Raw genomic sequence first — 54,159 nt, 5'->3', positions numbered from 1 at the left:
GCTCTGATCGGGAGGCTCGCGCGGTCGGTGCGGATCGGTGCGTTTGGTGCCTTTGCGTGACGTGAGGGTGGGTACCCGGCGAATCCCAGCGAGGGTGTCCGATCCGACGACGCGAGGACGGTGTCCGTATGCACGCATCCCAGGCCGCGCCGGCCGGCCTCCGCGGCCTCGAGTCCGCGTTGCGCGAGACGGTCGCGGGTGAGGTCCGTTTCGACGCGGGCAGCCGGGGCGCGTACTCCACGGACGGCTCGAACTACCGCCAGGTGCCGATCGGGGTCGTCGTGCCGCGTTCCGTGGAGGACGGGGCGCGGGCGGTCGGGGTGTGCGCGCGGTTCGGGGCTCCCGTGCTCTCGCGCGGCGGCGGCACCAGCCTGGCCGGGCAGGCGACGAACGCCGCGGTGGTCCTCGACTGGACCAAGTACTGCGACGCGCTGGTCTCGGTCGATCCGCGGGCCCGTACGTGTGTGGTGGAGCCCGGGATCGCCCTGGACGCGCTCAACGGGCGGCTCGCGGAGCACGGACTGCGGTTCGGCCCCGAGCCCGCCACGCACAGTCACTGCACGCTCGGCGGGATGATCGGGAACAACTCGTGCGGCGCGTCGGCGCAGACCTACGGCAAGACCGCGGACAACGTGCGCCGGCTGGAGGTCCTGACGGCGGACGGCACCCGCATGTGGGTGGGTCCGGCCGGCCGGGCCGAGCGCGCCCGGATCGCCGCCGGGGGCGGGCGCCGGGCGGAGATCCACGCGGGTCTCGAACGGCTCCGGGACACGTATCTGGCGGACATCCGCCGCTCCTTCCCCGACATCCCGCGCCGGGTGTCGGGCTACAACCTCGACGCGCTGCTGCCCGAGAACGGCTTCGACGTGGCGAAGGCCCTGGTCGGCAGCGAGGGCACGCTCGTGACGGTGCTGCGCGCCGAGCTGGACCTGGTCCCCGTGCCGCCCTGCCAGTCCCTGCTCGTCCTCGGCTACGAGGACATCTGCCGGGCCGCCGACGAGGTGCCCGAGCTGCTGCGGCACTGCTCCCCCGCCCAACTGGAGGCGCTCGACGGCCGCATGGCCGAGCTGATGCGCGAGGAGGGCGCCCACCTCGACGCGCTCGACGCCCTCCCGGCGGGCGACAGCTGGCTGATGCTGCAGTTCGCCGGTGACACCCGTGCGGAGGTCGACGAGCAGGCCTACGCGCTGCTGCGGGATCTGGGCCGCGGCGAGGACGACGACACCGTCGCGTTCTCGGACGAGCCGGAGCGCGAGCACCGCATGCTGAAGGCGCGGGAGGCGGGGCTCGGGGTGACGGCCCGCCCGCCCGACGACCGGGAGACGTGGGAGGGCTGGGAGGACTCGGCGGTGCCGCCCGACCGGCTCGGCGCCTATCTCCGCGACCTGAAGGGCCTGTTCGCCGAGTTCGGCTACGACCACCCGTCGCTGTACGGGCACTTCGGACACGGCTGTGTGCACACGCGGATCCCGTTCGACCTGCGCGGCGCGAACGGGATCGCGGACTTCCGCCGGTTCCTGGAGCGCGCCGCCGATCTCGTCGTGTCGTACGGAGGTTCGCTGTCCGGGGAGCACGGGGACGGGCAGGCGCGGGGCGAGCTGCTGACGCGGATGTTCGGGGAGCGGATCGTCGCCGCGTTCGGCGAGCTCAAGGCGCTGTTCGATCCGGACGGGCTGATGAACCCGGGCAAGGTCGTCGACCCGCGGCCGGTCGACGGTCAGCTCCGCCTGGGTTCCGCGTGGCGCCCCGCGGACCCGGAGACCCGCTTCGCGTACCCCGACGACGCGCACTCCTTCGGGCGGGCCGTCCTGCGCTGTGTCGGCATCGGCAACTGCCGCAGCGCGCACGGCGGCGTCATGTGTCCCTCGTACCGTGCGACGAAGGAGGAGGAGCACTCCACGCGCGGCCGGGCCCGGCTCCTGTTCGAGATGCTGGACGGGCACGCGGACTCGGCGATCACGGACGGCTGGCGGTCGACGGAGGTCCGTGACGCGCTGGATCTGTGCCTGTCCTGCAAGGGTTGCCGCTCGGACTGCCCGACCGGCGTCGACATGGCCACGTACAAGGCCGAGTTCCTCTCGCACCACTACGCGGGACGGCTGCGTCCGATGGCGCACTACTCCCTGGGCTGGCTCCCGGTGTGGGCGCGTCTGGCCCGGCTGTCGCCGCCGCTGGTCAACGCGGCGCTGCACGCCCCCGGTCTCGCCCGGGCCGGCAAGCGCCTCGCCGGTGTCGACACCGCCCGGCCCGCGCCGGTCTTCGCGCGGCGCACGTTCACGCAGGCGTGGCGGGAGCGGGGCGGCCCGGCGCCGGACCCGGCCGATCCGCGCACGGTGGTGCTGTGGCCCGACACGTTCACCGACTCCTTCCATCCGGCGATCGCGCACGCGGCCGTCCGGGTCCTGGCGGACGCGGGCTTCCGGGTCGCGGTGCCCGAGCGGCCGGTGTGCTGCGGGCTGACCTGGATCTCCACCGGCCAACTGGGCGTGGCGCAACGGGTGTTGCGACATACGCTCGACGTCCTGCGCCCCTACGTCGAGGCGGGCACCCCGGTCGTCGGCCTGGAGCCGTCCTGCGCGGCCGTCTTCCGGTCCGACGCCCCCGAGCTGCTGCCCGGTGACGAGGACGTGCGGCGCCTGGCCGGTCGGTTCCGGACGTTCGCCGAGCAGATGGTGGACCACGCCCCGGGCTGGCGGCCTCCGGCCCTGAACCGGCGGGCCACCGTACAGACGCACTGCCACCAGCACGCGGTTCTGGGCGACGACGCCGACCGCGAACTGATGCGCCGCGCCCATCTCCTGGCCGACGTCCTCGACGAGGGCTGCTGCGGGCTCGCCGGGAACTTCGGCTTCGAGCGCGGCCATCACGAGGTGTCCGCGGCGGTCGCGGAGCAGGGCGTGCTGCCCGCCGTGCGCGCGGCCTCCCCCGGCAGCGTGCTGCTCGCCGACGGGTTCAGCTGCCGTACGCAGATCGAGCAGGGCGGCACCGGGCGGCGGGCGCTGCACCTGGCCGAGGTCCTGGCGCTGGGCCTGGACGGGAACCTGCCGAGCGAGCGCCCCGAGCGGCTCGCCGACCGGCCGGCCGGCCCCTCCCCGGCGGCCCGCCGGACCCCGGCCGTCGCGGCGGGCGCGCTCGCCGCGGGGGCGGGTCTCGCGGGGGCCCGGATGCTGCGCCGCCGCCCCTGATCCGGCCCGCCGCACCTCGGCGTCCGGGCCCGACCGCACCTGACCTCGCCAGACCTCACCGGACCTCATCGGAAAGGACAGTTCTCATGGCCATGAAGGTCTCCGACCACATCCTCGAACGTCTGCGGGACTGGGGGGTCGAGCACGTCTTCGCGTATCCCGGCGACGGCATCAACGGTCTGCTCGCCGCCTGGGGCCGCGCCGGCAACAAGCCCGAGTTCGTGCAGTCCCGGCACGAGGAGATGTCCGCGTTCGAGGCGGTCGGCTACGCGAAGTTCTCCGGCCGTGTCGGCGTGTGCGCCGCGACCTCCGGGCCCGGCGCGATCCACCTCCTCAACGGCCTGTACGACGCCAAGCTGGACCACGTGCCCGTCGTCGCGATCGTCGGGCAGACGAACCAGAGCGCCATGGGGGGTTCCTACCAACAGGAGGTCGACCTCCTGAGCCTCTACAAGGACGTCGCCTCCGACTTCTGCGCCATGGTCACGGTCCCCGAGCAACTGCCCAACGTCCTCGACCGGGCCATGCGCACGGCGATGGCCCGGCGCACGGTGACGGCCGTCATCGTCCCCGCCGACGTGCAGGAGCTCGACTACTCGGCGCCCGAGCACGCCTTCAAGATGGTGCCGTCCAGCCTGGGCCTGTCCGCGTACGCGCCGCTCCCGGCCCCCGACGAGGTGGAGCGCGCGGCGGCGCTGCTCAACGAGGGCGAGAAGGTGGCCGTGCTCGTCGGGCAGGGGGCCAGGGGCGCCCGCAGGGAGGTCATGGAGGTCGCCGACCGGCTCGGCGCCGGGGTCGCCAAGGCGCTGCTCGGCAAGGACGCGCTGGACGACGACCTGGCGTACGTCACGGGCTCGATCGGGCTGCTGGGCACGCGCCCCTCGTACGAGCTGATGCGGGACTGCGACACCCTGCTCGTCGTCGGGTCGAGCTTCCCGTACACGCAGTTCCTGCCGGAGTTCGGCCAGGCCCGCGCCGTGCAGATCGACATCGATCCGCACATGGTGGGGATGCGCTACCCGTTCGAGATCAATCTCGTCGGCGACGCCCGCAGGACGCTGCGGGCGCTGCTGCCGCACCTGGAGCGGAACAAGCACACCGACTGGCGCAAGAAAATCGAGAAGGACACCGCGCGCTGGTGGGAGGTCATGGAGCGGCGCGCGGCCGTGGACGCCGATCCGATCAACCCGGAGTACGTCGCCCATGTCCTGAACGACTCGCTGCCCGACGACGTGATCCTGGCCGCCGACTCCGGCTCCGCCGCGAACTGGTACGCGCGGCACCTGCGGCTGCGCGACGGCATGCGGGGTTCCCTGTCCGGGACGCTGGCGACGATGGGGCCGGGCGTGCCGTACGTGATCGGGGCGAAGTTCGCCCACGGCGGCCGGCCCGCGGTGGCGCTCGTCGGCGACGGCGCGATGCAGATGAACGGCATGGCGGAGCTGATCACGGTCGCCAAGTACTGGGAGCAGTGGGCCGATCCCCGGCTCGTCGTCGCGGTCTTCAACAACCAGGACCTGAACCAGGTGACGTGGGAGATGCGGGCCATGTCCGGGGCGCCGCAGTTCCTGCCCTCGCAGTCGATCCCGGACGTCGGGTACGCGGACTTCGCGCGTTCCCTGGGGCTCGGCGGGCTGCGGGTGGAGAAGCCGGAGCACGTGCGGGGCGCGTGGGAGGCGGCGCTGTCCGCGAGCCGCCCGTTCGTCCTCGACTTCCGGACGGATCCGGCCGTGCCGCCGATCCCGCCGCACGCGACGCTCGACCAGATCGAGGCGGCGGCCGCCGCGGTCCTCAAGGGCGACAGCGACCGCGCGGCGATGGTGCGGCAGGGCTTCAAGGCGAAGGTGCAGGAGATGCTGCCGGGCCGTCACCACCGGGGCGACGACGGGGACAAGCGGTGACGGACGTGCCGACGGTGGACTCGGTGCGCACGTCCGTGTACCGGGTGCCCACCGACCACCCGGAGGCGGACGGCACCCGCTGCGGCGGCATCGCGGTGTGGCCGCGCGACCAGAAGCGGTTCCACGACGTGGCGTGAAAGGAGGCCCGCACCCATGAACACGACGTCGTCCTCCGGGGGCAACGGCTCTCCGGCGGTCTTCCCGCCGCACGCCCTGCACGACTACGCGTTCCTCGGCGACGGCGAGCGCGGGGCGCTGGTCGGGCCGGACGGGGCCGTCGGCTGGCTGTGCGCCCCGTCCTGGCACGACGACGCGGTCTTCGCGTCGCTGATCGGCGGGCGCGGCGTGTACGCCGTCACCCCGCGCGGCCCGTACGTGAGCGGCGGCTACTACGAGGACGGCAGCCTGGTCTGGCGCAGCCGCTGGGTCGGCACCGACGGCATCGCCGAGTGCCGCGAGGCGCTCGCCTTCCCCGGCGAGCCGACCCGCGCCGTACTGCTGCGGCAGGTGCGCGCCATCGACGGGCCCGCGCGGCTGCGGGTGGTGCTCGCCCCGCACGCGGACTACGGCCGCGCGCCGCTGCGGGACGTGCGGCGGCTCGACGACGGGGTGTGGGAACTGCGCAGCGGCGACCGGCGGTTGCGCTGGCAGGGCGGCGCGGACGCGGTGGCCGGCGAGCAGGGACTGACGATGGACCTCGACCTCGCGCAGGGGGCCCGGCACGACTTCGTCCTGGAGTGCTCCGGCGGGCCGCTCCCTCGCGGACTGCCGCGCCCGGGCCCGGCCTGGGCGGCCACCGAGAGCGCCTGGCGCCGGGCCGTCCCGTCGCTCACCGGCACGGCGACGCCCGAGGACGCGCGGCGCAGCTGCGCCGTGCTGCGGGGGCTGACCTCGCGGGGCGGCGGCATGGTGGCGGCGGCGACGACCAGCCTGCCCGAGCGGGCCGAGGAGGGCCGCAACTACGACTACCGCTACGTGTGGCTGCGCGACCAGAGCATGGCGGGACAGGCTGCCGCCGCGGCCGGTGCCCACGACCTGCTCGACGACGCGGTGCGGTTCACCACGGAGCGGCTGCACGCGGACGGGCCCCGGCTGGCGCCCGCCTACACCGTCCACGGCGAGCGCGTCCCCGACCAGGAGGCGCTGGACCTGCCCGGCTACCCGGGCGGCTTCGACCGGGTGGGCAACCGGGTGCACGGGCAGTTCCAGCTCGACGTGCTCGGCGAGTGCCTGCTGCTGTTCGCTGCGGCGGCGCGTGCGGGGCGCCTGGACGACGCGGGGTGGGAGGCGGTCGGGGTCGCGGTGCGGGCCGTCTCGGCGCTCCGGCGGCGGCGGGACGCGGGGATCTGGGAGCTGGAGAACCGGAGGTGGACGCACAGCCGGCTGATCTGTGTCGCCGGTCTGCGGGCCGTCGCCCGGGCGGCGCCCCGGCATCCGCTGACGGTGGAGTGCGCGCGGCTGGCCGACGCGCTGCTCGCGGCGACGTCCCGCGACTGCGTGCATCCGGACGGGTACTGGCAGCGGGCGCCGGAACTTCCGCAGGTGGACGCCGCGTTGCTGCTGCCGGCGGTGCGCGGCGCGCTGCCCGCGGACGATCCCCGTACCCGGGCCACGCTCGCGGCCTGCCGCCGCGATCTCGCGCACGATCACTTCCTGTACCGGTTCCGGCACGACGAGCGGCCGCTGGAGGACGCCGAGGGCGCGTTCCTGCTGTGCGGGTTCGTCATGGCGCTGGCCGAGCACCAGCAGGGCGACCTGGTGGCCGCGTTCCGCTGGTTCGAGCGGAACCGGGGAGCGTGCGGCGCCTCGGGGCTGTTCGCGGAGGAGTTCGACATCGCCCAGCGGCAGTTGCGCGGGAATCTGCCGCAGGCGTTCGTCCACGCGCTGCTGCTGGAGTCCTCGGCGCGCCTGGCCGAACCGCCTCGTCCTGCGAAGGGAGCCGACCATGGAACCGACCCGGTCTGAGATTGTCGTCATCACCGGAGCGAGCGCGGGGGTCGGGCGGGCCACGGCCCGGCTGTACGCCCGGCGGGGCGCCTGGATCGTCCTCGTCGCCCGGGGCCGGGACGGTCTGCGGGCCGCGGCCGAGGAGGTGGAGGCGCTGGGCGGGCGCGCCCTGGTCCAGCCGGCGGACGTGTCCGACGCGCGGCAGGTGGAGGACGTGGCGGAGGCGGCCGAGGAGGCCTTCGGGCCGATCGACGTCTGGGTCAACTGCGCGTTCGCGACGGTGTTCGCGCCGTTCGCGGAGATCACCGCGGAGGAGTACGCGCGCGTCACCGACGTCGCCTATCACGGCTTCGTCAACGGTACGCGGGCCGCGCTCGCCCGCATGCTGCCCCGCGACCGGGGCACCGTCGTGCAGGTCGGTTCGGCGCTCGGCGAGCGGGCGATCCCGCTCCAGTCCGCGTACTGCGGCGCCAAGCACGCCGTCAACGGCTTCACGTCCGCCGTCCGCACCGAACTTCTCCACCGTCACAGCCGGGTGCGCGTCACGGTCGTCCAGCTGCCGGCGGTGAACACGCCGCAGTTCTCCTGGGTACGGTCCCGGCTGCGCGGCCACCCGAGCCCGGTCCCGCCGATCTACCAGCCGGAGGTGGCCGCCCGCGCGATCGTGCACGCCGCCGGCCACCCCGGCCGCAAGCAGTACCTCGTGGGCGCCGCCACGTGGGCCACGATCTGGGCGAACCGCCTGGCCCCGGCCGCCCTGGACCGCTACCTGGCCCGCACGGCCTTCGACACCCAGCAGACGGACGCCCGCCCGGAGTCACCCCCCGGCGGCAACCTCTTCACCCCCTCCGACGACCTGCCCGGCACGGACGCGGGCGCCCACGGCGTCTTCGACACGTGCTCCCACCCCCACTCCTGGCACGCGGCGCTGAGCCGGCACCGCGGGACGGTGACGGCGGCGGCGACGGCAGCAGCGGGGGCGGCGGTCCTGGCGGTCCGATCCCTCAGACGCTGAGCGGCACCGGGTGGATCTCGTCGGCCTTGTGCCCGGCGCGTTCGTGGATGCGCTGGACGGCCTCGGCCGACGGGGCCTCGGAGAGGCAGTACACCGTGCCGGACTTCGGGTCCGCCCACGCCCTCTCGAAGTGAACGCCTTCCTCCTTCTCGATGGCGAGGTCGGCCTTGTGCGCCTGCATCAACTGGTCGGCAGTGATGTCCTTCATCCCGTGGTGGACGTCCATGAACTGGGACATGGCGTCGCACCTCCTTCCGCCGTACGGGGTCGGACGTTCGGAGCCGCCGAAGTGCAGCGCGGCTCCGATTCCGCTAACTCAATCCTGCGCCCATCGGCCCACGCGGTCGACCGGACGGGGCGGGCCCGTGTCAGACCAGCGCGTTCTTGTAGAAGATGCTGGAGCGCCGGTCGCCCTCGTAGCCCGTCGCGAAGCCGATGAACAGGCGGGCCTCGCCGGCGTCGGTGCGGTAGACCGCGAGGCCCTCGGGCTCGCGGAAGTGCAGCGTGGAGCCGGCCTTGGTGAGGACCGGTCCCTGCGTGACGGTGCCGGTGTTGATGTCGATGCTGGTGACGTACGTGTTGCCGTCCCCGGTGGGGGTGCCGTCGCCCGGGTACGCGTCACCGGTCAGGAAGTACATGTACGAGCCGTAGAGGGCGTAGCCCTGTGCGGTGCCGGCGATCGCCGGCTGCTTGAAGTCGACGAGCGGCGTGCCGAAGGTCCGGTTCTGGAACGCGGAGAGCGGGTAGACGGCGATCCGCTTGCCCGCGCTGGTGTGGTAGCGGACGATCATGCGCTGGTAGACCGGGTCGACGGAGCAGGTGTACTCGCTCGCCCCGGAGATCGGCTGGAACGCGGCCGAGGCGGCGGGCGAGCCCAGCGTGGTGTTCGGGGTGTAGCGGATGGGCGCGAGCGCGGTGCCGTACCCGTTGGTGTTCGTGGCGCACTCGATCCACAGCTCCGTGCCGGAGCCGTCGGGCAGCGCGGCGAAGGCGACGCCGTGGCCGAACCCGTCGAGGTGCATGTACGACAGGTAGTTCCCGTCGAAGTCCATCTTGTTGATGCACAGGTCACCGGCGGACTCGGAGCTGCCGTCCCGCTTGGTCGCCACGTACAGGAACTTGTTCACCCAGTCGAAGGCGAAGCTCTGCTGGACGCGCGGACCGTGCGTGTCCTTGTCCCGGAACAGGTCGTACGAGGGCTGAGTGAGGTCGAACCGCTTCGTGGCGGAGACGGCGGCGGAGGCGCTGGGCGCCCCCAGCCCGAGCCCGAGGGCGGCGAGCGAGGCTCCGGCACCGGTGCGTATGAGACCGCGGCGGGAGAGGGGGAGGCCGGCGGTGCGGTTCATGAGCGACTCCATGGACGCGTGTGGAGGGAAGGGGCACGTGATGTTATCCGTGCGCGCGGAGGGTGCGGACGGCCCCATCCCCTCGTAGTCGACGGGCAGTTGGCAGGCGCGCAGGGCCGCACCCACCCCGACCCGCAACCCACGGGTTGCACCACCCGCCTTCTTGTGCAACCTTGGAGTTGCAGGTTGAACTCGTTCGCGACACCGCCACGGAGGACACCATGAGCGACACCACGTACACCGCAGCCGAGCTGGACGCCCTGGACAGGATCGCCCGGCAGATCGACATCGACGCCCCGGCCGACCGCGTCTGGGACCTGGTCGCACGGCCCGGCTGGTACATCAACGACGGCGACGTCGAGGCCGAGCCCGACCTCACCCACGAGGCCGACGGCGTCGCGGTGGTCCGCCACCCGAAGCTCGGCGAGTTCCGCTTCCGCACCGTCGCGCTCGACAAGCCCCGTTACGCGGCGTTCCGCTGGATCGGCACCCCGTACCGCGACGAGTCGAGGCCGTTCACGCTGGTCGAGTTCTGGATCGACGAACGCGACGGTGGCGGTGTGACCCTGCGGGTCGTCGAGAGCGGGTTCAGCGGCCTGTCCGAGGACCCGGCGGCCTGGCTCGAGGAACGCGAGGGAAACGACAAGGGCTGGCACGTGGAGCTGGAGGCCGCGAAGGCCTTCGTCGAGGCCCCCGAGGCGGCCCGGCCGTGACCGCTCCCCCGCCCACCACGCTCCCCGGACTGTGCGCGGCCCTCGGCGACCCGATGCGCTGGGAGATCCTCACCCGGCTCGGGGAGGGTCCGATGTCGGCGTCCGCGCTGGCCAGGGAGCTGCCGGTGAGCCGACAGGCGATCGGCAAACACCTGGAGGTGCTGCGCGAGGTCGGTCTCGTCGAGTCGGAGCAGCGCGGCCGCGAGGTCCTCCACCTCGCGGTCGGCGCCCGCCTCGGCGCCCTGGCCCGCGAGCTGGACCGCATCGGCCGCTCCTGGGAGACCCGCCTGCTCCGCATCAAGGACCTGGCGGAACGCCCCGCCCAGGCCCCGGACGCGTAGCCCCTCCGGTCTGACACCCCGTCAAGATACGTGCGGGATACCCGTCATCCCCGCCCGCGCCTGCCTACACTCGGCTCATGGTCAGGACCGATCGTGTCAGCCGGATCATCGCGGCGCCGCAGGCGGCCGTCTACGACGCTCTCCTGCGGCGCGAGGCGCTGGAGGCATGGCTGCCGCCGGACGGCATGCGGGGGCGCGTCGAGCGGTGGGACCCGCGGCCCGGCGGCGGGTTCCGGATGGTGCTCACGTACCTCGATCCCACCGGAGGCCCGGGGAAGTCCTCGGCCGGCGAGGACGTCGTCGACGTGGGCTTCGGCGAGCTGGTGCGACCCCGGCGGGTCACCCAGCAGGCGGTGTTCGACTCCGACGACCCCGCCTACGCGGGCACGATGACGATGACCTGGGACCTGGTCCCCGTCCGCACGGGAACCGAGGTGACGGTGACCGCCACGGACGTGCCCCCAGGCATCGACCAGGCGGTCCACGAGGCGGGCATCGCCTCGTCGCTGGCCAACCTGGCGTCCTACGTCGAGGACCAGCCCTGAGCGCAGGACCGGGCGGTCACGTGCGCGGGGTTCCGCCGACGGCCCGCAGGACGAAGGGCAGGAAGCGGTCGGCCTCGGCGCGCGCCGCGTCGGCCGGCACCCGCTCCGGCGGATCCGGGGTCAGCAGGAACCTGCTCATCACCGGTCCGACCACGATCTCGCCGAGCAGGTCCGGGTTCTCGACCGGGGGGATCTCGCCGCGCTCCACGGCGCACCGCACGACCTCGGCCACCCGCCGGTACACGGGCTCCAGGAAGGCGACGGTGAGCGCCCCGGCCAGCACGGGGTTGCAGGCCGCCTCCCCCACGAGCGCGCGCATCAGCCGGCCGCTCTCGCCGGTCATGACGGCGGCCTTGTCCCGCAGCACCACCCGCAGGTCGCCTTCGAGGCTGCCGGTGCCCGGCGGATCGCAGGGGCCTTCGGTGACCGTGGCGGCCGCGGCGACGACGAGGTCCTCCTTCGAGGACCAGCGCCGGTAGAGAGTCGCGGTCGAGACACCCGCGCGGGCGGCCACGGCGGCCGTGGTCAGCCCTCGGTACCCGCTCTCGGCGAGCACGGCCAGCGTGGCCTCCAGGAGCGCCCGGTCCCGGGCGGCGTCGCGGGGCCGCCCCCGGCGCGGCGCGGACGACACCTCGGCGGATGCGGTACCGGCGCCGGGGCCTGTGGTGCGGGTCATGCCCGAACCGTAACAGGAAAACGAAACGAAACGCTTTCGTTTTGTTTATGCTCGAGCGCATGACCGCTTCCACGATCCGGACCACACCCGCCCCGGCGGACGACGACGCGGCAGCGACCGTCGCCCGTCTGCACGCGGCCTTCGCCGACGGCCGCACCAAGCCCCTGGAGTGGCGCAAGGAGCAACTGCGCGCGCTGCGCCGCCTGCTGGTCGAGCAGGAGGACGCCTTCGTCGCCGCGCTCCGCGCCGATCTCGGCAAGAGCGCCACGGAGGCCTACACGACCGAGATCGGGTTCACGCTCAACGAGATCGACCACACCCTGCGCCATCTCGACCGCTGGCTGCGCCCCCGCCGCGTCTCCGTGCCGCTCGCGCTGCGCCCGGCCCAGGCCCGTACGGTGCGCGAGCCGCTCGGCACGGTGCTGGTCATCGCCCCGTGGAACTATCCGCTGCAGCTCGCCCTCGCCCCGATGGTCGGCGCGATCGCCGCGGGCAACAGTGTGGTGGTCAAGCCGAGCGAGCTCGCCCCGGCGACCTCCGCGGCGCTCGCCCACTGGCTTCCCCGTGCGCTCGACCCGCAGGCGGTGGCCGTCGTCGAGGGCGGCGTCCCGGAGACCACGGCGCTGCTCGAGCAGCGGTTCGACCACATCTTCTACACGGGCAACGGCACGGTCGGCCGTGTCGTCATGGCCGCCGCGGCCCGCCATCTCACCCCGGTCACCCTGGAGTTGGGCGGCAAGAGCCCGGCGATCGTCGAGCCGGGCACGGATCTGGCCACGGCCGCCCGCCGCATCGCCTGGGGCAAGTTCATGAACGCGGGGCAGACCTGCGTCGCCCCCGACTACCTCCTCGCGATCGGCGAGGCCGCCACGGAGATCGAGCCGCATCTGACGGCCGCGATCCGCGAGATGTACGGGGCCGACCCCGTGCGGAGCGCCGACTACGGCCGCGTCGTGAACGAGCGCCACTTCGACCGTCTGACCGCGCTCCTCGACAGCGGCCGGATCGTCACCGGCGGCGCCCACGACCGGGCGGACCGCTACCTGGCCCCGACCGTCCTCGCGGACGTGGACCCGGACGCGCCGGTGATGCGCGAGGAGATCTTCGGCCCGGTGCTGCCGATCCTGCGCGTCCCGGACCTGGACGCCGCGATCGCCTTCGTCAACGCGCACGACAAGCCGCTGGCCCTGTACGCCTTCACGGACTCCGCCGTCACCAAGCGCCGCCTGACGACGGAGACCTCATCGGGCGCCCTGTCCTTCGGCGCCCCGAACGCCCATCTCGCCGTCCCCGGCCTGCCCTTCGGCGGTGTCGGCGAGAGCGGAATCGGCGGCTACCACGGCGAGCACAGCATCGACACGTTCAGCCACACCAAGCCGATCCTCGACAAGCCCCTGATCGGCGACCCGCTCCGCGTGGCCTACCCGCCGTTCAACCGCGTCAAGTCCGGCCTCCTGCGCCGCTTCCTCTGACCGCGCCCGGGCGGGGAGCGACCGCCGTCAGCCGGCCTGCGGCCAGGGCCAGCCCAGCTGGAGGAACAGGCCGAGCCGGTCGCTCACCGCCCGGATCTCCGTGATCCTCCCCGCGGTCACGGTGAAGATCCAGATCGCCTCGTTCTCGAAGGCTCGGCCGGTCGGCTCCGGCATCCGCGCGTGCACACCGCCGTGGACGCCCCGCTGGGTGACCCGGGCGACCACCCGGTCGCCCTCGCCGATCAGTTCGTCCACCTGGACGGCGAGCGGGTCGAACGCGGCCAGTTGCTGACGCAGGCCCTCGAAGGCCGCCCCCGGCTCGTCGGCCTCCCCGTGAATGATCTTGTTGTGGTCCACGACGCCGTCCGCCAGGAACCGCGGCAGGTCCTCCGGCCGGCGCGCGCTGACGGCCTCGAAGAAGCCCGCGACCACCTTCTTGTTGTCCTCCACCACGTCAACTCCCCCAGTTCGGTCGTGATTCGGCGCGAGCCTACTCAGGGGCCGTCGTGCGGAGTCCCAGTTTTCGATCAAGCAGTCGTCAGCATCCGGTCAAGCCGGACACGGTCTCGGGTCGCGGGGCCCGGTCAGGGGTGCACGAGGATCTTCACGTGGGCGTCACGGCCCGCGCCGAGCAGGCTCTCGTAGCCGTCCTCGACCACCCGTTCCAGCGGGATGCGGGAGGTGATGAAGGGGGCCGCGTCGATCGTGCCGCGGGCCAGCGCGGCGATGACGGACGGGAAGTCCGTGCCCGCGTAGCCGATGCTCGACGTGTACGAGGTCTCGCTCATCATGAACTGTCCCGGCGTGATCGCCGCCGGCTGCTCCCACATGGCCAGGTTGACCAGGGTGCCGCGCTTGCGGAGGGAGCCGAGCGCGGTGTCGAGGGTGACCTGGAGGCCGGACGCGTCGAAGGCGGCGTCCACGCCGAGCCCGTCCGTCAGCTCCCGCACGCGGGCGAGGACGTCGTCCCGCGTGGGGTCGAGCACGGCCCCGGCGCCCAGGCGCTCCGCCAACTCCTTGCGCGCCGCGCTGAGTTCGCTGACCGCGACGAGACGGGCGCCGGTCGCGTTCAGCGCGGACAGCAGGCCCAGACCGATGGGTCCCGCGCCCACGACCAGCGCGGCGGCGCCGGGCGGGAGGGCGGCCCGGCGGACGGCGTGCCAGGCGACGGCGAGGGGTTCGACGAGGGCGCCGACGTCGGTGCCGACGCCGTCGGGCAGCCGGTGCACCATGCGGGGCGGCAGCACGACGTACTCGGACAGGCCGCCGCCCCAGCCGTTGATGCCGACGAATCCGCACTGCTGACAGAGGTTGTAGTCGCCGTGCCGGCAGTACGCGCAGGTGTCGTCGTAGATCTCCGGCTCGACGCACACGGCGTCGCCGACGGCGAGTCCGGTGACCCCCTCGCCGATCTCGGTGACGTGGCCGGCGAACTCGTGCCCCATGACGGCGGGGGCCTGTTCGCCGGTCAGCGGGTGCGGGTGGTCGAGGCCGAACGCGGCCGGTCCCGCCTGGTAGAGGTGCAGGTCGGAGCCGCAGATCCCGCACCAGTCGACTTTGATCTTGACGGTGCCGGGCCGCAGTTCGGGCTCGGGGATGTCCTCCAGGCGGAGGTCCTTCGGTCCGTGCAGGCGCAGTGCGCGCATGGTCGCCGGGTCCTTTCCGGTCAGGGAACGGTGATCTCGCGGACGGGGTCGCTGCCGTCCCAGCCGGCCGCGGCCGCCCGGATCGCGTCGAAGAAGCCACCCCACTGGGCGGTCTCGATGACCTCGACGACGGTGCCGCCGTGCTCCTCGGTGGGCAGATAGGCGAAGCGGCTGCCGGGGCCCGAGTCTCCGTGGTGGTAGGGCTCGACGTCGGCCTCGGCGAAGCGGGCGAGGAACGCGTCGTAGGTGTCGTCGCCCTCGCCCGTGACGAAGTGCCCGACGTGGTGCAGGCCTTCGCCGCGCTCCTCGAGGAAGTCGCGGTAGGCGCTGGGGGCCTGCGGGTTGAGCTGCTGGATGAGCTCGATCTGCACGTCGCCCGCCTGGGCGATGCCGACGGCGATGCGGGCGTCGGTGGGCTCGCCCAGGTAGAAGGTCCGGCCGACGGCGGCCTGCGGGAAGTAGAAGAAGGGGCCGACGCCGAGGTTCGTCGTCCAGTGCCGCATGGCGGCCTCGACGTCCTTCACGACGTAGCCGAGCTGGTCTATCGATCCGATCGAGGGGGGCACCTGTCCTCCTGAGCGAGGGTGCGGAGACGGAGGGGAGGGCACCGGACCGGGTGCGCTCCGATGACGGGGCCGCTGCCGGTGGTTCACGGACCGGCAGCCCAGTAGGTTGCCTATATATATGGAAGATATATCGGGGAGGCAAGACCTTGGCGAGGACCGAACTGACGGCGACGGCCTGGACCGCCCTCGGCTTCATCGCCGTGCGCCCGCGTTCCGGCTACGAGATCAAGCGGGCCTGCGCGGAGACGGTGGACGCCTTCTGGGGGGTGAGCTACGCCCAGCTGTATCCGCAGCTCAAGCGCCTCCAGGAGGAAGGGCTCATCACGGGTCAGGAATCCTCGGGCGGCCGTCGGCAGGTGATCTGGCAGGCCACCGAGCAGGGCCGGCGGGCCCTGGACGAGTGGCTGGTGCAGCCGCCCGCGGCGCCGCAACTGCGTGACGAGGCGCTGCTGAAGCTGCTCTTCGTGCAGTCGCTCAGTCCGGCGCACGCCCTGCCGCTGATCCGCGCCAAGCGCCGCGAGTTCGAGGCCTGGCTCGCCCGGTTCACCTCCGAGGAGACGGAGGGCTCGCCGGGTCCGCCCGATCTGCTCCACTCGTACGCGCTGACCATGGCCCGGGCGGGCCTGACCTGGTGCGACACGGCCGAGCAGGCACTGACCGAGGTGCCCGGGAACCCGTAGCGCGCCGCCGGATCTCCCCCGATCTCCCTCGGTCTCCCACTGAGCGGGAAGACGGGCTTGTTGCTCCCCGGCCCTCGGATGGAACGTTCAGGGACTCCCGCAGGGCCAGGGAGACAGGGCGCGTCACCGGCATCGCCGGCACGGATCGGACCGGGTCCACGCCCCGCCGCCCGAGCGCACGCCTGAAGACCCCCTCTTGCGGCGCGTGCCTCGGCCACAGCTCGGTTTCAGTGAAGGGAACAGTCACAGTGGACTGGGATCACGAGTACGACGTAGTGGTGGTCGGTTCCGGTGGAGGCGGCCTGACCGCCGCGATCACCGCGCAGCTGCACGGCATGTCCGCCCTGGTGGTGGAGAAGACCGACCGGTACGGCGGCTCGACCGCACTGTCCGGCGGCGGTCTGTGGATACCCGACAACCTGTATCTCCAGCAGGCGGGTGAGGTCGACACGTTCGACAACGCCATGGACTACCTGGACGCCACCGTGGGCGACCAGGTCAGCCGGGAACGCAAGGCGGCCTATCTGACGCGCGGCCCGCAGATGCTGCGCTTCCTGCACGAGCGCACGGACTGGGTGCGGTTCAAGTACGTGCCCGGGTACGCGGACTACTATCCCGAGCGCAAGGGCGGCAGGCCGCGCGGCCGGACCATCGAGCCGGAGACGCTGGACCTGCGCAAGCTCGGCCCGGAGCGGGAGAAGCTGCGCACCAACGAGCTGCCCACGTACGGCCTGACCATCACGCAGTACGACTTCCGGTTCCTGAACATGGCGGCCCGCACGTGGAAGGGCCGCAGGACGGCGGTGAAGATGGCGGCGGCCGCCGCCAAGAACCTCCTCGCCGGCAAGAAGATGGCGGCGCTCGGCACCGCGCTCGTCGGCCGGCTGCGGCTCGCGCTCGCCGCGTCCGGCGGCGGCCTGTGGCTCGACTCTCCGTTCCGTGAGCTGGTGCTGGAGGACGGCAAGGTCGTCGGTCTGCGCGTCGAGAGGGACGGCCGCACGGTGACCGTGCGGGCGCGGCGCGGTGTCCTGTTCGCCGCCGGCGGCTTCTCGCACAGTCAGGAGCTGCGCGAGAAGTACCTGCCGCGGCCCACCTCCGCGGACTGGACGCACTCCTCGCCCGGCCAGGTCGGCGAGGTGCTCACGGCGGGCATCGAGGCGGGCGCCGCGCTCGCCCTCATGGACAAGGTGTGGGGCGCTCCGTCCACGCCGGTCCCGGGCGGCGGGCTGTTCTTCCTGGTCGCCGACCGCGCGATCCCCGGCATGGTGATCGTGAACGGCGACGGCGAGCGGTTCGTCAACGAGGCCGCTCCGTACCACGAGTTCGTGGACCGCATGTACGCGAGCCCGAGCGCGCCCGAGAACTCGTGGATCATCCTCGACTCGGTCGCCCGCAAGCGCTACCCGTTCCTCGGTCTGGTCCCCGGGCAGAAGTTCCCGAAGGCGTTCGAAGAGGAGGGCATTCTCAAGACGGCCGACTCGGTGCGCGAGCTGGCCGGCAGGATCGGTGTCCCGGCCGACCGGCTGGAGGCGACGCTCCAGCGCTTCAACTCCCTCGCGGAGCAGGGCCGTGACGCCGACTTCGGCCGCGGCGACAGCACGTACGACCGCTACTACGGCGACCCGACGCTGCCGAACCCGAACCTGCACCCGCTCACCCAGGGCCCGTACTACGCCCTGCCGGTGAAGCCCGGCGACCTCGGCACCAAGGGCGGTCTGCTCACCGACGAGCACGCCCGCGTCCTGCGCGAGGACGGCACACCGATCGACGGCCTGTACGCCACCGGCAACTGCTCGGCGGCCGTCATGGGCGACACCTACCCGGGCCCCGGCTCCACCATCGGCCCCTCCATGACCTTCGGCTACGTCGCCGCGACCCACATGAAGGACGCCTCATGAGCTCGTTCCACACGATCAGGACCGGCGCGATGCCGGACCGCTTCGCCCGCGGCTGGCACTGCCTGGGCCTCGCCGACAGTTTCAAGGACGGCAAGCCGCACCAGATCGAGGCCTTCGGCACCAAGCTCGTGGTGTTCCAGGGCGAGAGCGGCGAGCTGCACGTCCTCAACGCCTACTGCCCGCACATGGGCGGAGACCTGAGCCAGGGCAGCATCAAGGGGGACGCGGTCGCCTGCCCGTTCCACGACTGGCGCTGGTCGGGCGACGGCAAGTGCGCCGCGATCCCCTACGCGCGCCGCGTGCCGCGCACGGCCAAGACCCGGAGCTGGGCCACGCTGGAGGAGAACAAGCAGCTCTTCGTCTGGCACGACCCGCAGGGCAATCCGCCGATCCCCGAGCAGGCGATCCCGAGGATCGAGGGCGCGTTCAGCGACGAGTGGAGCCAGTGGACCTGGAACCAGATCCTCATCGAGGGCTCGCACCCGCGCGAGATCGTCGACAACAACTCGGACATGGCGCACTTCTTCTACGTGCACTACTCCTTCCCCACGTACTTCAAGAACGTCCTCGACGGGCACACGGCGGCCCAGCAGATGAACTTCGAGTACCGCCAGGACTACGACCTCGGCATGGTCCCGCCGGGCACGGAGCCCGCGGTGAATCGCTCCGAGGCCGCGTACTACGGCCCCTCCTACATGATCGACTACCTGTGGAGCCCGGTCGGCGGCGGCCAGGAGCTGGAGGCGGTCCTGATCAACAGTCACTACCCAGTCCGCCAGGACGCGTTCATGCTGCAGTTCGGCGTGATCGTGAAGAAGCTGCCCGGCATGGACAACGAGGCGGCGAACGCGGCGGCCCGGCAGTTCGGCGCCGGCGTCGAGATCGGCTTCCGCCAGGACGCGGAGATCTGGCAGAACAAGGCCCGCGTCGACAACCCGCTCCTCACCGAGGAGGACGGCCCGATCTACCAACTGCGCCGCTGGTACCAGCAGTTCTACGTCGACGTGGAGGACATCACCCCGGAGATGACCAACCGCTTCGAGTTCGAGCTGGACACCAGCCGCGCCGACAAGGTCTGGCGCGAGGAGGTAGCGGAGAACCTGGCGGCGGGCCGCACGGTCTCCCACACGAGCACCATCTCCTCCTGACCCGCACTCTCCCTCATGGCCGCCTCGGTACGGTGGCGGCCATGAGGGATGTGCGCGTGGTTCAGGCCGTGGGCGTGCCGGCCGCCTCGGCCGCCGTACGTGTGCCGCCGGCGGACTTGAGGAGGGACTCGGCCACCTGGTCCGCGTCCGCGTCCGCGAGGTCCGCCGGGTATTCGGGGAGCAGGTCGTCCCAGACGGGGAGCCAGGAGCCGTACATCTGGGTCTGGCCCTCGGGGCGGGCGAAGAACCAGATGTGCAGGTGGGCGCCGCCGTCGCCGATGCGGTAGACGTGGGCGCGGGAGATGTGCGGCAGGGCCTGTACGTGGCGGACGATGTGGGTCGTCAGTACGCCCAGTTCGGCCGCCAGTTCATCGGGCAGGTCCGCCATGTCGTAGTGGTCGCGCGGGTGCAGCATGAGGACCAGGGGAACGCCGACCTCCTTGACGCGGGTCAGGCGCCAGCGCTCGTTGAACCAGATGCCCTGGTCGCGGCGGCCGCACGAGCCGCACTCCGCCGGGTCCTCACCGTGCCGCGGGGGCTCCGGGACGACCGGCGGGCGCAGCGGCGTGACGCTCAGGCCCTCCTGTTCGAAGGGGCTGATCTCCCACCCGGTCATCCGGGCCAGGGGGAGGCGGTGCGCGTCGTCGGTGGCGGCGAGCGCGTGCTCGTAGAACTCATCAGGTGTCATGGCCATGCGGCGAAGATTAGTTCAGGCCGTCGAGCGTCTTTTCGTCCTGCCGTCGCCCTGGCCGTTGAGCGGGATCAGGGTGTCGAGGTGGGCGCCCTTGACCCAGGCGCCGAGCAGGTCGCGGTGCAGGGCGACGACGTCCTGGCGCGAGGCGAGGCCCTGCGCGGCCTTGGTGAACGTACGGCACGTGGTGACGAACAGGGCGACGTCCGCGCCGTGTTCGGGGCGGGCGGTGCCGACGAACTTCTGCATGTCCTGGGAGGACACGCTGCGGTCGGGCGCGTACTTCTTGCACTGGACGACGAGTTTGCGCCCGTCGGGGAGCCGGCCGACGACATCGGCGCCGAGGTCTCCGCTCCTGCCGCTGACGACGACCTTCGTGCAGCCGTCCCGGCGGCACAGCTCGGCGACGTACTGCTCGAACTCCTGCCAGGACAGCGCGTCGACCTCCGTCATCGACCGTTCCCTGGCCTTCTCCGCCTCCTCCTCGCGCCAGAGACGGTCCTGGCCGACCGCGTTCCGGTGGGCCCGCCACAGGGCCCAGCCGACGCCGCCCGCCACGACGACCCCGGCGACGGCCGCGACCACGGGCCACACCTGGTCCCAGTTCACCGCCAGCCACACGGCGGCGATCGCGGCCGCGCCCGCTCCGAGGCCCTGCAGCTTGCGGCGCGTGCCCTTGGGTAACCGGCCGCGCCCTCGACGTGCTGCCATCACCGCACCACTCCCCCACTCCGCTTCCGCGCGCTCCGCCCCGTGATCCGCAGTGTGAAAGGCCTGCCCGGGCCCCGCAAGAGTGCCTTCCGCGCCGCGCCGCCCCCGGCTCCGGTCGACGCCGCCATACCGGTGAAACTCCCGGCGGCCCCAGGCACCGTCGGCCGCCGGGATGGCGCGATCGAGCAGTATGCGGGCAGCGGGCCCCCGGACGCCGGGCCTCCCGAGTCGACATGTGGAGCTGTGATGAGGCGTATGCGCCTGGCCGTCGTGGGCACGGCCGCGTTCCTGACGATCGCCGCGACGAGCGGCTGTTCCGACGACAACGGGGGTGGCGGTTCCTCGTACGCGTCTCCGTCGTCGTCGACCAGCAAGAGCCCGAGCAGCGCCCCGTCCGGCGCCGCGGCCGAGGTGAAGACGGCGAAGGTCGGCGACCTCGGCACGGTTCTCGTCGACGGCAAGGGCCGCACCCTGTACCTGTTCGAGGCGGACAAGTCGACGAGCTCCACGTGCAAGGGCGGCTGCGCGACGGCCTGGCCGCCGCTGCTGACGGAGGGCAAGGCGTCGGTGGGCGGCTCGGCGCAGGACAAGCTGCTCGGCACGACGAAGCGGGACGACGGCAAGACCCAGGTCACGTACCACGGGCACCCGGTCTACGGGTACGCGGGCGACACGAAGCCGGGCGACGCGAACGGCCAGGCCCTCAACCAGTTCGGCGCCGAGTGGTACGTGCTCGACGCCGACGGGAACAAGGTCGACAAGGACTGACCGGTGGCCACCACGACTCCGGCCCGGGCCGTCGCGGTCGCGCTCGGCGCGGTGCTGCCCGTGGCCGTCGGGGTGGCGATCTGGCTGACCGGCCGGCACCATTCCCCCGAGTACACGACGAGCCTGTTCGGCGCTCACGGCGCCGACGCGGTCACGCTCAAGGCCCGCCTGGGGTCGGCCCTGTTCGGTCTCGCGGTCGTCCAGGTCCTGCTCGCGCTGTGGATGTACGGCCGCGCCCGGCCCGGGCGGGTCCGCCCGGCCCACCGCGCCGTCGGCTGGCTGGCCTTCCTGCTGTCGGTGCCGATCGCCTTCCACTGTGTGCGCACCTACGGCGTGGAGACGTCGAGCGCCCGTGTCTTCCTGCACTCGGTCGCGGGCTGCGCGCTGTACGGGGCCTTCGTCGCGAAGGTGCTGGTGGTGCGCAGCCGCCGGCTGCCGGGCTGGACGCTGCCGGTGGCGGGCGGCGCGCTGTTCGCCGCGATCGGGCTGCTCTGGTACTCGGCCGCGCTGTGGGCCCTCAACGGGTTCACCGTCCCGGGCTTGTAGCGGCGGCCGTCTAGGCTCGCCGTATGCGACGCGGCGATGTCACCGAGGACGACGGCACGTGGGTGGGGCTCTCCCTGGACCTGCGGGACCGTCCGCGTCCGGGGCTGTGCGTGTACAGCGCCGGGAACCGGCTGCTGATCTCCCAGGGGGACGCGCCCGTCCTGCTCGCCGTGATCGATCCGGGGTACGCGGGCGTCGACTTCTGGCGTACGGACGCGTACCGCTCGATCGTCCCGCCGCTGCGCGCCGATGAGGCTCGCGCCCTGGCGGGCAGCCCGCAGCGGTGGGCGCACCGCTTCGCCCGCTTCCTGGCCGACGCACCGGACGGACCGCTGCATGAGGGCCGCTGGCTGCTCTCGCCCGAGGGCCGGCTCCGTGGCCGCGACGCCGGGGTCCCGCTCGCGGAGCACTGGGGCGAGCTGCTCGTCGAAGGGCATCCCGACGGGTACATCGACTGGTTCGTCCACTCCGGGTCCTGGGAGGTCCTGCCGTCGCGGCCGATGCCGAACGCCGGCGACAGCCGGGTCAAGGCGTACCGCAAGCAGGCCAGGGACGGGACGCTCCCGCCGGTCCTGACGTGGTGGATCAGCGGCCTGGACTGCCATCTGATCCTCGACGGGCACGCACGCCTCGCCGCGGCGATCGCCGAGTCCGTGGAGCCCGCGCTCCTGGAGCTGCGCCGTGTGACGCCCCGCGACGAGCTGGCCGCGCGGGTCGACGAGGCGGTGGGCGCGTACACGTCGGAACTCGCCCGCTTCGCCGGGCTCCGCGCCACCCGGGGCCCCTCTGTACCCGACGGCGCCGCCCTCATGGGCCCGGTCCTCGCCCGCCGCCTCCGCGCCCTCGACACGGCGGGCCGCCCGACCTGGTCCTGGCCGCTGCCGGGCGGCGCCGCGCGGTGGGACCGCATCGCGGAAGAGGTCACGAACAGCCGTGGCTGGCCGCCGAGTTGACGGTTCACGCAGGGCGGGCGAAGCAGGACGAGTGCCCGTCACGGGGCAACGGACGGCGTCGCGCTCTGGTGCCGGTGCAGTTCCACGGGGTCGTGTGCCGAGAAGATCCTGATCTCGTCCCCGTTGGTCCGCGCCAGTTCCAGCAGCCGCTGCTGGTTGTGCAGCCGGGGCGACCGCTCGGTCTCCACGAGGGACTGGAACAGGCGCAGGCCCGCTGTCGAGCGGGGGTCGGCGGGGTCGACCTCGCCGTGGAAGAAGTAGGCGTCGCCCGCGTGCAGCAGCCAGCCGTCGCCGCTGTCCACCGCCACGCCGGTGTGGCCCCTGGTGTGGCCGGCGAGCGGCACCAGGAGGATCTCCGGGGGAAGTCCGGTGAGCCCGCGCACGGCGTCGAAGCCGAACCAGGATTCGCCGACCGCCTCGTAGGTCTCCCAGTCGGGGCCGTGCGCCCGCTGCGCGGCGGGGTAGCGGATCCGCTCGGCGCGCGTCCCGGCCGACAGCGCGGCGTCGAGCTCGGTCCGCAGCACGTGGACCTTGGCGCGGGGGAAGTCGCGCAGTCCGCCGGCGTGGTCGAGGTCCAGGTGGGTGAGGACGATGTGGCGCACGTCCTCGATGTCGTAGCCGAGCGCGGCCACTTGACGCACGGCGGTCTCGTCCGGGTCGAGCACGGGCCTGGCCACGACCCGGAACCCTCGGCCCAGCGACTCCGACGGCCGCGCCACGTCGTCGAGCCCGACACCTGAGTCGACGAGTACGAGGCCCTGCTCGGTCTCGATCAGCAGGCAGTGGCAGACCATCTCGCCGGGACCGAAAGGGCTGCCCGTCCCGTTGACCAGCCGGCGGCCGAACGGTCGCATGGTGCCGCAGTTCAGATGGTGGATCCTCATCGCACAGCCTCCGCAATACTCCGTCGCAGGTGGGCGCCCACCGCGTGGAGCGGCGCGACGTCCCGTCGGGTCTTCGCCAGCAGGAGCGCGCCCTCGATCGAGGCGACGAGGACGACGGCCAGGGCCGCCGAGCGGTCGGCTGCGACTCCGTGTCCGACGAGGTGGTCGCTGATCGTGTCGGTCCAGGACGCGTAGACGCGCTCGCACGCGGTTCTGATCGTCTCGCTGTCTCCGGCCGCGTCGAGCGCGACCGTCGCGACCGGGCACCCCGCGGTGAAGTCCGAGGCCTCCAGGGCGTCGGCGAGCGCCTGCAGCACGGCCCCGACGGCGGCCTCGGGCTCGTCGGCCGCGTCGAGGGCCGCCTTGATCAGGTCGCACATCTCGCCGCCGGACAGCGCGAGCGCCTCCGAGGCCAACTGCTCCTTCCCGCCCGGGAAGTGGAAGTAGAGCGACCCCTTCGGCGCCCCGCCCTCGGCGAGCACCTGATTGAGGCCGGTGGCGTGGTACCCCTGCGTCTGGAACAGCGTGGCCGCGGTGCGAAGTACCCGTTCCCTGGTGTCAGTTCGGCGTGGCATGACTTTTAATATACAGACTGGTCTAGTAAGAACAAGGGGGGCCGTCAGACCACCAGAGACGCCCTGGGCTCGACGCATCTCGTCGACGTGTACGTGCACGGTTCGGCCGTGCTGGGCGAATTCCGGGCCGCGCGCAGTGACGTGGACGTGCTGGCTGTCGTCGCGGGGGTGACTGGCCATGCCGAACAGCGGGCCCTGGGCAAGGAGTTGGCCGCTACGGCGACGCACTGCCCAGGCACGGGGCTGGAGTTGAGTGTCGTCACGTCGGCCACGGCGGCAGACCTCGGTGCCTGCCCGTTCGAGGTCCATGTCCGGGCGAGCGCGGAGGAGCGGGTCGTCCTTCCGGGAGCCGGTCACGCCCCGCGCGCTCCGCTTCGCCGAGGGCGGAGGGCTGTGGTCGAAGGTCGGCGGCGGACGGTGGTACCTGTCCCGGCACGGGGGGCACACGACGGTTGCCGCCGCCCTCTCACATCAGCTCGGGTGCGGGCCCCGGCCGGCGTCGGCCGATGCCGCGGTGTTCGTGGAGAGCGCCTGCCGACTGCTCACCCCGGGTCCGCCCTCGCCGACTCCCGCCCGCCGGAGGGCTTCCTGCGGGCGGGAGCGCGGGCCCCGGCTCTAGACCCGTGCGGCCGCTTCCTCCGCCTGCCTGCGCAGCAGCTTCTTGTCCGGCTTGCCGGCGTCGGTCAGCGGGAGCACCGGCAGGAAGGTGATGTGCGCCGGTTCGTACATCGCGCCGCGCTCCTCGCGCACCGCCGCCCGCAGTTCCTCCGCCGTCACGCCGGAGCCCGGCACGGGGACGACCGCGGCGTGCACCCGCTCCGTGCGGTCGGCGTCGCGCACGCCGTACACGGCGCTCTGGCGCACCTTCGGGTGCGCGTTGACGAGGTCTTCCAGTTCGGTGGTGTACACGTGGCCGCCGACGACCACGATCATGTCCTTGAGCCGGTCGACCACCGTGATGTAGCCGTCCGCGTCCAGGAACCCGATGTCGCCGGTGTGCAGCCAGCCGTCACGCAGCACCTCGGCGGTCAGTCCGGGCTGCTTCCAGTAGCCCGTCATCACGCCCTCGGAGCGGACGCAGATCTCGCCGAGTTCGCCGGTGGGCAGGTCCCGGCCGTCGGGGGCGCGGACGGCGACGTCCACGCCGGGCAGCACCCTGCCGGCGGACCGCAGCCGTTCGGGCCGCTCCGGGTCGTGGTCGTCGGCGGTGAGCACACTGATCCCGCCGGCCTCGTTCTGCCCGTAGAACTGCACGAGCACGGGCCCGAGACGGCGTACGGCGTCCGCGATGCGCGCGGGCGAGGCCTGACAGCCTCCGTACGTCAGGCCACGCAGGCTGCTGAGGTCGCGCCGTGTGAACTCCGGGTGGTCGAGCAGCTCGTAGAGGAGCGGCGGCAGCAGGAACAGGCGGGTGACGCGTTCGCGCTCGATGGTGGCGAGCACCTCGCCCGCGTCGAAGTCGTCGTGCAGCACGACGGTGCCGCCGGAGCGGATCACGATGTCCGCCAGCAGGCCCGCGGCGTGCGCGAGGGTGGTGCAGGCGAGTTGGCGGGGCGCCGGCTCCCCCGGGCGGACCGCGGTCGTCATGCGGTTCATCCGGGCGACCTGCTCGAAGGTGGTGACGATGCCCTTGGGGTGGCCGGTGGTGCCGCCGGTGTGCCGGATGGTGCAGATGTCGTCGGGCCGGGCCCGGGAGACGAACGGGTCATCCGGCTGCCCGGCGGCGAGTGCCGTCAGATCCGGCCCTGTCGAGCCCCCGCCCCCGCCGAGGACGAACACGTGCGGCACGGGCACGCGGTCCGTGATCTCGGCCGCACGGTCCGCGTACCGCGGGTCCACCATCAGGACCCGCGTCTCGACGTCCTGGACGATCGTCGCCTGCACGTCGGCGGACAGCTTGTTGTAGAGGTGGTTGACGCGGCAGCCCAGCAGGTTGGCGGCGTACCGGGCCGCGACGGCCTCGGGCAGATTGCCGCTGAGCAGGGTGACGGTGGTGGCCCGCTCGACGCCGGCGGCGGCGAGGGCGTGGGCCATTCCGTGGACCAGCGCGTGGAATTGACGGGACGTCATGCGGTGTTCGCCGTGGACCAGCAGTTCGCGGTCCGGGGCGGCCCGGAGGGCGTCGAGGCTCTCCTCGACGAAAGTACGGAAGAATGGGGGGTCTTGGCGGGTGGCGCGCGTGGGGGTGGCTACGGCTGCGGATGCCTCGGCGGGCATGTGCGTTCCTCCTGAACCCACGGGCGCCCTCGTCCCTGGGTGCGCCCGTGGTGGTGCTCGATCGGTCACGGAGGTCCGGGGCCGCCCACGCATGCGGGCGCGCCCGGAGGGGGTGGGGCCCACCCCGGGCAATTTGGTTGCCCCAGACAACCAATCTCAGGCTAACCTGCCGTCCCGTCAGTTCGCGCCTCAGATCAAGCCATATGCGCCCGCTTGACTCCTTCTTTTCCTTGATCACATAGGCATTTGACCATCGGACCCTTGTCGGGCGGCGGGCTCGCGCATCGAGTCGACGATCAGGCGGATGTCGTCCGGGGGCGTCGCCGGGTTCACGATCGCGAGGCGGGTGCAGGGGCGGCCGCGGTGGCTGGTGGGGGTGACGAAGGCCGCTTGCGCATCGAGCAGGGCGCGGCTCCAGCGCGCGTAGTCCGCGTGGTCCCAGCCGTGGCGCTCGAAGACGAGGACGGACAGCTCGGGTTCGACGAGCAGGTCCACGTGGTCGGCGGCGCGGATCAGCTCGGCGCCGGCCCGCGCCGTGGCGAGGTCCGCTCCACGGCGTCGCGGTTGTGACGGCGGCGCACAGGTTCAGCCCCCGCGTCCAGCATCACGTGGACAGCCTCGACCTGGCGGCACGGCTCATCGCGGCGGGCCTGGGCACCGCCTTCGTGGCCGCCGACGGCCCCCGCCACCCCGGCGTGCGCACGCTCCCCCTGGACGGGCTGGCCGGAACCCGCCGCAGCTACGCCCTGACCCGCCCCGGCCGCGCGGCATGGCCGACGCATGCCGCCGTGATCGCGGCCGTCGCCGGAGCCGCACCGGATTCCGCGGCCGCCGCGCACTGAACACGCGTGCGGGGGTACCGGCCACGACGGGCCAATACCCCCGCACCTCATACCTCCGTGCCGGACGCCGTTGCGCTCAGTCGAAGACGAGCGGGCCCGGGGCCTGCGCGGAGGTCGCCGTACAGGTCGCCGTGATGCCGAAGACGACCACCTTCAGGGACGTCGCCTCCAGGCTGTCGCCGGAGGCGACCGTCCCGGTGAGCGGGCCGGTCGACACGGGGCTGCCGGCCGGGATCGCGGGGTTGGAGTTGCCGGTGAACTGGACCGCGCCCGTGCCGTGGTTGGTGAGGGTGAGGGTGGAGTTCACGGAGCCCGCGCCGACATTGATCGGAGCGGTGATGGCGGAGGTCGACACCTCGATGGTCGCGGCGGTGCCGTTCTGCGCCGCGGTGAGGGTGGCGCTGCCGGAGCCCCAGGTGCCGCAGTCGAAGGAGATCGTGGCGGTCTGCGGCGCGACGGCGCCGGCCGCGGGAGCCAGTGCCAGTACGCCGGCCGCGAGGCCGGCGCCGAGCGCCGCGGTCAGCCCGGCGCGCAGGGGAGCGGAGAAGGAGATACGGGGGTTTCGTCGCATGGGCGTGCCCTGTGCCCTTCGTGTGGGGGGAAGGTCGCACCGGTGGCCTGACGGTCTGTCAGCCGTGGTGAGTGGGCCCATTGAGGCACGCCCCTCTTGAGACGACAAGGCACGGTCGCGCTTCTTTTGGCATGCACCGTTCAATTCGCGCCGTGGTCGAACCGCGGGCAGGGAGTCCCGGACACCCTCGCCGCGGCAGGACTTCGTCATCGGCCGACAAATCGATCGCCCCGCACAGGTCCGATCTCTATGCTGCGGTGAGCGGAATCGCGCGGTTCCGCAGGTCGGGGCGTCGTGGCAGAGCGGCCCATTGCGATCGGCGTGAGCGGTGCCTCGCTCACGCCGACTGGAGGAGAGGGGCGGGCACGCCCGTCTTCATCCCGCGGGTTCGAATCCCGTCGGCGTCCCGACCGCCCCGGCGGCTCCCTGTGTGAGCCGACTCGGCGGCGGGTAGGCGCGGGCACGTCAAGTGTCCCTCCGGCCCCAGGAGTTCCCGTGCCGATGCCCGCGCTCAACCGCACCACGACCACCGTCGGCGTCGCCGCCCTCGCCCTCCTCGGCGGGATCGTCATCGGCGGCACCGGCGCGGTGAGCGCGAGCCCCCCGGCCGAGCCGAAGGTGCAGAACACGTTCGACTCCCTCGGCGCCGACGTGCGCGCCGCGAAGCTGCCCTCGGGCCGCACCGCCCACTACACCGACTCGGGCCCGGCCGACGGCACTCCGGTGCTCTACATCGGCGGCACCGGGACCAGCGCCCGGGCCGTCCACATGACCGACTTCCTGCGCACGACCCGGCAGAACCTGGGCCTGCGCATGATCACGGTCGAACGCAACGGCTTCGGCGACACCGCCTACGATCCGGAACTGGGCCGCGCCGACTACGCCGAGGACGTGCTCCAGGTCCTCGACCGGCTCGGCGTACGGGAGTTCAAGGTGATCGCGATATCCGGCGGCGGCCCGTACGCCGCCGAGATCGCCTCCCGCGCCCCTGAGCGGATCAGCGCCCTGCACCTGGCGGCCGCGCTCCCGCCCTTCGGCGCGAAGCCGGCGTACTGCGCCCTGTCCGACGAGCAGCTCTCGGCCGCCGTGAAGGACCAGATCAGGGACCCGCGAGTGTGGTGGGCCTTCCCCGCCGACAGCCCGGTCCGGTCGATCCCCGGCTTCGCCGACACCGCGTACGAGGAGGGGGCGCGGACCTACAACCAGCGCGGCCAGCAGGCGGATCCGGCGCCGCAGGTGCACGAGCAGCGGCTGTACTGCGAGCGCCCCGGCCCGGACGCGTCGAAGCTGACGGCGCCCGTGTTCCTGTACCACGGCGACAAGGACACCACCGTGCCCGCGAGCACCCTGGCCACGTGGCGTGAGCAGTTCGCCCCCGGCCAGGTGCGGACCCGCACGTACGCGGACTCCGGGCACGACGTCCAGTACCGCCACTGGGACCAGATCCTCGTCGACCTGGCGGGCCGGGCGGACCGGACGGTGGTCTGCCGGGACGAGCACACGCGGGCGCTGCCGGCCCGGGAGGCGGACTCGCTGGTCGGCAAGGGGAAGGCGACGCTGGGCAGTTGCGCCTGGAACGGCTGAGCCGACCGCCCGCGGCCGGCTCGGGTTCCGGCCGCGGGCGGTGGCGGTTCACGGGGGTCAGTGCCCGAGCGCGTCGGCTCCCGCCTTGGCGAACTTCTCGTCGAGGTCGCCCGAGGGCGCGCCCGCGACACCGATACCGGCGATCGGTGCGCCCTTGGCGGTGACCGGGTAGCCGCCGCCGAGGAAGAGCGTGCCGGGGATGTCCTTGAGCGTCGGGGCGTTCGCGAGGCGCTTGACCAGCTCGGAGGTCGGGGCGTTGAAGGAGACGGCGGTGAACGCCTTCTTCTCGGCGGACTCGTACGACTGCGGGCCGGCGCCGGCGCCTCTCAGGGCGACGACCGTGTTGCCGTTGCGGTCGACGACCGCGACGGAGACGCGCTGGTTCTCCTTCTCGGCGGCGTCGAGCGCGGCCTGCGCCGCTCTGGTGGCGGCGTCGATCGACAGGTGCGTGGTCTGGATCAAGTTCTTGTTCGACGCGTCGGTCCGCACCGTGGTCGTGGCCGGCGCGGCCGGGGACGAAGCGTTGGCGCTGTACACGCCCAGGCCCCCGAGGGCGACGGCGGTGAGGGCGGCGCCGGCCATGAGGCGGGCGCGCCGGGAGGACATGGCGTGGGACTTCATCGGGTGCTCCTGTGCCGGACGGAGACCGCGGGGACACCGACGGGGCCGGTGCGCCCCACAGAGCCTGGTGCGATCCAAGCTGGCCCGGACGGTATCCCATTCGCCGCCCGTCGGGGACCCGTCCCGGAGATTCAGAAATGCCCCGCCCGCGGCCCGGCCTTCAGTCCCGCCGCGCACCGCACCTACCACACACCTCAATCACCGGCCTGAACTGGGAAGATGGCGAATCCCTCTGCGCCACCCACCCCGATCCGCCGATGATCCGGGCGCGGTCGCGACGATGGATGCTTCGACCACCCACATACGTGCGGTATACCAATATCAGTGACGCCGGGCGTCCTCGCCGGGCTCCAGCGCGGGGGCCGTGACGCCCAGGTGGGCGCGGCACTGGGGACGCGGCGCCTCGGCCAGGCGCGGGCGCACCGTCCGGGGACGGACGAAGACCGCTGCCAGCACGGCGCTCAGGACGAACAGGCCCGCACAGCCGTACGCGGCGCGGTGGAAGGACGTGTTCACGGCGTCGGGCCGGGTGTACGCCTCGCCGGACAGTCCCACGGCGAGCGGCAGCGCGGCGACGACGAGCAGCTGCGCGACGCGGGCCGCGGTGTTGTTGACCCCGCTGGCGAGCCCGGCGCGCTCGGGCTCCACGGAGGCCAGGACGGTCGCGGTCAGCGGTGCCACGAACGTGGCCATGCCGAGACCGAGCACGCCGACCGCGGGCAGCACGTCGGCCGCGTACGAGGAGCCGGGGTGGATCCGCAGCATGAGCAGGACGCCGACCGCGGCCACGAGCGGTCCGGTCACGAGGGGGACGGTCGGGCCGACGCGGCGGGCGAGGTCGCCCGAGCGGGCGGAGAGGAGCAGCATCAGGACGGTGATCGGCAGGGTCGCCACCCCGGCCTCCAGCGCGTCGTAGCCGAGGGCCACCTGGAGCTGCACGGGCAGCAGGAACAGGATGCCGCCGATGCCCGCGTAGAGGCAGAGGGTCATGCCGTTGGTGGCGCTGAACAGGCGGGAGCGGAACAGGGACGGCGGCAGCATCGGCGCGGCCCTGCGCCGCTCGACGAGGACGAAGGCGACTCCGGCCGCGACACCGAGCACCGCCGCGAGCGCGGTGCCGCCGGCTGGGACACCGCCGGACGCGCCGATCAGGGCGTAGCTGACACCGGCGAGACAGAGCGCGGCGAGGGCCGCTCCCAGCTGGTCGAAGGGGGTGTCGGCCGCGGCCGGGTCGCGGCTCTCGGGCACGTGGCGCAGGGCGATGGCGAGGACGACGGCGGCGAGCGGCACGTTGATGAGGAAGATCCAGCGCCAGCCGGGCCCGTCGATGAGCCAGCCGCCGAGGAAGGGCCCCAGCGCGCCGGCGACCCCGGTCAGGCCCGACCACGCGCCGACCGCCCGCGCCTGGTCGTCGGGGTGGTACACGGCCCGTACGAGGGCCAGTGAGCCCGGGGTGAGGAGGGCGCCGCCGACACCTTGCAGGGCGCGGGCCGCGATGAGCGTCCCCTCGTCGGGGGCGAGGCCGCACAGCGCGGAGGCGACGGCGAACCAGGCGACGCCGAGGACGAGGGTGCGCCGCCGCCCGATCCGGTCGCCGAGGGCGCCGCCCCACAGGAGCAGCGCGGACAGCGTCAGCATGTAGGCGTTGACGACCCACTGGAGGGTGGAGAGGGAGGCGTCGAGGTCGCGGCCCATCTTGGGCAGTGCGACGTTCACGACGGTTCCGTCGAGCATGGCCATGCCGGAGGCGAGCACGACGCACGCGAGGATCCAGCGCCCGCGCGCCGAGGACAGCCTTACATCCATGCCCGCCATTCTGCTCCGGACTGCGCCGGCGCACCGGGCGGCGGCCGCGCGGGGTCCGCAATGTCACGGGCTGCCGATGAATTTCTGTACGTGCGGGAACAGGGCACCATATGTGCGGGCTCGGGGGCCCGGGTGTAACACGCCAGCAATTGCGCGGCGCTGAAGGGGAGAAAGGCCAAGCGTCAGATGGGATTTCTTGTGAACGGCACCGGCCACCCCACACCCGGATACCAGTCGTACGAGCGGCCCCCGGAGCCCGACCGCTCGGAGCGCACCGCGCGCACGGCCCGCAGGACGGCCCTCACGATCTCCACGATCGCCGACGTCGCCGCCGGTTTCCTGGGCCTCTGGATCGTTCTGTACCTCCTGGAGGCCAACGGGGCGAACCCGTTCGTCTCGTTCGTGCACTCGACTGCCGACTGGCTCTCCGGGTGGGCACAGGACATTTTCACGATGGACACAGAATTCCTGCGGATCATTCTCAATTTCGGTCTTCCGGCGTTGATCTATTTGGCGGTGGGCCATGGGATCGCGGCTCGGATCAATCGCGCCTGACGGTTCGGTGAACGCCGATGGATACCGGTGAATGCCGCAGCACGGCGAAACGGCGGGCAAGGGCAGCGGAAGGAGCAATGAGGTGACACGTACGCACGGCGCCGGAAACGATCTCGCGCCCATTTATGAAGAACTCGTGCGGGAGCGGGGTGACGTCATGACCGAGGCGCAGCGGGCGGCGGCGCACGCGCGGCATCAGGAGGCGGCCCTGCTGCCCGGACCGGTTCCCGCGGGTCCGCCCGTGCCTGCGTCGGCGGGCCCGCAGGGAAACGGACAGTAGACCGGGCGACCCGGAGCGCATCGTTTCTGCGTCCCGCTCGTTGCACAGGACACCGCGGGTCCGGGGACGCGCACTCCCCCTCGGGCCCGCAGCACAGAGCCCAGTTGTCGGCACCGTAGGTCACACCGAACGCCGGTGTGCTGGTGCGTTCCGACGGGTGCGGGACCGGCCCCCCTCCTTCCGGTCCCGCACCCGCCTTGCCGTCCCCCGAGGGCACACCCGTATCTGTACGCACCACGGCGGCGATCAACCCCACGGGCCGGTTGGCACAGGCGTGCTCCCCTTCCCCCGTTCGGGTCAGGCCAGGTCTTCGGCGAGGCCCACGATGATGCCCTCGGGGCCGCGCACGTAGGCGAGCAGGAAGGTGTCCTCGAAGCGCTCGATCGTGCCGACGAGTTCGGCGCCGTGGGGGCGCAGGCGGGCGACGGTGTCGTGGAGGTCGTCGACGGCGAACATGATCCGGCGCAGGCCCAGGGTGTTCGACGGGGCGGCCTGCGGTTCCGGGACGACGGGGGCGGGGCGGTGGAACCGGGCGAGCTCGACCCGTCCGGGGGCGCCCGGGACGCGCAGCATGGCGACGTCCTGGCGCACGTCGTTGACGCCGATGACACGCTCGGCCCAGCGCCCTTCGAGCGGGAACCGGCCCTCCAGTTCCATGCCGAGTTCGACGAAGAACGCGATGACGGCGTCGAGGTCCTCAACGACGATCAGGACGTTGTCCATCCGCCGGATACTCATGCGGGGTCTCCTTCGGCCCGGGACGGGTCCGGCAGGTGCCGGGGCGGCACCTCCGGCGGCATCTCGCCCGCGGCCAGATGGTCCAGGACCTCGGCGAGTTCGTCGCAGGCGCTCTGCACCGAGCGGCGGGTCGCGATCTGTTCGGTGACGAGCGCCGAGAGCAGCAGGGCGGTCAGGGCGGTGGCGCCGTTGAACGCCTGCAGCTTCACCATGATCTCGACCTTGGACAGATTGAGGAAGGCCCCCTTGCCGGTGTTCGCGGCGTACGTGGTCAGGACGGAGGAGAACAGGGCGCACAGCGTGCTGCCGGCCAGCTGGAAGCGGAGGGCCGCCCAGATCAGCAGCGGGAAGACGAGGAAGAGCAGGCTCGTCTCGCCGAGTGCGCCGAGCGGCACGATGACGAGCGCGGCCACGGCCAGGCAGGCGGCCTCCAGCCAGCGGCGGCCCCACGGGGCGCGGCCGACGCCCACGAGGAGGAGCAGCAGCGGGGTGACCAGGAGGACGCCCATCGCGTCGCCGACCCACCAGGACAGCCAGACGGCCCAGAACTCGCCCCGGTCCAGGTCTCCGTTGACGGCCTGGACGCCGACGCCGATCGTCGCGCTGATCAGCATGGCGCCGAGCCCGCCCAGGAAGACCAGGGCGAGCCCGTCGCGCAGCCGTGAGATGTCGAGCCGGAAGCCGATCCTGCGCAGGCAGAAGTAGGCGCACAGGGGGGCGAGGGTGTTGCCCGCGACGTTGACGAGCGTGGTCATCTGCGGGGTGACGATGGAGGCGATGACGAGGAAGGAGCCGAGGGCGATGCCCGGCCACACCTGTACGCCGAACATGAGCAGGGCCGCGACGGCGACGCCGGTCGGGGGCCAGATGGGGGTGACGACGACGCCCTCGACGACGACCTGGCTCAGCAGACCGATGCGGCCGGCCACGTAGTAGCAGGCGGCCACGACCAGGAGCTTGAGGGCCGCCTCCACGGGCGGCAGCAGTCGCCGAGTCACCACCACAGCAGTCATCAGACACCGGGCGGACCGGATCGGCCAGACGAGGGCGTCCGGCCGGGGCCGCGCGAGGAGCCGCCCGGGGCGGGGGGCAGCTTCGGTGCCGGGTACCAGGGCACGCCGACGTCGTGGCCGATGACGAGCACGGCGGCGTCGTCCTCGTGCCCGACGGTGTCGGCCAGCTTCATCACGCCGCCGACGAGCGCGTCGATGCCGAGGCTGGCCCCGGCGGTGATCTCGGCGAGTCGTCTGACCTGGCCGAGGCCGTCGTCGATGTGCAGGGAGGGGCCCTCGACGACGCCGTCCGTGACGAGGACGAGGACGCCGCCGACGGTCAGCCGGTGGCAGGCCACGGGGTACTCGGCGCCGCGCATCACGCCGAGCGGCGGCCCGACCTCGCCGTCGTCGATGCCGGAGCGGCCGTCGGCGGTGGCCCAGATGTGCGGGATGTGTCCGGCCCGCGCACACTCCAGGACGCCGGTGTCGGGGTCCAGGCGCAGGAACGTGCAGGTGGCGAAGAGGTCGGCGTTGAGGGAGATCAGCAGGTCGTTCGTCCGGCCGAGCAGCCGGCCGGGGTCCTCGGTGACCGAGGCCAGCGCGCGCAGGGCCACCCGGACCTGGCCCATGAAGGCGGCCGCCTGGGCGTTGTGGCCCTGGACGTCGCCGATGGAGATGCCGATGCGGCCGTCGGACATGGGGAAGGCGTCGTACCAGTCGCCGCCCACGTTGAGCCCGTGGTTGGCCGGCATGTAGCCCACGGCGATCCGTACGCCCGGGGGGCGCGGCAGGTCGCGGGGCAGCATGCCGTGCTGCAGGGCCACCGCCAGCTCGACCCGGGAGCGCTGCATCTCGGCCAGCTCCCGGGCCCGGGCGGTCAGCGCGCCGAGCCGCTGAAGCAGCTCGTCACCGCCGTCGGCGGACCCACTGCGGAACATCGCTCACTCCGGTCCCACGAGATCCCCTCGCACCAGCCCACTCTGTGGGGTTTCCCTTGTGAATCATCCTGAACGGCTTTTCGTACCGAACGACATAAATCGCCCCCTTACTCTGCCCAAAGTCGGGGGCTGCCGCACCTTGTCGGCCTTCGGGCCCGCTGCCGAACGGTCGGCGCGTCCGCGTCAGGCGCTGAGCACACCCGCGCCGAGCAGGCCGAACAGGGCCAGGCCGATGACCACGCGGTAGACGACGAAGGCGTTGAAGGAGTGGCGGGCCACGAACTTCAGCAGCCAGGAGATCGAGGCGTACGCGACGACGAAGGAGACGGCCGTGCCGGCCACGATGGGGGCCGCGCCCGCGCCGCTGCCCACGGCGTCCTTCAGCTCGTACAGGCCGGCGCCGGTCAGGGCGGGGATGCCGAGGAAGAAGGACAGGCGGGTCGCGGCGACCCGGTCGAGGTCGAGCAGGAGCGCGGTGGACATGGTCGCCCCGGAGCGCGAGAAGCCGGGGAAGAGCAGGGCGAGGATCTGCGAGCAGCCCACGAGCATGGCGTCCTTGAACGTGGTGTCGTCCTCGCCGCGCTTGTGCAGGCCCGTCCGGTCGGCCACCCACATGACGCCCGATCCCGCGACGAGGGACCCCGCGACCACCCACAGGGAGGCGAGCGGGCCCTCGATGAGCGGCTTCGCGGCGAGGCCGACGACCACGATCGGGATCGTCGCGCAGATCACCCACCAGGCGAACTTGTAGTCGTGGTGGTAGCGCTCCTCCTTGTCGCGCAGACCGCGGCCCCACGCGGTGACGATCCGCACGATGTCCTTGAAGAAGTAGACGAGCACGGCGGCGATCGCGCCGACCTGGATGACCGCGGTGAAGCCGACCACGGCGGGGTCGTTCACCGGGATGTCCATGAGTCCCTCGGCGATCTTGAGGTGGCCGGTGGAGGATACGGGCAGGAACTCGGTGACGCCCTCGACGACGCCGAGGATCACCGACTGCCCGAGGCTGATGGCACTCATCTGTTGTCCGTTGTCCGTTCCGTTCGGGCGCATGGCACACTGAGGCACACCAGCTTCTACACCGGTGTCGAACTTCTACACGACTGTAGAAGGTGACGGAAGGAACGCCAAACCCATGGGCTCCCAGCTGCCGGACAGCGGCCCCAAGCGGCCCAACGGCGCGCGCGAGGCCGAGATCCTCGCCCTGCTGCAGGAGGCCGGTGCCGCCCTGACACCGGGCGAGGTCACCGAACGCCTCGGCGGCGAGCTGACGTACAGCAGCGTCGTGACGATCCTCACCCGCATGCACACGAAGGAGCTGCTGAGCCGCACCCGGCGCGGGCGGGCGTACGCGTACGCGCCGGTGACGGACGACGCCGGGTTCGCCGCGCGCCGGATGCACACAGTGCTGGCCGAGCGCCGGGACCGGCAGACCGTCCTCGCCCGTTTCGCGGACGACCTGTCCAGCTCCGACGCCGAGCTGCTGCGCCGGCTGCTCGACCAGGCCCCCTGAGGACGCGCCGCCCGATGCACATCGCCGTCTACCTGCCGCTGTTGCTGCCCCTGCTCGCGCCGCTGTTCGCCCGGCCGCTCGCCGAGCGGTGCGAGCCCCGCCTCGCCACCTGGCTGCTGACCGCGACCTCGCTGGTCCTCGGCGCGGCGAGCACGCTCTCGCTGGGCGCGCTCGCCGTCGCGGGGCTGCTCCGGCTGCCGTTCCTGGCCGGGCTCGGGCACTGGTCGGCCGGTACCGCGCAGCGCGACGACCCGATCGAGCTGTCCGTCTCGCTGGCCGCCGGGCTCCTCCTCGGCGGGGCGGTCGTCATGGCCGTGCGCATGCTCTGGCGCCGGGCCCGCACCCTCGCGGCCGCCGCGGTGGAGGCCGCCTGCATGCCGGCCCGTGACGGAGTGGTCGTGATCGAGGACGACGCGCCGGACGCGTTCGCGCTCCCGGGGCTGCCGGGGCGCGTCGTCGTCTCCACGGGCATGCTCGACACCCTCGACCGGACCGAGCACGGCATCCTGCTCGCGCACGAGCGGGCCCATCTGGCCGGGCACCACTACGCGTTCGTGGCACTGGCCCAGCTCGGCGCCGCCGCCAACCCGTTCCTGCGCCCGCTCGCCCGGTCCGTGACGTACACGGTCGAACGCTGGGCCGACGAGCGCGCCGCCGCCGCGACCGGCGACCGCGGACGGGTCGCGCGCGCCGTCGGCAAGGCGGCGCTCGCCTCCCGGCCCGCCGCGCGCCGCCCCCTGGGCGCCGCGCTCGGCATCCTCGGCCTCGCCCGGCGCACCGGGATCGCGGCCGCCGGACCCGTGCCGCGCCGCGTCGCCGCGCTCCTCGCCCCGCCGCTCGGCCGCCATCCGCTGCTCGCCGCGGCGACCGCCGCCGTCCTGACCGCCGCGACACTGTCCAGCGCGGAGGCGGCCCACGACCTGCACCGCCTCCTGGAGGCCGTCGGCGCCTCGTAGCCGACGCCGGGCCGGTCCCGTCCCCCGACCGCCGGGCCGCACGGCTGCATACGGCTGCGCCGTGCGCGGGGTCCGCAGCACAACCACTCACTCACCTCACACCCCTCACCTCACCACACCGCGAAAAATACCCCCGGGGGTACCTGTGCTACGGTTTTTCTATACCCCGGGGGGTACTTCGCGAAAGGGAATGAACCGTGTTCTTCATCGACACCATCGAGCTCGAAGGGCTCGGCAACCGGCACTACCTGGCGGGCGGGACGCGGACGGCGGTGGCGGTGGATCCGCCGCGCGACTTCGACCAGGTCCTCGCCGCGGCGGCGCGGCGCGGGGTGCGGATCACGCACGTCGTGGAGACCCACATCCACAACGACTACGTGACCGGCGGTCTGGAGCTGGCCCGTGTGACGGGCGCCGCCTATCTGGTGCCGGCCGGGGCGCACGTGTCCTTCGCGCGGGTGCCGGTGGCGGACGGTGACACGGTCACGGTCGACGCCGGACTCACCCTGCGCGCCGTCGCCACCCCCGGCCACACCCCGCACCACACCGCGTACGTGCTCCAGGAGCAGGGCACACCCGTGGCCGCGTTCACCGGCGGTTCCCTGCTGATCGGCACGGTGGGCCGCCCCGACCTGGTCGAGCCCCGGCTGACCGAGGAGCTCGCCCGCGCCCAGCACGCCTCCGCGCACCGCCTCGCGACCGAACTGCCGGACGAGACCGCGGTGCTGCCGACACACGGCTTCGGCAGCTTCTGCTCCTCCGCGCAGGCCGAGGGCGACGCCACCACGATCGGCCACGAGAAGGCCGCCAACGCGGCGCTCACCACCGACGTCGACAGCTTCGTCGCCGCGCTCCTCGACGGGCTCGACGACATCCCCGCGTACTACGCGCACATGGGCCCGGCCAACGCGAGCGGCCCCGCCCCGCTGGACCTGACGCCTCCCGCCGTCGCGGACGCCCGCGAGATCGCCGCCCGGCTCGCGGCCGGCGAGTGGGTCGTGGACCTGCGCAACCGGGTCGCGTTCGCGGAGGGCCACGTCGCGGGCACCTTCAACTTCGAGGCGGACGGCAAGATCGCCACGTATCTGGCCTGGATGATCCCGTGGGGCAAGCCGGTGACGCTGCTCGCGGACTCCCCCGGCCAACTCGCCGACGCGCAGCGGGAGCTGGTCCGGGTCGGCATCGACCGCCCGGCGGCCGCCGCGACCGGCGCCCCGGAGGACTGGACCGTCGACGGCGCCCTGGCCTCCTTCCCGCGATCCACGTTCGCCGGGCTCGCCGAGCGCGGCACGGACGGCGTCGTCGTGCTCGACGTGCGGCGCGCGTCCGAGCGGGCCAGCGGACACATCGCGGGCTCGGTGCACATCCCCGTGCACGAACTGCACGGACGGCTCGGCGAGGTCCCGGCCGGCACCGTGTGGGTGCACTGCGCCGGCGGCATGCGGGCGGGCATGGCCGCGTCGCTCCTCGACGCCGCGGGCCGGGACGTCGTGGCCGTCGACGACGGGTTCGACGCGGCCACCGAGGCCGGCCTGGCCGTCGTCGCCTGAGCCCCGCCACCCCTACCCCCAACTCCCCTTGAAAGGCTGCGAGATGCCCCCCTTCCCTGACGGAGCGCGCCGCGTCACCGTCGAAGCGGCCCACCGGTGTACCGCCGGCGCCGACGCCCCGGCCGTCCTCCTCGACGTACGCGAACCGGAGGAGTGGGACGCGGGGCACGCGCCCTGGGCCGTTCTCGCGCCGCTGTCCGCGCTGGCCTCGGGGGCCGCGCTGCCCGCCGCCGCGCTGGGGCGGCCCCTCGTGGTGATCTGCCGCAGCGGCAACCGTTCGCGGCGCGCCGTGGATCTGCTGCGCGAGCGCGGGGCCGAAGCCGTGGACGTCGTGGGCGGGATGCAGGACTGGGCCTCCTCGGGTCACCCCGTCGTCGACGCGCGCGGGAGCGACGGTTCACCGGCATGACCGCGCTCCTCCTCGCCCTCGCCGCGGGGGCGGTCGTCGGTCTGGCCCTCGGCGGGCTCGGCGGTGGCGGCAGCGTCCTCGCGGTGCCCGCCCTGATCTACGCGCTCGGTCTCTCCCCCACGGCGGCGATCACCACCAGCCTCGTCATCGTCACCGTCACCTCGCTCACGGCCCTCGCCGGCCACGCCCGCGACGGGAACGTCGCCTGGCGCACCGGACTCCTGTTCGCGGCGGCGGGCATCGTCCCCGCGATGCTCGCGGGCGCGGTCGCCGGCCGTGTGCCGCAGACCGTGCTGACCCTCGCCTTCGCCGGTGTCGCGGCACTCGCGGCGGTACGGATGCTGCGCCCCGCCGAGACCGGGGCACCCGGCCCGGTCCATCCGGGCAAGGCCGGGGCCGCCGGTTCCGGGCTCGGCGCGGTCACGGGGTTCCTGGGTGTCGGCGGCGGATTCCTCGCCGTGCCCGTCCTGGTGGGCGTGCTGAGCCTGCCCATGCGGCGGGCGGTCGGCACCAGCCTGCTGGTCATCACGGTCAACTCCCTGGCCGCGCTCGGTGCCCGGGCCGGCAGCGGGACCCATCTGGACCTCGCCGTCGTCGCCCCCTTCACCGCGGCCGCGATCCTCGGCGCGTGGGACGGCAAGCGGCTGTCCCGGAAGCTCACGGGGCGCACCCTGCAACGCGTCTTCGCCTACGTCCTGTTGGCGGTGGCGGCACTCATGGCCGCCGACGCGGTGCTCTGACCGCGCCCCTGCGACGGCCCGATGACGTCCCGGCGCGTGCCGCACGGGGGCCGTCTCGTGAAGACGGCGTGCGCAGCGCGTGAGGATGCGCGGCACACCGTCAATTCGCGCCCCCTGTGCCACAACGCGCCCGATCTTGCTTCGTTGTGTGGCACGTCCGGATACGCGCGATTGCGCAGCGCGGGTGACCTGCACGCACCATTTCCGGACGCCGGGTTGCCCGGCCCCACCGTTCCGCGAGCCACGGTCCGGCCGGCCGGGCAACCCCACGCCCACGATCGAGGCGGCGGCGCACTGTAGCCTCCGGCTCCATGACCCGCGCCTGGATCGCCCCGTCGCTCATCGCCCTCTGCGGCGCCGCCCTCGCCACCGTCCAGGTGCTCGAGGACAGTCCGGGGGCGGCCGTCGGCGTCCTCCTGCTGTTCCTGGCACTCGCGGGCGCCACCTCCCCGCTGGTCTTCCCGAGGTCCGTCGGTGCGGCGGAGGCACAGCGGCGCAGCGCGGCGGACGGCCGGCCGGTCGTCTACTGGCGGCCCGGCTGTGCGTACTGCCTGCGGCTGCGGGCCCGGCTCGGCCGTGAGGCGCGCCGGGTGCACTGGGTCGACATCTGGCGGGACCCGGAGGGCGCGGCGGCGGTGCGCGCGGTGAACGGGGGCGACGAGACGGTGCCGACGGTCGTCGTGGCCGGGCGCGCCCGCACCAATCCCGACCCGGAGTGGGTGCGTGAGCAGATCGCCGCGCACCACTGATCCGAACCCGCAGGAGCCTCCGCAGGCGTTGCGATCCTGACTGATGCGAAAGTCAGAAGCACAACATCCCAGCTCACGTGGGAGTAGCAGGGCAAAATCCAGACCACGTGTTGAGTTCTTCTCAACACGCGGTTAGGGTCGTGCCCGTGGAAACCGACGACGTCACCGGTGGCGTGCCCGCCGCCGACACCGCCGTCCGCGTCCGTGAGGTCATCACGGCCGCGGGGGTCAGCCAGCGCGAGTTCGCGCGCCGCATCGTCATGGATCCGTCCAAGCTGTCCCGGTCGCTGAGCGGCACCCGCCGCTTCACGGCCGCCGAGCTGGCGCGGATCGCCGACGAGGGGCGGGTGGACGCGGGCTGGCTGCTCGGGGCACGGCACCGGGAGCACGCCGAGCCCGCGCCGGACGCCGGGCCGGCCGCCGCCGTGCCCGTCGAGGGCGGGCGGCCGCTGCAGATCGTCCGCGAGACGGTCCGGCTGATCGCCGAGCACGGTTTCCACGCGGTGCGGGTCGCGGACATCGCCCGCGCCTGCGCCACGAGCAGCGCCGCGATCCACTACCACTTCCCCGGCCGCGCCGACCTCCTGGAGGCCTCGGTGCGCTGGTGCATGGACGAGGACACGGCGCGCCGCGCCGCCCGGCTCGCCGAGGCGGACGACGCGGCGGCGGAACTGCGCCAGCTCATCGAACTGCAGACGCCGCGCACCGCGCAGCAGCGCCGGCAGTGGGCGGTCTGGCTCGACCTGTGGGCCGAGGCCGCCCGGTCCACGGCGGTGGGCCGGCTGCACACCGAGTACTACCGCCAGTGGCGGGAGACCGTCGCCGACGTCGTCCGCCGAGGGATCGAGCAGGGCGTGTTCCGCTCGTCCGCCGACCCCGAGTCCGCCGCGCTGACCCTGACCGCGCTCATCGACGGTCTGGCGACGCAGGTCCTGGCCGCCAGGACGGAAGGCACCGGTGCCGAGAGCGCCGGCGCGGACGCCATGCACGCCGCGCTCCTGGCCCACGTACGCACGACCCTGCTGGCCTGAGCCGCTCCCAGGCCCGCCGACTCGGCACCCCCTGTCGAGACCCCCCCACACCCAGTCCCCAACGGAACGGGAGGCCCCCACATGCCCCTGCACGAGAGCACCATCATCACCTGCGCCCTCACCGGCGCAGGTGACACCGTCCGACGGAGCCCGCACGTCCCCGTCACCCCGGAGCAGATAGCCCGGAACGCGGTGGAGGCCGCCGAGGCCGGTGCCGCCGTGGTCCACATCCACGTACGCGATCCCGAGACCGGCGACCCGTCGCGCGACCCGAAGCTGTACCGCGAGGTCGTCGAGCGGGTGAAGGAGACCGGGACCGACGTCGTCATCAACCTCACCGCCGGCATGGGCGGCGACCTGGTGATCGACCCGGACCGCCCGCTGGAGGGCTTCCCGCTGCCCGGCTCCGACCTGGTCGGCGGCCTGGACCGGCTGCCGCACGTCGAGGACCTGCTGCCCGACATCTGCACCCTGGACTGCGGTTCGCTGAACTTCGGCGACGGCTCGAACCTGTACGTGTCGACGCCCGACATGCTGCGCGCGGGCGCCCGGCGCATCCAAGAGCTGGGTGTGCGGCCGGAGTTGGAGATCTTCGACACGGGTCACCTCTGGTTCGCCAAGCAGATGCTCGCGGAGGGGCTGCTCGACGACCCGACCGTGTTCCAGCTGTGCATGGGCATCCCGTGGGGCGCGCCGGCCGACCCGGGCGTGCTGCAGTCGATGGTCAACATGCTGCCGGAAGGCGCCCGTTGGGCGAGTTTCGCGCTGGGCCGGATGCAGATGCCCTGGGTCGCGCAGTCGATCCTGCTCGGCGGCCACGTCCGCGTCGGCCTGGAGGACAACCTGTACCTCGGCAAGGGCAACAAGGCGACCAACGCCCAGCTCGTCGAGCGTGCCGTGACCATCACCGAGTCGCTCGGCGCCCGCGTCGCGACGCCCGACGAGGCCCGCGAGATCCTCGGCCTGCACAAGAAGGGCGCCTGATCATGCGTACCGCACCCGAGAACGTCCGCCGCGTCGCCTGTGTCGGCGCCGGTGTCATCGGCGGCGGCTGGGTCGCCCACTTCCTGGCGCGTGGCTACGACGTCACGGCCTGGGACCTGGCGCCCGACGCCGAGCAGAAGCTGCGCCGCCTGGTCGACGCCGCCTGGCCCGCGCTGACACAGCTGGGGCTCGCCGAGGGCGCGTCCGCCGACCGGCTGACGGTCGTCGCGACCCTCGAAGAGGCCGTGGCCGACGCCGAGTTCGTGCAGGAGAGCGCGCCGGAGAAGCTGGAGCTGAAGCGCGACCTGCTGACCCGGCTCGACGCGGCGGCGCCGGCCGGCGTCGTCATCGCCTCGTCCACGTCGGGCTACCCGATGACGGACATGCAGACCACGGCCGCGGACCCCTCGCGCCTGGTCGTCGGCCACCCGTTCAATCCCCCGTACCTGATCCCGCTGGTCGAGGTCGTCGGCGGCGAACGCACCGCCGAGGACGCCGTCGCGTGGGCGTCGCGCTTCTACGAGGTCGCGGGCAAGTCCGTGATCACCATGAACCGCGAGGTGCCGGGCTTCATCGCGAACCGCCTCCAGGAGGCACTGTGGCGCGAGGCGCTGCACATGGTCGCCAACGGCGAGGCCACGGTGAAGGAGATCGACGACTCGATCACCGAGGGCCCCGGCCTGCGCTGGGCGTTCATGGGCCCGATGCTGACGTTCGCGCTGGCGGGCGGCGAGGGCGGCATGGCGCACATGCTGGACCACTTCGGTCCGTCCCTGAAGTCGCCGTGGACCCGTCTGGAGGCGCCCGAGCTGGACAAGGCGCTGTACGACGCCGTGGTCGAGGGCTGCGACGAGGCGGCGGACGGGCGCACGATCGCCGACCTGGTGGCCGAGCGCGACCGGGGCGTCATCGACGTCCTGCGCGCGACGGGCCGCCTGCCGCGACAGGAGGACCCGCGATGACCACGACGACGGCCTCCGTGCCGCTGCTGCACCGCACGGTCCGCCCCGAGTGGATCGACTACAACGGCCACATGAGCGAGGCGTTCTACGTCCTCGTCTTCGGCCACGCCACCGACGCCCTGATGATCGAGACGGGCCTGCACTCGGGCTACCGCGAGTCCACGGGCTGCTCCCTGTACACGGTCGAGTCGCACCTGCGCTATCTGCGGGACGTGCCGGAGGGCGCCCATCTCGCGGTCCGCACCCGCGTGTTGGGCGCGGCGGGCAAGAAGGCCCGCTTCACGCACGAGATGTACGTGGTCGCCGACGCGGAGGGCGAGCCGGAGGCGGACGCCGCGCCCGTGGCGACGACGGAGCTGATGGCGGTGCACGTGGACCAGGAGGCGGGGCGCGCGGTGCCGCTGCCCGACGCGGTCCTCGCCCGGTTCGCCGAGTTCACCGAGCAGGCCCCGGAGTGGGCGGGCCGCTCGATCGCGCCGGTGGGCTGACGCCCGTACGCCACGCAGGACGCGAGGGGCCTCACGGATGCGTCCGTGGGGCCCTTCCCGCGCGCCGTCACTCAGCCGGCGTGGAACGGGCCGCGACCGCCGCCTCCAGCAGCGCCCAGCCGTCGCGCTCGACGAGGCCGCGTTCCGACGCGTCCCAGCCGGAGGCGCGGGCCGCGTCGAGCAGGGCGCGCACCGCACCCGGTTCGTGCAGGTTCAGGGTGCTGCCGTGGACGTAGCCCACGTCCCCGGAGCCCAGGGGCGCTCCGCCGGGGACGAAGCGGTCGGAGCCCTCGGCGAAGACGATCCGCAACGGGCCGCCCGTACCGGCCGGTTGGGGGTACAGCGTGAGGGTCTGCCGGCAGTCCGCGGACCGGCCGCTGTCCAGGACGCGGTGCTGGTGACGCAGCGTCCACAGGTACACGCGTCCGTCGGCGACCAGGCGCCGTGGCTTGTTCTGATGACGGGGCACGGGGTGAGGGTACGCGCAGCGGCCCGCCCGCATCGGACACCCCCTTCGGAGCGACGCGTTCCGCCGCGACGGCGCGCCTGCCCGCGAAATCCGCCCCCATGAGGAAACGTTCCTCCTGCGAGGTGGTTCCCGGGCGGGACGCACGCGGCAGGCATGCGTGCCGCGTGCGTCTCCCGGCCCGGCCGGGTGCAGGGAGTCGTGGTGAACGCGCAGGACCGACAGGCGTCCGGCTGGCCCGAGTACCGCCGGTACCTGGACCACCTGATGGACTGCGCGGAGTGCGCGCGGCTCCCCAAGCGGTGCGCGGTCGGGGAGCGGCTGCGGCGCGAGCACCGGGCGGCGGGACGGGGACAGGGGTCCGCCTCCTGAGCGTCCCGGTTCCCGAAGTCCCGCCGGTCGAGAGCCGTCTCCGGCAGAACGTGGGCTTCGCCGGTCCGGGTCAGAACCAGTGCAGGCAGTGCGGGGCACGCTCCGTGCGGAACAGGGTGTCCGCGAGCTCGGGGGCTTCGGCGTGATGGGCCTTGATGTGGCCGGCGCGGACGAGGGTGCTCGGAGTGGTGCCGCCGAGGTAGACCGAGCCGAGATCGCTCACGTCGAGGGACAGGTCGGGGGCCCGGTCGGTGCGGACGCAGTCGGCCTTGCCGTCGCGGACCGACAGGAGGTGGCGCTCGGGGCCGGAGCCGAGGAACGGGTCGGCGACCTCCAGGACGAGGTCGCCGTCCGTACGCCAGCCGCGCGCGGTCAGGGCCCGGGGCACGTCCAGGATCCGCACCCACAGCCAGTCGCCGTCGGGGCCGGTCTCGGCGGCGCGGAAGTCGGCGAACTGCCAGCGCAGCGGGTGCCCGGCCGGGACGTGCTTGATGACGATCTCGCCGACGAGGTCGTGCTCGAGCACGTGACGGGCCAGGGCGGTGTACGCGGCGTCGTCCACGGCGATGATCTCGTCGACCTTGAGGACGTCGGGATCGCTGATCGCGTAGCTCACGTACCCGTCGGGGGTGCCGTGCGCGTCGCGATGCACGGCGATGTGACGCGGGGCGGGGGCGATCGGCGGCTGGCCCGCGCCCGCTTTCCACCAGTGGCCCGGCCGGGACAGGGCGCCGGGCTGGACGCGGCGGTAGCGGTCGTAGACCTCTTCGAGCAGGGCGCGGCACCGGTCGCTGCGCAGCACTTCGACGGATCCGGCGTCGGCGCCGCCTTCGCCGCCCGCCCGGGGAGCGGCGAAGGCGGCGCGGTGGCGGGGCACGGTGAGCCGTCCGCTGTAGGTCGCCGGTCCGTAGCCGAACCGGCGGTAGATCATCGCCTCGGAGGCGAGCAGTACGGAGAGGATCTCGCCGCGCGCCCGCAGTTCGGTGAGCTGGTGGCGCATCATCGCGCTGAGCACGCCCCGGCGCCGGTGCGAGGGCACGACGCCGACGGCGGTCACTCCGGCGGCCGGGACGAGCGCGCCGCCGGGCAGCGTCAGTTCGAAGGAGTACGCGCCGGCCGTGCCGACGGGCCGTCCGTCCTCGGTGACCGCGAGCACGCCCCGGTCCATCTCCAGCGCCGCCCACCAGACCCCGCCCCCGTGCTCGTCGGGGGTCTCGGGGAAGCGGCCGAACGCCGTGTGCATCGTGTCGACGAAGTCGTCGCGGTCCTGGTCGGTCGTGGGACGGATCTCCACCGTGCCGATGCCTTCCTCGTGCCCGGCACCACCTCGTGCGGCGCCCGTGATCGTCGCCAGCCTGCCGGTGCGCCCCGTGGTCGGGTCAAGCGGTTTTCCGGACTCCGGGTCCGGGGCCGCGCTGCCGGGCTCAGTGCTGGAGGTGGCTCAACCGGCCCTCGCGCAGGGGGTAGACGCGCTCCTGCGGAAGCAGTTGCCGGGCGCGCTCCAGCTCGCCCGACCGGACGTGGCCGTGGATCTCGTGCGCCAGGTCGGTCACATCGGTGATGGACACCGTCCACTCGTCCGCGTAGCGGCCCGCGGCCTCGCCCGCGAGGCCCAACTGGAGTGACCGGTACGGCAGGGCCTGGAGGTGCAGATCCCGCTCGGGGTCCCACTGGACGCGGGCCGGGGAACGCCGCAGGTCGCGCTTCCAGGAGTCGCGGTCCGGGTGCAGGCCGCGCTCGTAGTGGGACAGGCACGCGTGGTCCAGCGCCCATTCGAAGCCCTCGCGCGTGATCTCGACGGCGAGGACGACCTCCTGGCCCTCCTTGGCCGCCCAGCCGCACCGGTACATCATCCAGAGGAAGGACGGCTTGATCCACGTCATCCGGTCCCGCTTCCACAGCTCGGGGAAGCGGCCGTCGCGGGCCGCGGGGAGTCCGATCCGCGGGGAGTACGCCTGGTAGACGGTGACGGTGGATTCGGTGTGGCGGGCGCGGATCTGGTGTCGGTCTTCTTGCACGGAGTACAGCATGCGTGCGTGATCACGCGGGCACCAGCGAATTGCGGGGCGGAGGCGGTCCGGTCGTTGTCGGACCCTGCTGGCAGGATGCCCGCATGGATCTTGTGGACCCTCTCGCCGGCCTGGACTCGTTCCCCTGGGACTCCGTCTCCCACGCGTACGGGAGCGCCGACGACGTGCCCGTCCTGCTGCGGGCGTTGACCGATCCCGACGACGAGGCGGCGGAGGACGCGCTGTCGGAGCTGTACGGGAGCGTGCTGCACCAGGGGACGGTCTACACCGCGACCGCCGCGGCCGTGCCGTTCCTCGCCCGGATCGCGGCGGCCGGACACCGTGCGGGGGACGTCCTGGCGCTGCTGGGCGGGATGGCCGAGAGCGGGGACGAGAGCGGTATGGAGCCGGGCACGGTGCGGGCGGCCGTCGTCGCACAACTGCCGCTGCTGATACCGATGCTGGATGACGACTCGGCGGGCGTGCGGAAGGCCGCCGCCTGGGCGCTGTCCCACACGCGTGCGGCCGGCGAGGTGCGGGACGCGCTGCGGGCGCGGTGGGAGCCGGAGTCCGATCCCGGGGTGCGCGCGGAGGTCCTGTCGGGGATCGCCCGGCTCGATCCGGAGGCCGGGGCGGCCCTCGCGGCGGGCGCGCTGACGCCGGAGCAGCCCGGCGTGGTGCGACTCGCGGCCGTCTTCGCGCACGTGGACGCGGGCGCCGCCTGGACCGGGCCGTTGCACCAGGCGATGCTGTCGGTGCTGCCCGCCGAAGCGGTGCGTTCCGAGTTCGACGAGGAGCGGGGCGAGCCGCTGGCCTCCGTCGTCGAGGCGCTGCTCGACCGGGACCAGGACGACGCGCGGGAGGCGGCGTTCGCCCTGATCGACGCGGCGGCGCGGGACGGCCGGGCCGAGGTCCGCGCCGAAGGGCTGTGGGCGGCCGAGCAGGCGTGCCAACGCTCGCGGAGCGCTCCGGCACGGCTGCTCCCGGCGCTGCGTGCCGCGGCCGTCGACGAGAAGACCCTGCTCGGCATGGCCTCGCTGCTGGGCTCGCTCGGCCCCGCCGCCGCGCCGCTGGCCGACCTCCTCGTCCCGCACGCCGGGCGGAACGCGGCGGAGGGCGACGACCCCGCGGACCGCGCCCTGGCCGCGCTCGTGCACGTCGCCCCCGAGCAGGCGCTCCCCCTTCTCACCGCCGCGTTCGGCCGGCGCCCCCGGGCCTTCGGCGCGGCCGTCGGCCGGGGCATCCGCACCGACGGGCCCGTCTTCCCGTACGCGGACGGGCTCCTCGCCGCGGTCCGCGCCCGGCTCGCGCACCCGGAGGACCTGAAGGGCAACGAGCCCTGGCAGCTCACGCACCTGCTCGCCTGCTGGCACGCCGCCGCGGCTCCGGCGCTGCCGGAGCTGTGCGCCGCGCTCCCCCACCATCCCCACCAGGCCGCGCGGGCGATCGCCGCGATCGCCCCGGCGTGCCCCGCCGAGGTGCGCGCCCAGGTCGTGGACCCGCTCCGTACGGCGGCCGAGGCCGGCTCCCTGGCGGCGGCCCAGGCCGTCCACACGCTCACCGGCGATCACACGCCCCTGTTGCACCGCCTGCGGCAGGAACTCGGGGGTGGCGCCCACGAGGTGGCGGCCGCCGCCCGGATCGCGGGTGAACTGGGCCCCCGGGCGGCGGAGTTGGCCCCGGCCCTGCGCGAGGCTCTGAGCGCCTCCGGAAGCGACACCACTCCGGTCCTGGACGCGGACGCGGCGATCGCCGAGGCGCTGTGGCGGATCACGGGCGACGCGGCCGAGGCCGTCGCCGTACTGGACTCGGTCCTGACCCGCGCTGCGGACAACGCCTGGGCCCGGTGGACGGTCGTGCGGGCCGCCCGCGCGGCCCGCTCGCTGGGTCCGGCGGCCCGCCCGCTCGCCCCGCGCCTCGAAGCCGCCCTCGACGATCCCGTCCGCGCACCGGCGGCCGCGGCCGCGCTCGCGGCCGCGTCGGGACCCGGTTCGCCGGCCCGCGACGCCCTCGCCGAGGCCGCCCTGCGCTCCGCCGAGCTGGGCGCCGACCCGGACGGCGCGTGCGAGGCCCTGGAGGCCCTCGGCCGCGACGCCCTGACGCCCGGCCAGGTGCGCCGCGCGACCGTGCTCGCGGACGGCGACCGCAGGGTCGTCCTCTCGGGCGTCGTCGACGAGTTCATCCGCCGGGACGAGGCCCTGCGGGCGCGGATCGGAGCGTTCCTGACGACCTGACCTTCTAACTCCAACCCTGGTTGTTTCTAGACTGGCCGGATGGAGGACACCGAGGACACCCAGGGGACCGGCCCGGCCCACGGCGGCCGCGACCCCGGGGACATCGACGCGATCGCGACCCTGCAGGACCCCGTACGGCGACGGCTGTACGAGTACGTGGCGGGGCAGGGCCGCGAGGTCGGGCGCAACGAGGCCGCGGAAGCGGCCGGGGTCGCGCGCACCCTCGCGGCGCACCACCTCGACAAGCTGACCGAGGTCGGACTGCTGGAGAGCGGGAGCCGCCGGCTGACCGGGCGCTCGGGTCCGGGTGCCGGGCGGCCCGCCAAGGTGTACACGCGGATCCGCGCCGAGCGGGCCGTGTCCCTGCCCGCCCGCGACTACCGCACGGCCGCCGAACTGCTCGCCGAGGCCGCCGAGGAGGCGGGACTCGACGCCGGCCTGTGCGCGGCCGCCCGCCGCCGCGGCGCGTCGCTGCGCGGCTCGGAGGCACCCTGTGCCGGGCTCGACGAGGCCTTCGCCACGCTGGCGGCGCGCGGTTACGAGCCGCACGTCGAGCGGGCCGGCGACGACGGCACGGGCGCGCCCGTGGTCCGGATGCGCAACTGCCCCTTCCACGCCGTCGCCGAGCGGTTCCCGCCGCTCGTCTGCGGCATGAACCTCGCCCTCCTGGAGGGCCTGCTCGGCACGGACGGCCCGGTGCGGGCCCGCATGGACGCCCGGCCGGACGAGTGCTGCGTGGTGGTCGAGGAGGCCTGACGTCCGCTCAGCGTCTCTAAAAACAATACTGATTGACATAGAAAAGCGGGGCGTGCTGGGATGGCGGCATGACCTCAGCCGTGCCCGCCGCCACCGCCCACCTCGCCGAACTCAACGTCGCCAAGCTCCTGTACCCCCTCGACGACCCGCGCGTCGCCCCGTTCGTCGAGATGCTGGACCCGGTCAACGCCTCCGCCGACAGCGCGCCCGGGTTCGTCTGGCGCCTGGTCGGCGACGGGGCTGACGACGCGACGGAGCTGCGCCCGGCGGGTGAGAACGTCATCGTCAACCTGTCGGTGTGGGAGTCCCCGGAAGCCCTCTGGGACTTCACCTACCGCAGCGGGCACCTCGAGGTGATGCGCGGACGCCGCGACTGGTTCGCCCGGCACGTCGAGGCGCACCTGGTGCTGTGGTGGGTGCCGGCCGGACATGTGCCGTCCGTCGAGGAGGCATTGGAACGGCTCGGTGAACTGCGGGCGAACGGGCCGTCACCGCGCGCCTTCACCTTCGCCTCCACGTACAGCGCCGCCGAGGCCGCGGAACATCTGGAGGGGACGCGCGGCTAGGGTCGCAGTCGTTCCGGGCGGGATCGGGCCCGGAACGAGGACGAGACGAGGAGTGTGGCCGTGAGCAGGACGCCGGGGGCGGTCGGATCGGGCGGGGCGGACGGGCCGGACACTCTGGTGCGGCGCCTCGGGGTCACCGACGCGGTGGTGATCGGGCTCGGCTCGATGATCGGGGCCGGTGTCTTCACCGCGCTGGCCCCCGCGGCCCGCGCCGCCGGTTCGGGCCTGCTGGCCGGCCTGGCGCTCGCGGCGGTGGTGGCGTACTGCAACGCGACGTCGTCGGCCCGCCTCGCCGCCCGCTACCCCGCCGCCGGCGGCACCTACGTCTACGGCCGTGAGCGGCTCGGGGAGTTCTGGGGCTATCTCGCCGGGTGGTGCTTCGTCGTCGGCAAGACCGCCTCGTGCGCGGCGATGGCGCTGACCGTGGGGGCGTACGTCTGGCCGGGGCAGGCGCACGCGATCGCCGTCGGGGCCGTCGTGGCGCTGACCACCGTGAACCTCGTCGGTGTGCAGAAGGCCGCCTGGCTGACCCGGGCGATCGTCGCCGCCGTCCTCGCGGTGCTCGCCGCCGTGGTGGTCGCCGCGCTCTCCTCGGACGCGGCGGACGCGGGCCGCCTCGCCATCGGGCCGGACACGTCGTGGCACGGGGTGCTCCAGGCGGGCGGGCTGCTGTTCTTCGCGTTCGCCGGGTACGCGCGCATCGCGACGCTGGGCGAGGAGGTGCGCGACCCGGCGCGCACGATCCCCCGCGCCATCCCCGTGGCGCTCGCGATCACGCTCGTCGTGTACGTCCTCGTCGCCGTCGCGACGCTGAGCGTGCTCGGCCCTGCCCGGCTCGGGGCGGCGGCCGCGCCGCTGTCTGACGCCGTGCGGGCCGCGGGCGCGGACTGGCTGGCTCCGGTGGTGCGGGTGGGGGCGGCCGTCGCCGCGCTCGGCTCGCTGCTCGCCCTGATCCTCGGGGTCTCGCGCACGACCCTGGCGATGGCCCGCGACGGCCACCTGCCGCGCGCCCTGTCCGCCGTCCACCCGCGCTTCAAGGTGCCGCACCGGGCCGAGGTCCTGGTCGGCGTCGTCGTCGCGACGCTGGCCGCGTTCGCCGACGTACGGGACGCGATCGGCTTCTCGTCGTTCGGCGTGCTCGTCTACTACGCCGTCGCCAACGCGTCCGCCTGGACCCTGACCCCGCGGGAGGGCCGCCCCGCACGGGTCGTGCCGGTCGTCGGGCTGCTCGGCTGTCTGGTGCTCGCGTTCGCGCTGCCCGTGGGCTCCGTGATCGCGGGCGCGTCCGTCGTCGCGGCGGGTGCGCTCGTGTACGGGGTGCGCGGGGCGCTGCGCTCCGGCGCCTCGGGCTGAAACCCGTTCAGCGGGCGGTACGGCGCGGGCGCAGGAGCGCGGCACGGTCCGATTCGGTCGTGCCGCCCCACACCCCGCTCGCGTGCCGCATGCCGAGCGCCAGGTCGAGGCACTGCCAGGTCACCGGGCAGCGGTCGCACACCGCCTGGGCGCGCCGGATCTGTGTCAGGCTCGGGCCGCTGCCGCTGACCGGGAAGAACAGTTCCGGGTCCTCCCCCACGCACGCCGCCCTGTCGAGCCACTCCATGGGCGTCTCCTTCTCATCCCTCCGCCGGAGCCCAGCGCAGCAACGCGCCGAGGCCACCGGCCGGTCCGCCGTCCGGGGCGGTCGCGGCGACGGACAGGGCCGTGCCGCCGCTCGCCGCCACGCAGCGCAGCAACGCGTCGTCGGCACGAGCGGCGACGGGCTGCGCGACCCCGAGTGCGGCCGCGTCCGTGCGCCGCACCGCGAGCTGGTCCGGTTCCGGCCCGACCCACACCTCCCGGTGCGCGTCCGGGCCGGTGGGCCGCACCAGCAGTTCCTCCACCTGGTGGGCGCGGGCCGCCTCGACCAGTGCGGGCACGCCCGCGACCGCGCCCTCGTCGCGGCCGCGCGCCTGCGCGTACCGCTCCATCTCCCGGGCCGCGTGTTCGGCGACGTGCTCGGCGCGGGCCCGCTCCACCTCCGTGCCGAGCAGCCGGCTGCCTTCGCCGTGCCGGGTCCGGGTGGTGCGCTCGCGCAGGTCCCCGGGGAGTTTGCCGTCGACGGCGGCGCACTCGCGGCCGTCGCCGACGAGCAGCACCAGATCGGCCCGCACCTCGTCCTGACAGGCCGTGAGGGCGCGGGCGATCTCGCCCGCGTTGTGCTCCCAGGTGTTCTCCACGCGGAGCTGGAAGTGCCGCTCGGACCAGTCGCCGGTGGCGGTGCGGTGGACGGGCCAGGTGCGGCCGGTGACCTCGCCGCTCTCCGTGGAGCCGCGCGCTGTCCGCAGTTCGAAGCGTGCGCCGGTGCGGTCGATGTGCGCCACGAGGCAGAGCGGGTCCTCGCCGACGAGGTCGAGGAGTTCGGTGGTGCGCGGCAGGGGCGCCCATGCGGCGGCCGGGTGCGGCGCGACGCCTAGCGGCACGTCGAGGACGACCTCGCCCGCGGTCGCGAACAGGACGCGGCCGAGTGGTTCGGTGGTGTGCCTCAGGCCCTCGACGGCCGAGCGGACCGTGTCGCAGGTCGCCTCGTCGGCGCCCGCGGAGGCGAGCGTGCGGGACATCGTGAGGGCCTGCGCCGACCGTGCGCCGGGGGTCGCCTCGGACGGGCGCGAGGTGTCGACGCGGACACTGGCCCAGGGGCCGGGATGTGCGGAGAGGGGGCTGAGGAACGCGAGGTCCATGATCGTCTCCCACGGTCGTCGTAGTTCACCGTCGACCGGTACGGGTGCTCGAAGAATACGCGCGGAAACCCGTACGGGAGCAGGTGTCGCACCGCATCTTGTGCACGCCCCCCACCGCGGGATCATCCCGCCGGAGGGATCGGGTCCGGATACGGGTGGTGGGCGCCTGCGGGCCGTGTGGCCCTCAGACGCCCACCGTGAAGCGGTACCGGCTTGCGGGGTGTCAGTCCTTGATCTCGCAGATCGCGGCGCCGGAGGTGAGGGACGCGCCGATCTCCGCGGTCAGGCCCTTGATCGTGCCGG

59 protein-coding genes and 1 tRNA gene (1 of these 60 only partly in view) are annotated in these 54,159 nt (G+C 73.4%); 36 read left to right on the top strand and 24 right to left on the bottom strand.

Going from position 1 to position 54,159, the window contains the following annotated elements:
- The 6 genes from ACFW9D_RS10650 to ACFW9D_RS10625 all read left to right on the top strand — a co-directional run.
- Positions 1–7: the 3' end of a complex I subunit 5 family protein gene (locus ACFW9D_RS10650; protein WP_384620125.1), read on the top strand. It extends 1,739 nt beyond the left edge of the window; 7 of the gene's 1,746 nt are visible here — the last part of the coding sequence; the start codon falls outside the window, past its left edge; it ends in the stop codon at positions 5–7.
- A gap of 121 nt (positions 8–128) precedes the next feature.
- Positions 129–3,185, top strand: coding sequence for an FAD-binding and (Fe-S)-binding domain-containing protein (locus ACFW9D_RS10645; RefSeq protein ID WP_384620123.1), 3,057 nt, complete (start codon positions 129–131; stop codon positions 3,183–3,185).
- Positions 3,186–3,271: 86 nt separating this feature from the next.
- A complete protein-coding gene (locus ACFW9D_RS10640) occupies positions 3,272–5,086 on the top strand; it encodes a thiamine pyrophosphate-requiring protein (protein ID WP_384620121.1) in 1,815 nt (604 codons plus the stop codon).
- The gene (locus ACFW9D_RS10635) at positions 5,083–5,223 is read left to right on the top strand and encodes a hypothetical protein (RefSeq protein ID WP_384620118.1); all 141 of its coding nucleotides are present in this window, start codon (positions 5,083–5,085) and stop codon (positions 5,221–5,223) included. The genes ACFW9D_RS10640 and ACFW9D_RS10635 overlap by 4 nt, the downstream gene beginning before the upstream one ends.
- Positions 5,224–5,239: 16 nt before the next feature.
- The gene (locus tag ACFW9D_RS10630; RefSeq protein WP_384620115.1) at positions 5,240–7,051 is read left to right on the top strand and encodes a glycoside hydrolase family 15 protein; all 1,812 of its coding nucleotides are present in this window, start codon (positions 5,240–5,242) and stop codon (positions 7,049–7,051) included.
- Positions 7,032–8,048, top strand: a complete 1,017-nt coding sequence (locus ACFW9D_RS10625) for an SDR family oxidoreductase (RefSeq protein ID WP_384620114.1) — start codon at positions 7,032–7,034, stop codon at positions 8,046–8,048. The genes ACFW9D_RS10630 and ACFW9D_RS10625 overlap by 20 nt, the downstream gene beginning before the upstream one ends.
- On the opposite strand, the gene ACFW9D_RS10620 is transcribed toward ACFW9D_RS10625, so the two are convergent.
- Positions 8,038–8,286 carry an SCO4226 family nickel-binding protein gene (locus ACFW9D_RS10620; protein WP_188335521.1) on the bottom strand — a complete coding sequence of 83 codons (249 nt, stop codon included), beginning with the start codon at positions 8,284–8,286 and terminating at the stop codon, positions 8,038–8,040. The two genes, ACFW9D_RS10625 and ACFW9D_RS10620, sit on opposite strands and share 11 nt — an antisense overlap.
- 130 nt (positions 8,287–8,416) lie before the next feature.
- Positions 8,417–9,394 carry a teichoic acid biosynthesis protein C gene (locus ACFW9D_RS10615; protein WP_188335522.1) on the bottom strand — a complete coding sequence of 326 codons (978 nt, stop codon included), beginning with the start codon at positions 9,392–9,394 and terminating at the stop codon, positions 8,417–8,419.
- A gap of 221 nt (positions 9,395–9,615) precedes the next feature.
- Here ACFW9D_RS10615 and ACFW9D_RS10610 point away from each other — a divergent pair, with 221 nt between their 5' ends.
- The 3 genes from ACFW9D_RS10610 to ACFW9D_RS10600 all read left to right on the top strand — a co-directional run bounded on the left by ACFW9D_RS10610 (position 9,616) and on the right by ACFW9D_RS10600 (position 10,993).
- On the top strand, positions 9,616–10,107 hold the full coding sequence (locus tag ACFW9D_RS10610; RefSeq protein ID WP_384620110.1) for an ATPase: 492 nt from the start codon (positions 9,616–9,618) through the stop codon (positions 10,105–10,107).
- A complete protein-coding gene (locus ACFW9D_RS10605) occupies positions 10,104–10,448 on the top strand; it encodes a metalloregulator ArsR/SmtB family transcription factor (RefSeq protein ID WP_188335523.1) in 345 nt (114 codons plus the stop codon). Before ACFW9D_RS10610 ends, ACFW9D_RS10605 begins: the two co-directional genes overlap by 4 nt.
- Positions 10,449–10,525: 77 nt before the next feature.
- Positions 10,526–10,993 carry an SRPBCC family protein gene (locus tag ACFW9D_RS10600; protein ID WP_384620108.1) on the top strand — a complete coding sequence of 156 codons (468 nt, stop codon included), beginning with the start codon at positions 10,526–10,528 and terminating at the stop codon, positions 10,991–10,993.
- A 16-nt stretch (positions 10,994–11,009) separates the two neighbouring features.
- Here ACFW9D_RS10600 and ACFW9D_RS10595 read toward each other — a convergent pair whose 3' ends face one another.
- On the bottom strand, positions 11,010–11,669 hold the full coding sequence (locus ACFW9D_RS10595; RefSeq protein ID WP_188335525.1) for a TetR/AcrR family transcriptional regulator: 660 nt from the start codon (positions 11,667–11,669) through the stop codon (positions 11,010–11,012).
- Positions 11,670–11,728: 59 nt separating this feature from the next.
- On the opposite strand from ACFW9D_RS10595, the gene ACFW9D_RS10590 reads away from it, so the two are divergent.
- Entirely contained in the window at positions 11,729–13,141 is a 1,413-nt protein-coding gene (locus ACFW9D_RS10590) for an aldehyde dehydrogenase family protein (RefSeq protein ID WP_384620106.1), read from the top strand.
- Between the two features lie 27 nt (positions 13,142–13,168).
- Here the strand turns inward: ACFW9D_RS10590 and ACFW9D_RS10585 are convergent, their stop codons facing one another.
- The 3 genes from ACFW9D_RS10585 to ACFW9D_RS10575 form a co-directional block, all read right to left on the bottom strand.
- Positions 13,169–13,594 (bottom strand): ester cyclase, encoded by a 426-nt coding sequence (locus ACFW9D_RS10585; RefSeq protein WP_384620104.1) that lies wholly within the window; start codon positions 13,592–13,594, stop codon positions 13,169–13,171.
- A gap of 131 nt (positions 13,595–13,725) precedes the next feature.
- The gene (locus tag ACFW9D_RS10580; RefSeq protein WP_384620101.1) at positions 13,726–14,787 is read right to left on the bottom strand and encodes a 2,3-butanediol dehydrogenase; all 1,062 of its coding nucleotides are present in this window, start codon (positions 14,785–14,787) and stop codon (positions 13,726–13,728) included.
- 20 nt (positions 14,788–14,807) lie between these two features.
- The gene (locus tag ACFW9D_RS10575) at positions 14,808–15,353 is read right to left on the bottom strand and encodes a VOC family protein (protein WP_188335529.1); all 546 of its coding nucleotides are present in this window, start codon (positions 15,351–15,353) and stop codon (positions 14,808–14,810) included.
- A gap of 146 nt (positions 15,354–15,499) precedes the next feature.
- Here ACFW9D_RS10575 and ACFW9D_RS10570 point away from each other — a divergent pair, with 146 nt between their 5' ends.
- The 3 genes from ACFW9D_RS10570 to ACFW9D_RS10560 all read left to right on the top strand — a co-directional run bounded on the left by ACFW9D_RS10570 (position 15,500) and on the right by ACFW9D_RS10560 (position 19,079).
- Entirely contained in the window at positions 15,500–16,033 is a 534-nt protein-coding gene (locus ACFW9D_RS10570; protein WP_384620099.1) for a PadR family transcriptional regulator, read from the top strand.
- A 248-nt stretch (positions 16,034–16,281) separates the two neighbouring features.
- Entirely contained in the window at positions 16,282–17,931 is a 1,650-nt protein-coding gene (locus tag ACFW9D_RS10565; RefSeq protein WP_384620097.1) for an FAD-dependent oxidoreductase, read from the top strand.
- Positions 17,928–19,079, top strand: coding sequence for a Rieske 2Fe-2S domain-containing protein (locus tag ACFW9D_RS10560; RefSeq protein ID WP_384620094.1), 1,152 nt, complete (start codon positions 17,928–17,930; stop codon positions 19,077–19,079). Before ACFW9D_RS10565 ends, ACFW9D_RS10560 begins: the two co-directional genes overlap by 4 nt.
- 61 nt (positions 19,080–19,140) lie before the next feature.
- Here ACFW9D_RS10560 and ACFW9D_RS10555 read toward each other — a convergent pair whose 3' ends face one another.
- Positions 19,141–19,773 (bottom strand): hypothetical protein, encoded by a 633-nt coding sequence (locus ACFW9D_RS10555; protein WP_384620092.1) that lies wholly within the window; start codon positions 19,771–19,773, stop codon positions 19,141–19,143.
- 15 nt (positions 19,774–19,788) lie between these two features.
- Positions 19,789–20,481, bottom strand: coding sequence for a restriction endonuclease (locus ACFW9D_RS10550; protein ID WP_384620090.1), 693 nt, complete (start codon positions 20,479–20,481; stop codon positions 19,789–19,791).
- Positions 20,482–20,727: 246 nt separating this feature from the next.
- Between ACFW9D_RS10550 and ACFW9D_RS10545 the strand changes: the two genes are divergently transcribed.
- Genes ACFW9D_RS10545 through ACFW9D_RS10535 form a run of 3 tightly spaced genes read left to right on the top strand, consistent with a single transcriptional unit; the run spans position 20,728 to position 22,748 of the window.
- Positions 20,728–21,249, top strand: a complete 522-nt coding sequence (locus ACFW9D_RS10545; protein WP_384620088.1) for a hypothetical protein — start codon at positions 20,728–20,730, stop codon at positions 21,247–21,249.
- Between the two features lie 3 nt (positions 21,250–21,252).
- Positions 21,253–21,795 (top strand): DUF6529 family protein, encoded by a 543-nt coding sequence (locus tag ACFW9D_RS10540; RefSeq protein ID WP_384620087.1) that lies wholly within the window; start codon positions 21,253–21,255, stop codon positions 21,793–21,795.
- 23 nt (positions 21,796–21,818) lie between these two features.
- On the top strand, positions 21,819–22,748 hold the full coding sequence (locus ACFW9D_RS10535) for a hypothetical protein (protein WP_384620084.1): 930 nt from the start codon (positions 21,819–21,821) through the stop codon (positions 22,746–22,748).
- Between the two features lie 38 nt (positions 22,749–22,786).
- Here ACFW9D_RS10535 and ACFW9D_RS10530 read toward each other — a convergent pair whose 3' ends face one another.
- From ACFW9D_RS10530 to ACFW9D_RS10515, 4 genes are all read right to left on the bottom strand, one after another.
- Positions 22,787–23,632 carry an MBL fold metallo-hydrolase gene (locus ACFW9D_RS10530; protein WP_384620082.1) on the bottom strand — a complete coding sequence of 282 codons (846 nt, stop codon included), beginning with the start codon at positions 23,630–23,632 and terminating at the stop codon, positions 22,787–22,789.
- Positions 23,629–24,207 carry a TetR/AcrR family transcriptional regulator gene (locus tag ACFW9D_RS10525; RefSeq protein WP_384620081.1) on the bottom strand — a complete coding sequence of 193 codons (579 nt, stop codon included), beginning with the start codon at positions 24,205–24,207 and terminating at the stop codon, positions 23,629–23,631. Before ACFW9D_RS10525 ends, ACFW9D_RS10530 begins: the two co-directional genes overlap by 4 nt.
- A 615-nt stretch (positions 24,208–24,822) precedes the next feature.
- Positions 24,823–26,424 carry an AMP-binding protein gene (locus ACFW9D_RS10520; protein ID WP_384620078.1) on the bottom strand — a complete coding sequence of 534 codons (1,602 nt, stop codon included), beginning with the start codon at positions 26,422–26,424 and terminating at the stop codon, positions 24,823–24,825.
- 234 nt (positions 26,425–26,658) lie between these two features.
- Entirely contained in the window at positions 26,659–26,919 is a 261-nt protein-coding gene (locus ACFW9D_RS10515; RefSeq protein WP_384620076.1) for a hypothetical protein, read from the bottom strand.
- A gap of 71 nt (positions 26,920–26,990) precedes the next feature.
- Between ACFW9D_RS10515 and ACFW9D_RS10510 the strand changes: the two genes are divergently transcribed.
- Positions 26,991–27,266 carry a LysR substrate-binding domain-containing protein gene (locus ACFW9D_RS10510; protein WP_384620073.1) on the top strand — a complete coding sequence of 92 codons (276 nt, stop codon included), beginning with the start codon at positions 26,991–26,993 and terminating at the stop codon, positions 27,264–27,266.
- A gap of 76 nt (positions 27,267–27,342) precedes the next feature.
- Here the strand turns inward: ACFW9D_RS10510 and ACFW9D_RS10505 are convergent, their stop codons facing one another.
- On the bottom strand, positions 27,343–27,837 hold the full coding sequence (locus tag ACFW9D_RS10505) for a hypothetical protein (RefSeq protein WP_384620070.1): 495 nt from the start codon (positions 27,835–27,837) through the stop codon (positions 27,343–27,345).
- Between the two features lie 288 nt (positions 27,838–28,125).
- On the opposite strand from ACFW9D_RS10505, the gene ACFW9D_RS10500 reads away from it, so the two are divergent.
- Positions 28,126–28,244 (top strand) — tRNA-OTHER (locus tag ACFW9D_RS10500).
- A gap of 94 nt (positions 28,245–28,338) precedes the next feature.
- Positions 28,339–29,421, top strand: coding sequence for an alpha/beta fold hydrolase (locus ACFW9D_RS10495; protein WP_384620068.1), 1,083 nt, complete (start codon positions 28,339–28,341; stop codon positions 29,419–29,421).
- Positions 29,422–29,478: 57 nt separating this feature from the next.
- Here the strand turns inward: ACFW9D_RS10495 and ACFW9D_RS10490 are convergent, their stop codons facing one another.
- Both ACFW9D_RS10490 and ACFW9D_RS10485 read right to left on the bottom strand, forming a co-directional pair.
- Complete coding sequence (locus tag ACFW9D_RS10490) at positions 29,479–30,042, bottom strand: heme-binding protein (RefSeq protein ID WP_384620066.1); 564 nt, start codon at positions 30,040–30,042, stop codon at positions 29,479–29,481.
- Positions 30,043–30,363: 321 nt separating this feature from the next.
- Positions 30,364–31,857, bottom strand: coding sequence for an MFS transporter (locus ACFW9D_RS10485; protein ID WP_384620065.1), 1,494 nt, complete (start codon positions 31,855–31,857; stop codon positions 30,364–30,366).
- Positions 31,858–32,046: 189 nt separating this feature from the next.
- Here ACFW9D_RS10485 and ACFW9D_RS10480 point away from each other — a divergent pair, with 189 nt between their 5' ends.
- Together ACFW9D_RS10480 and ACFW9D_RS10475 are read left to right on the top strand one after the other, a co-directional pair.
- Entirely contained in the window at positions 32,047–32,403 is a 357-nt protein-coding gene (locus ACFW9D_RS10480; RefSeq protein WP_223205843.1) for a hypothetical protein, read from the top strand.
- Positions 32,404–32,485: 82 nt separating this feature from the next.
- On the top strand, positions 32,486–32,683 hold the full coding sequence (locus ACFW9D_RS10475; RefSeq protein ID WP_384620063.1) for a hypothetical protein: 198 nt from the start codon (positions 32,486–32,488) through the stop codon (positions 32,681–32,683).
- Between the two features lie 297 nt (positions 32,684–32,980).
- Here ACFW9D_RS10475 and ACFW9D_RS10470 read toward each other — a convergent pair whose 3' ends face one another.
- The 4 genes from ACFW9D_RS10470 to ACFW9D_RS10455 form a co-directional block, all read right to left on the bottom strand.
- The gene (locus ACFW9D_RS10470) at positions 32,981–33,421 is read right to left on the bottom strand and encodes a VOC family protein (RefSeq protein WP_384620061.1); all 441 of its coding nucleotides are present in this window, start codon (positions 33,419–33,421) and stop codon (positions 32,981–32,983) included.
- Positions 33,418–34,425: an MASE1 domain-containing protein gene (locus ACFW9D_RS10465; protein ID WP_384620058.1), complete on the bottom strand. Its 1,008-nt coding sequence runs from the start codon at positions 34,423–34,425 to the stop codon at positions 33,418–33,420. Before ACFW9D_RS10465 ends, ACFW9D_RS10470 begins: the two co-directional genes overlap by 4 nt.
- 8 nt (positions 34,426–34,433) lie before the next feature.
- Complete coding sequence (locus ACFW9D_RS10460; RefSeq protein WP_384620055.1) at positions 34,434–35,354, bottom strand: PP2C family protein-serine/threonine phosphatase; 921 nt, start codon at positions 35,352–35,354, stop codon at positions 34,434–34,436.
- A 183-nt stretch (positions 35,355–35,537) separates the two neighbouring features.
- Entirely contained in the window at positions 35,538–36,374 is an 837-nt protein-coding gene (locus ACFW9D_RS10455; RefSeq protein WP_384620053.1) for an undecaprenyl-diphosphate phosphatase, read from the bottom strand.
- Positions 36,375–36,489: 115 nt separating this feature from the next.
- Between ACFW9D_RS10455 and ACFW9D_RS10450 the strand changes: the two genes are divergently transcribed.
- The 10 genes from ACFW9D_RS10450 (at position 36,490) to ACFW9D_RS10405 (ending at position 44,736) form a co-directional block, all read left to right on the top strand.
- On the top strand, positions 36,490–36,867 hold the full coding sequence (locus ACFW9D_RS10450; protein ID WP_384620050.1) for a BlaI/MecI/CopY family transcriptional regulator: 378 nt from the start codon (positions 36,490–36,492) through the stop codon (positions 36,865–36,867).
- 14 nt (positions 36,868–36,881) lie between these two features.
- Positions 36,882–37,823 (top strand): M56 family metallopeptidase, encoded by a 942-nt coding sequence (locus tag ACFW9D_RS10445; protein WP_384620049.1) that lies wholly within the window; start codon positions 36,882–36,884, stop codon positions 37,821–37,823.
- Positions 37,824–38,020: 197 nt separating this feature from the next.
- Positions 38,021–39,373 (top strand): rhodanese-like domain-containing protein, encoded by a 1,353-nt coding sequence (locus ACFW9D_RS10440; protein WP_384620046.1) that lies wholly within the window; start codon positions 38,021–38,023, stop codon positions 39,371–39,373.
- Positions 39,374–39,416: 43 nt separating this feature from the next.
- The gene (locus ACFW9D_RS10435; RefSeq protein ID WP_384620043.1) at positions 39,417–39,782 is read left to right on the top strand and encodes a rhodanese-like domain-containing protein; all 366 of its coding nucleotides are present in this window, start codon (positions 39,417–39,419) and stop codon (positions 39,780–39,782) included.
- Positions 39,779–40,522, top strand: a complete 744-nt coding sequence (locus tag ACFW9D_RS10430; RefSeq protein ID WP_384620041.1) for a sulfite exporter TauE/SafE family protein — start codon at positions 39,779–39,781, stop codon at positions 40,520–40,522. The genes ACFW9D_RS10435 and ACFW9D_RS10430 overlap by 4 nt, the downstream gene beginning before the upstream one ends.
- A 311-nt stretch (positions 40,523–40,833) precedes the next feature.
- Positions 40,834–41,271, top strand: a complete 438-nt coding sequence (locus ACFW9D_RS10425; RefSeq protein ID WP_188335556.1) for a glutaredoxin domain-containing protein — start codon at positions 40,834–40,836, stop codon at positions 41,269–41,271.
- 146 nt (positions 41,272–41,417) lie between these two features.
- Positions 41,418–42,302: a TetR family transcriptional regulator C-terminal domain-containing protein gene (locus tag ACFW9D_RS10420; protein ID WP_384620039.1), complete on the top strand. Its 885-nt coding sequence runs from the start codon at positions 41,418–41,420 to the stop codon at positions 42,300–42,302.
- Between the two features lie 81 nt (positions 42,303–42,383).
- Positions 42,384–43,286: a 3-keto-5-aminohexanoate cleavage protein gene (locus tag ACFW9D_RS10415; protein WP_384620036.1), complete on the top strand. Its 903-nt coding sequence runs from the start codon at positions 42,384–42,386 to the stop codon at positions 43,284–43,286.
- 2 nt (positions 43,287–43,288) lie between these two features.
- Entirely contained in the window at positions 43,289–44,248 is a 960-nt protein-coding gene (locus ACFW9D_RS10410; protein WP_384620033.1) for a 3-hydroxyacyl-CoA dehydrogenase NAD-binding domain-containing protein, read from the top strand.
- Positions 44,245–44,736 (top strand): thioesterase family protein, encoded by a 492-nt coding sequence (locus ACFW9D_RS10405; protein WP_384620030.1) that lies wholly within the window; start codon positions 44,245–44,247, stop codon positions 44,734–44,736. The genes ACFW9D_RS10410 and ACFW9D_RS10405 overlap by 4 nt, the downstream gene beginning before the upstream one ends.
- Positions 44,737–44,803: 67 nt before the next feature.
- Here the strand turns inward: ACFW9D_RS10405 and ACFW9D_RS10400 are convergent, their stop codons facing one another.
- Positions 44,804–45,205 (bottom strand): hypothetical protein, encoded by a 402-nt coding sequence (locus ACFW9D_RS10400; protein WP_384620028.1) that lies wholly within the window; start codon positions 45,203–45,205, stop codon positions 44,804–44,806.
- A 153-nt stretch (positions 45,206–45,358) separates the two neighbouring features.
- Here ACFW9D_RS10400 and ACFW9D_RS10395 point away from each other — a divergent pair, with 153 nt between their 5' ends.
- Positions 45,359–45,574, top strand: coding sequence for a hypothetical protein (locus tag ACFW9D_RS10395; protein ID WP_384620026.1), 216 nt, complete (start codon positions 45,359–45,361; stop codon positions 45,572–45,574).
- A 70-nt stretch (positions 45,575–45,644) separates the two neighbouring features.
- On the opposite strand, the gene ACFW9D_RS10390 is transcribed toward ACFW9D_RS10395, so the two are convergent.
- Both ACFW9D_RS10390 and ACFW9D_RS10385 read right to left on the bottom strand, forming a co-directional pair.
- Complete coding sequence (locus ACFW9D_RS10390) at positions 45,645–46,868, bottom strand: GNAT family N-acetyltransferase (RefSeq protein ID WP_384620023.1); 1,224 nt, start codon at positions 46,866–46,868, stop codon at positions 45,645–45,647.
- A gap of 130 nt (positions 46,869–46,998) precedes the next feature.
- Positions 46,999–47,604: a DUF4291 domain-containing protein gene (locus tag ACFW9D_RS10385; RefSeq protein WP_188335564.1), complete on the bottom strand. Its 606-nt coding sequence runs from the start codon at positions 47,602–47,604 to the stop codon at positions 46,999–47,001.
- Between the two features lie 83 nt (positions 47,605–47,687).
- Between ACFW9D_RS10385 and ACFW9D_RS10380 the strand changes: the two genes are divergently transcribed.
- From ACFW9D_RS10380 to ACFW9D_RS10365, 4 genes are all read left to right on the top strand, one after another.
- Positions 47,688–49,817 (top strand): HEAT repeat domain-containing protein, encoded by a 2,130-nt coding sequence (locus tag ACFW9D_RS10380; protein WP_384620021.1) that lies wholly within the window; start codon positions 47,688–47,690, stop codon positions 49,815–49,817.
- A 39-nt stretch (positions 49,818–49,856) separates the two neighbouring features.
- The gene (locus ACFW9D_RS10375; RefSeq protein ID WP_384620019.1) at positions 49,857–50,573 is read left to right on the top strand and encodes a helix-turn-helix transcriptional regulator; all 717 of its coding nucleotides are present in this window, start codon (positions 49,857–49,859) and stop codon (positions 50,571–50,573) included.
- A 68-nt stretch (positions 50,574–50,641) separates the two neighbouring features.
- On the top strand, positions 50,642–51,139 hold the full coding sequence (locus ACFW9D_RS10370; protein ID WP_188335567.1) for a DUF3291 domain-containing protein: 498 nt from the start codon (positions 50,642–50,644) through the stop codon (positions 51,137–51,139).
- A gap of 60 nt (positions 51,140–51,199) precedes the next feature.
- On the top strand, positions 51,200–52,492 hold the full coding sequence (locus ACFW9D_RS10365) for an APC family permease (protein ID WP_384620016.1): 1,293 nt from the start codon (positions 51,200–51,202) through the stop codon (positions 52,490–52,492).
- A gap of 7 nt (positions 52,493–52,499) precedes the next feature.
- On the opposite strand, the gene ACFW9D_RS10360 is transcribed toward ACFW9D_RS10365, so the two are convergent.
- Together ACFW9D_RS10360 and ACFW9D_RS10355 are read right to left on the bottom strand one after the other, a co-directional pair.
- A complete protein-coding gene (locus tag ACFW9D_RS10360; RefSeq protein ID WP_188335569.1) occupies positions 52,500–52,739 on the bottom strand; it encodes a WhiB family transcriptional regulator in 240 nt (79 codons plus the stop codon).
- Between the two features lie 13 nt (positions 52,740–52,752).
- A complete protein-coding gene (locus ACFW9D_RS10355) occupies positions 52,753–53,856 on the bottom strand; it encodes a Vms1/Ankzf1 family peptidyl-tRNA hydrolase (protein ID WP_384620013.1) in 1,104 nt (367 codons plus the stop codon).
- Positions 53,857–54,159 lie beyond the last annotated feature (303 nt).

This window comes from Streptomyces sp. NPDC059524 (assembly GCF_042749255.1).
GTDB classification, from domain to species: Bacteria; Actinomycetota; Actinomycetes; order Streptomycetales; family Streptomycetaceae; genus Streptomyces; species Streptomyces xanthii.
Note: the sequence above shows the minus strand (reverse complement) of the source record. Positions and strands in the feature narration are given on the sequence as shown.

Excerpts from the sequence above, each read along its gene's own strand:
- ACFW9D_RS10535 (WP_384620084.1), top strand. The coding sequence starts at position 21,819 with ATGCGACGCGGCGATGTCACCGAGGACGACGGCACGTGGGTGGGGCTC.
- ACFW9D_RS10560 (WP_384620094.1), top strand. The coding sequence starts at position 17,928 with ATGAGCTCGTTCCACACGATCAGGACCGGCGCGATGCCGGACCGCTTC.
- ACFW9D_RS10435 (WP_384620043.1), top strand. The coding sequence starts at position 39,417 with ATGCCCCCCTTCCCTGACGGAGCGCGCCGCGTCACCGTCGAAGCGGCC.
- ACFW9D_RS10415 (WP_384620036.1), top strand. The coding sequence starts at position 42,384 with ATGCCCCTGCACGAGAGCACCATCATCACCTGCGCCCTCACCGGCGCA.
- ACFW9D_RS10555 (WP_384620092.1), bottom strand. The coding sequence starts at position 19,773 with ATGGCCATGACACCTGATGAGTTCTACGAGCACGCGCTCGCCGCCACC.
- ACFW9D_RS10645 (WP_384620123.1), top strand. The coding sequence starts at position 129 with ATGCACGCATCCCAGGCCGCGCCGGCCGGCCTCCGCGGCCTCGAGTCC.
- ACFW9D_RS10615 (WP_188335522.1), bottom strand. The coding sequence starts at position 9,394 with ATGAACCGCACCGCCGGCCTCCCCCTCTCCCGCCGCGGTCTCATACGC.
- ACFW9D_RS10460 (WP_384620055.1), bottom strand. The coding sequence starts at position 35,354 with ATGTTCCGCAGTGGGTCCGCCGACGGCGGTGACGAGCTGCTTCAGCGG.
- ACFW9D_RS10625 (WP_384620114.1), top strand. The coding sequence starts at position 7,032 with ATGGAACCGACCCGGTCTGAGATTGTCGTCATCACCGGAGCGAGCGCG.
- ACFW9D_RS10490 (WP_384620066.1), bottom strand. The coding sequence starts at position 30,042 with ATGAAGTCCCACGCCATGTCCTCCCGGCGCGCCCGCCTCATGGCCGGC.
- ACFW9D_RS10385 (WP_188335564.1), bottom strand. The coding sequence starts at position 47,604 with ATGCTGTACTCCGTGCAAGAAGACCGACACCAGATCCGCGCCCGCCAC.
- ACFW9D_RS10505 (WP_384620070.1), bottom strand. The coding sequence starts at position 27,837 with ATGCGACGAAACCCCCGTATCTCCTTCTCCGCTCCCCTGCGCGCCGGG.
- ACFW9D_RS10580 (WP_384620101.1), bottom strand. The coding sequence starts at position 14,787 with ATGCGCGCACTGCGCCTGCACGGACCGAAGGACCTCCGCCTGGAGGAC.
- ACFW9D_RS10485 (WP_384620065.1), bottom strand. The coding sequence starts at position 31,857 with ATGGCGGGCATGGATGTAAGGCTGTCCTCGGCGCGCGGGCGCTGGATC.
- ACFW9D_RS10360 (WP_188335569.1), bottom strand. The coding sequence starts at position 52,739 with ATGGAGTGGCTCGACAGGGCGGCGTGCGTGGGGGAGGACCCGGAACTG.
- ACFW9D_RS10545 (WP_384620088.1), top strand. The coding sequence starts at position 20,728 with ATGAGGCGTATGCGCCTGGCCGTCGTGGGCACGGCCGCGTTCCTGACG.
- ACFW9D_RS10370 (WP_188335567.1), top strand. The coding sequence starts at position 50,642 with ATGACCTCAGCCGTGCCCGCCGCCACCGCCCACCTCGCCGAACTCAAC.
- ACFW9D_RS10525 (WP_384620081.1), bottom strand. The coding sequence starts at position 24,207 with ATGCCACGCCGAACTGACACCAGGGAACGGGTACTTCGCACCGCGGCC.
- ACFW9D_RS10380 (WP_384620021.1), top strand. The coding sequence starts at position 47,688 with ATGGATCTTGTGGACCCTCTCGCCGGCCTGGACTCGTTCCCCTGGGAC.
- ACFW9D_RS10405 (WP_384620030.1), top strand. The coding sequence starts at position 44,245 with ATGACCACGACGACGGCCTCCGTGCCGCTGCTGCACCGCACGGTCCGC.
- ACFW9D_RS10640 (WP_384620121.1), top strand. The coding sequence starts at position 3,272 with ATGGCCATGAAGGTCTCCGACCACATCCTCGAACGTCTGCGGGACTGG.
- ACFW9D_RS10470 (WP_384620061.1), bottom strand. The coding sequence starts at position 33,421 with ATGAGTATCCGGCGGATGGACAACGTCCTGATCGTCGTTGAGGACCTC.
- ACFW9D_RS10425 (WP_188335556.1), top strand. The coding sequence starts at position 40,834 with ATGACCCGCGCCTGGATCGCCCCGTCGCTCATCGCCCTCTGCGGCGCC.
- ACFW9D_RS10455 (WP_384620053.1), bottom strand. The coding sequence starts at position 36,374 with ATGAGTGCCATCAGCCTCGGGCAGTCGGTGATCCTCGGCGTCGTCGAG.
- ACFW9D_RS10630 (WP_384620115.1), top strand. The coding sequence starts at position 5,240 with ATGAACACGACGTCGTCCTCCGGGGGCAACGGCTCTCCGGCGGTCTTC.
- ACFW9D_RS10445 (WP_384620049.1), top strand. The coding sequence starts at position 36,882 with ATGCACATCGCCGTCTACCTGCCGCTGTTGCTGCCCCTGCTCGCGCCG.
- ACFW9D_RS10550 (WP_384620090.1), bottom strand. The coding sequence starts at position 20,481 with ATGGCAGCACGTCGAGGGCGCGGCCGGTTACCCAAGGGCACGCGCCGC.
- ACFW9D_RS10600 (WP_384620108.1), top strand. The coding sequence starts at position 10,526 with ATGGTCAGGACCGATCGTGTCAGCCGGATCATCGCGGCGCCGCAGGCG.
- ACFW9D_RS10520 (WP_384620078.1), bottom strand. The coding sequence starts at position 26,424 with ATGCCCGCCGAGGCATCCGCAGCCGTAGCCACCCCCACGCGCGCCACC.
- ACFW9D_RS10620 (WP_188335521.1), bottom strand. The coding sequence starts at position 8,286 with ATGTCCCAGTTCATGGACGTCCACCACGGGATGAAGGACATCACTGCC.
- ACFW9D_RS10375 (WP_384620019.1), top strand. The coding sequence starts at position 49,857 with ATGGAGGACACCGAGGACACCCAGGGGACCGGCCCGGCCCACGGCGGC.
- ACFW9D_RS10430 (WP_384620041.1), top strand. The coding sequence starts at position 39,779 with ATGACCGCGCTCCTCCTCGCCCTCGCCGCGGGGGCGGTCGTCGGTCTG.
- ACFW9D_RS10530 (WP_384620082.1), bottom strand. The coding sequence starts at position 23,632 with ATGAGGATCCACCATCTGAACTGCGGCACCATGCGACCGTTCGGCCGC.
- ACFW9D_RS10595 (WP_188335525.1), bottom strand. The coding sequence starts at position 11,669 with ATGACCCGCACCACAGGCCCCGGCGCCGGTACCGCATCCGCCGAGGTG.
- ACFW9D_RS10355 (WP_384620013.1), bottom strand. The coding sequence starts at position 53,856 with ATGGACCTCGCGTTCCTCAGCCCCCTCTCCGCACATCCCGGCCCCTGG.
- ACFW9D_RS10590 (WP_384620106.1), top strand. The coding sequence starts at position 11,729 with ATGACCGCTTCCACGATCCGGACCACACCCGCCCCGGCGGACGACGAC.
- ACFW9D_RS10450 (WP_384620050.1), top strand. The coding sequence starts at position 36,490 with ATGGGCTCCCAGCTGCCGGACAGCGGCCCCAAGCGGCCCAACGGCGCG.
- ACFW9D_RS10410 (WP_384620033.1), top strand. The coding sequence starts at position 43,289 with ATGCGTACCGCACCCGAGAACGTCCGCCGCGTCGCCTGTGTCGGCGCC.
- ACFW9D_RS10495 (WP_384620068.1), top strand. The coding sequence starts at position 28,339 with ATGCCCGCGCTCAACCGCACCACGACCACCGTCGGCGTCGCCGCCCTC.
- ACFW9D_RS10395 (WP_384620026.1), top strand. The coding sequence starts at position 45,359 with ATGCGTGCCGCGTGCGTCTCCCGGCCCGGCCGGGTGCAGGGAGTCGTG.
- ACFW9D_RS10610 (WP_384620110.1), top strand. The coding sequence starts at position 9,616 with ATGAGCGACACCACGTACACCGCAGCCGAGCTGGACGCCCTGGACAGG.